Raw genomic sequence first — 57,671 nt, 5'->3', positions numbered from 1 at the left:
TCAACGAACTGGTTCTCTTGGTAGAAATCGACACTGCTGGTCAGGTCTGCACGCTGACCGACAATCACATTGTTTTCACCTTCATAGTTATCATCAACGTAAGTCACGTACGTGGAGTGGTCATCCGATACATCATAAGTCACCGTTGCTTCGGCAACCTGGCCGCGGTCGCCATCGGTGTATTCACCACCCAATGACAAATCTTCCAATACTTGGAATTCCGCACCAATCGATGCGCTATCGTTCTCGTCGTAGTCATCCGATTGAGAGACTGTGGTTTGTCCTTTGATGTAGACGCTGTTGTCGCTGTCCCACATATATTCCAAACGCACACCGGCTAAGGTCGCATCGCTTTGCTCATCGTTTTGGTTCAGCTCTTCGGTTTGTTGCCCCGCTGCAGACACCTTGATGTGCTCAGTGATTTTCACTTGAGTCTCGACCTCAATGGTTTCAGTATCCGCTTCTAAGTTGCCGTCGATATCGCGCTCTTCGTTTGTCGAAAAACGAGACAGCACCGCCAAACGGTCGGTCGCTTGCAAACGAAGCTCGGCACCATAGGCTTCTTGTTCTAAGTCGTCGCTGCTGCTCGCGTAACTGTACCCTGCATCTTTGTCTCGATACCAAAGCTTCAGGTCATTACCTACTGCACCAAAGATCGTTGGAGCAAGGTCATAAAGGCTTGTTACTGCGGTGATTTGAATGCTGTCACCTTCGCGGTCTTCTAGCGTGTCGCCAATCGGCGTAAAGGTTAAACCACCATCGATAGAGACAAAATTCGACTCGGTTTGAGTACCTTCACTGCGGGCAAACTCGGCCTTGATGTAGGTGCCCTCCGTCGCACGCAACGTTAAATCAGTGCCGTAAGACTCGTAGTCTTGATTGTCTTTTTCTTGAGTCGCATACGTCACACCCACACCAACGTAATCGTTAATCCAACCCTTGGCACGACCACCGTAAGACATCGCATCCAGCGAGTCTGAACCTTGTGGAACATACTCATAATCGACAACCAGAAAGTTTTCGTAATCGTCACCGTTTTCAATCACGCTGCCGAAACTGTCAGACAAAATATTGTCGAGTGGCTTGGTCAGAATGATTCGACCCTGGTACGGGTCGAAGTCATAGTCGACACCCGGCTCAAGCGGAATTTCGTTTTGTACTAGGCCAGATTCATCTTTTACTTTTACGTAGACCTTGTCACTTCCCGGTACCGCTTCACCGTGGCGAAGGAAGTAAAGAGAACCGCCCGTACCTAAGAACTCATCGTGCGCATACAAGGAGTCAGCTTCTGCCGTAAAACCAACCACGTTCAAGCGATCTTCACCATATTGTGTGGTATCGCGAGTACGGTAATCGGCCTTGAAACCATAGAGGCTACGGTTGTAATCGTTGTTCTCAGTACCGGTCAACCCTGTGTTGTAGTTACCCCATAAATACTGCGATTTATCGTATTCTACGTTGAGGTAAACCTTACCCTTAGTATTGACTACTTTTTCGATGTTTGAGCTGTCACCATAGTTGCCGTAATACAGCTCATCGTCATCTTCGAGAATATCAAACACATCCGAATCGTCTGATGCGAACGGATGTTTGAACATGTCTTTTATCTCACTTTCTCGAGTATCGAAGTGAGTGGTCACGCGAAGCTTGTCACCGAATTTACCTTGACCAAAGTACGCTAAACGCCCTTGGTTATAGATGTCGTCTTGATACTGGTCATCGACACTCAATGCATCACTGTTACCAGAAACGTTGTTTTTACCAACATAAAGATCAGCCAAACCCGTTTGTGCGTAGTAGGTATCTGGGATACGAACGTAAAGCTTGTAGCGGCGCTCATCACCGTTATCAAACACAACTTTGGTTGGAAAAATGTAGGAGTCTGTTGGTAAGTACTGCTCTGCGTATAAGTTGCCGTCTTCAACGTCAAATTCATCTTCACCGATGATGACTTTATCAACGCCTTTTAAACCGGTACCAATGAACTTAGCTAAGCCCGCATTGGTTGGAATGTTATGACGCATCAACTTGGCTTGGCCGTAGCTTTTGTCTTTACTCTCTTCATCGTCGTTATCGTTGCGATCGATATCGACTTCAGAGTCTGGCTTAACCAAATCCGTCACACCAACCGTGGTCACGTCCATGTTGCCATCTTTGTCCCACGCTTTTAGGCGGAACATCAACTGCTCACCGACCTTAAACTGGTAGTCAACATCGGTTTGACCATCCCAATTGATATCAGAGTCGTTTGCCAGTTTATCGCCATCAAGCACAGCGATGGGCTCAGACAAACCAAAGTCACCGACACGGTACACCTCTAACTGGTACTTTTTGATGTAGTAACCATAGTTGGTGGTAATGGTGAATCCGACACTGTCTCGCAGTGTGCCCTGCTCAACTTCCAACTCATCGCTGACACTGACATCTAATACTGGGTCAAAGCGAGTGATATCACGGCTTGCCCAAATAGCGCCTTGCTCTAAGTATATACGCGAGCTGTCTTGGTCTTGGTTCGGCTTGGTGATTTCAATGCCTGTCGTCTCAGAACCGAGTTTTTCAAGCTTACCTGTGTCTTTCGCTACCGCCATCACAGGGATGGCAGCTAACACACACGTTGCTAAACGAGACTTACTAAATACTTTCATACAATTTCCAGATACGGTTCCAATGGCTTACTTCTGTTCACTTTCTTGCTCTTTGCGATGAACGCTAAAGTTGAACTTGGTGAGCTTGTTCGGGGTAATTCGCAACACTTTCGGGTTTTCGCTCACCACTTCCATTGAGGTGGATAGCGAGTCAGTGTCCAACTTCACGAGGAAGTTCTTACCTTTCTTATTGAGTACCCATTGGTCGGGCACGTGGTAACGACCGTACTGGTCTGTGTAAATAACGATTCCCTCAACCGTCATCAACTTAACGCCCGGAATACCATCTTCGTAAATACCTTTGTTCTCGATAACGATTTCCCACAGGTAATCCTCGCCATCACGATACAGGTTTCTGGTTACGTTGAGGTTTTCCGCGCTCAGTCCCTTCTTCTTATCGGATTCATGCTTAAACTGAATCTGACCTTGTGCATCAAACTCGATACGGGAGCCCGCATCGGTCGTGACATAGAAATCAAAGCTCTGCTGTGTTCGAGTCTTGAATTGAATCACCACTTTGCTGGTTTCTGGCAGTGTTCGGTTCACTGAATGACCCCAAAGGTCGCCAAGCTCCAAACCTTGCTCAAGAGCATTGGTTACTGCGCCATCTTCGACAGCAACGTCTTGTCCATCACGAATGATGTGTGTCGAATCAGCGATGTAGCCTTGTGTTGCTAGGTTCGCAGTTAACTCAACATCGAACGCAGTGGCATCTGCTTGGAATCCATCTTTGTTGTGATCTTCAAAGACTTTGCCGATGATCGATGAGGTATCGAACACCTTGTCCGGTTCTACGGTTACTTTGGCTGTGTCTTCATTGGAAACTGCTGAGCCATCCACTTTCGCGACTGCGGTGTTGATATAGTCACCAAAGGTCGCACCTACCGATACTCGCAATAAGTAACGAATACGTAGCTTCTCGCCCGGATCAAAGTTCAACGAAGTGAACATCAGCTTGCCAGTGTCTGATGGTTCTTGAGAAAGAACCTGATCGTCTTCCGTACCAAACTCACCATCAATACCGCTCAACACGATTTCTGACGTGTCCAAGATGTATTTCAAGCCACCTGGGTAACGGTCTTCTACCGTCACGTTCTTAAAGTAAGATTCATTGTTGTTTTCAACGATGATCTCGTACTCAACCGCATCACCGACTTGCGCGGTATCTTGCAGCGCCGACTTGGTCAGCTCCAATTCCCCAGAATTGTCAGGAATCTTCTTGATGTGAGTGGTTACGCTGTCGCTGGTTTCAGTACCGTCCGATTCAGTCGCCGTGAAGGTATTGGTGATGTCGTCATCCAAACCTTTGCCTAATGTACCCACTACTTCAAACGCATAAGCATTTCGCTTTTGGGACTTTAGGTTAACGGTAGTGTCTAAGTCTTTACTCGACGGGTAGCTATGACGCTGAATCACTGCACCTGTGTCATCGACTTCCACGCCTTCAATCGTCCAGTCAGTAAAGACTTTGTTGCCAACGCTATTTTGCAGCTCGCTGATCTCATCAGTGAGTCGCACGTTCGCTGCGTTACCTAAACCATTGTTGGTTACGGCTAAGTAATAAGTGACACTGTCGTCGTCTTCGGTGTATTCAGGCTTGTCTGAACGCTTTTCGACAATCAGATCTGCACCCACAGGCGGTAGATCCAAAGCTGATACTTGGTCTGCTACTGCCTGCATCGAGGCTTCTGATGCCAACATGCCTTTAGATCGAGCTCGCATCGTTGGGCTACCGGTTAAATCAAGGTAGTAACCAAGTACATCGATATTGGTCAACATGTCTTCGTTGACCGTCAATGTGAAGGTGTAATCAATCTTGCCGCCCGGCGCGATGTCGACCAAGGTGAAGAGGTCTTTATCGTTATCGAACGTACCCGGTTGCGTTTCAGCCCCTTCCGATGATGCTGTTAGTGTCCAATCATCAAAAGCATTGCTGCGAGAGCCATCGATGTAGTCACCCATTGACTCAGAGAACTGGGTGTAAAGCGCCACATCTTTAGCAATACCGCGGCCAATGTTTTGTACCACTAAGTGATACTCAACTTGGTCACCCGGTACGTAATAATGCGCGTCTGTATAGAGCTCAGCTTGAACAACCGCCGCAACAGTATTGACTGGAGGACTAACCACATCGCCGCCGTCGACTTGTGCTGTATTGATGATACGTCCCGTTGCAGTATCGACTACCGTGCCTTTTGAGCGGAATACAACCGTACCGTGCGGTGCAATATCCACACTGTATTCAATCGGGCTGATTTGCTCAGTCGTCGTACCTACCGTGGTTGATTCAACTACCAAAGACGTGGTGCCGGCAACAAAAGCAGGCCCAGTGGTGCCATCGTAATAGCTCACCTCTATCGTGCTCATGTCATCGACGACACTTAGGTCGCTGATGTAGTTGTTTGAGGTGTTTTCAACAGTGATCAAGAACTCCAGCTCACCACCCGGCTCATACTCAGTTTGTACGTTAGTTTTCGTCGCAACAAACTCAGAATCTTTCGGCGTCATGACTACCGTTGAGTCTTGTGGTGTACCGTTGTAAGTGATGGTTGCCGTGTTACTGATATCGCCAATCGCCGTCGTACGAATCAACGCCTTAACATGGAATGTCACGGTACTTTGCGGCGCCACATCCATGTTGACGTCGATGTCTTCACTCAATTCAAACGTCTTCGGCGTCACGACCGTACGGTCATCTGAAGTTTCAAAACTCACTTCCCACATCAGGAATGCCGACTCTTTTTTGTCTGCGGTCGTATCCACTTCAATATCACTGATGATGTCTTGCAGCTGAACATCAGAGGCAAAAGCATCGGAACTATTGCTTACCGTTACCTCGTAGTTAACCAGCTTGGTCACTTCATAAGATGACGTGTCGACAGTCTTATCGATAGAAACCGTCGCCAACACAGGTGTACTGGTTGCCGAGTCATTGAAAGTTGTCCCGTCAAAGGTCGCTGATGCCATATTGGTGATATCGCCAGTCGCAAGTGCATTCGTTGCTACTTGAACCGTGAACACAATACTGTCTTCCGGTGCGATATCGAGCGTCTCGTTGAGGTCTTCACCACTGGTTGCGTCTGGTACGGGCGTTTCACCTGTTGTCGAAATAGCTGATATTTGGATTGAAGCAGGATCAAAGGCTTGCTTCGTCTCACCACCAGCAATCGTGGTTTCCACCGACTTCAACGCATCTTCAATTACGACGTCTTCAGCCCAACCTAAGCCGTTATTTTTAACGGTCACGGTGTATTGAAGTGTTTCTCCCGGAAGGTACTCGGCTTTATCAACGTCTTTTGTGATCTCAACTTGTGCGTCTTCTGGAATATAGGTCGCGTCTGCGGTGTATTCACCATCATCGCTAGCCACTTTAACAACGTTAGTGATCTCGCCTTTGGCTTTGTCATTCACGGTATTAGTGACAACAAACGAATAGCTATCGCCGGGGTGAATGCTGTAAGTGGCGCTATAACCTTGAGTAGTACTAGACACATCCTTGCGAGCATTCAATGTTGGGTCGCCACTACCATCAATCTGTTCATCGCTGATGATCCAGCTGCCAGTAAGGGCTTGTTCTTGATCTGGGCTGTTCGCCACTTCTGTCATGATGGTATCGATACGATCCGTCAGGAATTGATCCACAAGGTAACCTTCACCTGTGTTAGCCACGGTAATCTTGTAGGAGATAGGTTGACCCGGTTGGTACTTAGCATCAGGCTCAGCAATCGGGGTGGTTTCTTTGGTTAACACCAACTGCCCCGGTTGAGGCGTGATGTAGCCCTCTCTTAAGCGAGCGATTTTCGAATCGTCCAAGCCATGTCGTAGATATGCAGTATTGGTAAAGCGACCAATCGCGTCATCACGAACCTTGCCTTCAACATGGATTCGAACAACCGTGTACTTGTCACCGCCGCCAGTGCCCGAATCATCACGCCCTGCCATCTTGACTGACTCAGCAGGTAAATCGATGTCTGGGCTGCTTTGCCCAACGAGCTTATCTAACTCTGAGAAATCATTCGCGTCAGGATCCGATGGTGCAGAGTTGTATAAAACATCGTAATCGACGCTCCACTCCGTGAGTGCGGTTTGCATTGAACCATCGACAGTTTCGACTTCGAAGCCACTAATGATGTCGCGGATTGAGAATAGGCCAGAATCCACATCGTCATTGGTAATGTCGATGTAATAATTCACCGTTCCACCGGGTGTGTACGTAGGTGTATCTGTCCACTTATCGATTAGGATATTTGAGCGACCAGGGTCAAGTACGATGTCGTTGGTATTATCACCGTTCACTTGTGCCGTATTGGTAATGGTGCCTGTTGCCGATGTTGAAACCGTGCCTTTGACATCGAACACGATGCGTTCGCCAGGGCGAAGATCGACAGTCGCATTCAGCGGCACACTGCCATTGTAGTTACCCTGCACGTCATAAGTTCCAACCGGCTCAACCGCAATCGCTGTTGCCCAGTCAGAGAACGCATCATCGCCGTCTTCGGTTTTGATGGTATGGATGGCATCGATAACACGCACATCATTGGCAATACTATCGCCCGTATTATCTAAGGTGACTTGATATTCAACATCACCACGCGGTGCATAGGTACAGCTGCTACCATCGTTTGAAGGCACTGAGCAGCCATCCGAATCACCATCGGTGTATACCAGAGTTTTGAAGTAGTCGAGCTCAGCCGCTTGTGGTGGAATCGTTTCTGATGTCGCAGACTCATTTTCTGCCGTCACTCGGTTGGCTTCGATAGTTCCCAAAGCGTCATCACGGATAACACCCCTTAAGTTAAACGTCAGTATTTCACCTGCGGCAATATCGGTTTCAATATTCAGGTTACTGTTTGGGTTATAGCTCGGAACATAAGTATCAACGTTAGCATCAATACCATTGCTGACTTCGTGAGTGATATCGCCCGAAACAAAGGCAGACTCCATTGTTCCGCCGATAACCTCAACTTGAATATCCTTTACCGTGTCTTTGATCTGAATATCATTAGCCCAACCGTTTTCAGGGTTAGTGACCACGAATTCATACTCGACTTCGTCACCCGGTAGATAGGTATCCCCATCATTGAACGGGTTGTCGTTAATCGACACTACGCGTTTTTCAACACTGATATTATTTCCTAGTGGCATTAGAGTCGCAGTACGAACCATACCGTCATAATTCGCTTTGTTCTGAATATCGCCCAACGCATCCTCACGAATATCAGCATGGATGGTGAACGTTAGACTTTCTTTAGGCGCGATAACAATATCGTTATCAATATTGACGTCGTTACCAGAAACAAAGTCAACCGCGTCTGTAATCGAACCTGCCGCGGCCGTTTTTTCTAACTGCACTTCCCAACCAGACAAAAATGGCTGGCCGACAGGGTCAGTGCCCGAAGTCGAGGCATCTTCTGCAATGCGAGTCTGAATTGCTGAGATGGTATCTTCGAGATGAGAGCCATATTCAATGCCGTTGCCCGTGTTCTTAATTTGAACGCGGTAATAAACCTCACTCTCACCAGCAGCTTGAGAGTACTCAGTCTTTGCCGAAGAGAAGCCTGCGTCATAGAACGCCTTTTTTGAGAATGTTATCTCTGGTTCTGACATCGACGTTGGTGGGGAAACAGCAATGAACTGGTTGCCATCATCTTCATCGATATACGCTCGGTTAGTGAATGAACCCACTGCTTTTGGACTGATTTTGGCTTTGATGACATAACGCACAAACGATGACGATACTGCACGGCCAAAGTTGTCTGCCGATATATCAAAGTGCGTATCAATCGGTTGATTGTCTTTGATCGAGTTATCGACATCAGGATCAGAGATCCCTGAACTGTCTGCAGACGTTTCAATGGTCCAGCTATCAAACGCCGGACCGCGAGTTCCGTCGTAGTATTGAGTCGTTATCTGGTCGATATCATCACGAAGGCTAATATCATCAACGTGCGCTGTTGCGATATTTTCGATATAGATTTCATATTCGATGTAGCCACCGGGCATGTAGCTCGTTGCTCCCGGAATCTTGTTCCCATCGGTATCGTAGTAGTCCAGAATATTTTTTTCGTAATCAATTTGACGAACGGTTTGCGATATATCATGAGAGATAGTATCTCCATCGACAGTCAGCACATTGATAATATCGCCATTAGCTTTATCGTTGATGGTTGCAACCACTTGGTATTCAAGCTTAGCGCCCATCGGAATATCGGCTTCTTCGTTAAGGTTGCTGTCTGTTGATGTATAAACGTTGCCCGCGCCCGCGCCTGCATCGACATACTCAGAATCAGTGCCCGTTGCGATAGAGGTAATAGTCCACGTTGAATACGCAGGTCCAGTCGTGCCGTCTACGAGATCAACGGTAATATCTTTGAGGTTATCGACAATTGGAATGTCATGAGCATTACCTTTACCGTCATTCTCAATCACCAAGTGATAAGTTACCGTCTGAGCCGGCTCATACACCACTTCATCGGTGGTTTTATCAAAATCTAAGTGGTAGTCATCAGGGATCACTACTGTATCTCGATAGTGAATATCACCGACGGCGTCAGGCCTAACAGTACCAGTTACCGTGTAAGTCACGTCTTCGCCGGCATCGATATCAATCGAAGTCACGATATTGGTGTCATCCACAACCTTACCGTCTTTTGTACCATCGGTTGTGCCTGCATTTGCTGGGTCACTCTTAGCTACCGCAACCGTAAACTTGTTGGTACCCACCGCATCGTCGAAGAATGGATTGCCTGATGTGCCGTCTTGTAACTCAACCGAGATATCATTGATCAGTTCATTAACGTCAACGTTGTTGCGATAGCCGTGACCATCTTGAGAGTTGTATTTGATGGTGTAAGTCAGTTCATCACCCGGAGAGTAGCGGTTGATGTTGGTTGTACGAACCACGGTACCGTTATTGTGGACTTGATGGTTTTCAGCCACGGCACGTTTTGCGTATTCGCAATCTTCAGTACAACCCGCATTATCAGCATGGATCAACACCGCTTCGTTACGGATAATACCGCCGTCTCGATCTGCGACACCATTCGATACAGCATTGTCCTTTACGTGCGCTTTAATGCGTACAGTCACGAAATCTTTAGCGTCAATTGAGATTGGGATCTCTACATCATCAGTGGTATTCGGGCCGAAACCCGAACCAGTATCAACCGACCAATATTCAAATGGATTTTGGTCAAGAAGATCTTCCACTTGACCATCTTTATCATTGGCAAGCGTAGTGGTGATCTCACTCAATCGATCCATAAAGATAAGGTCAGTTTCATCGGTATCACCATTGTTACCAATGACAATGGTGTAAGTAAGATCTTCACCCGGCGTATAACGAACCACATCGGTTGTTTTAGACAAAGATACATTGATGTCGTAAGCACTGTTCGAGTTGTCTATCTGCGCAGAAGAGCTGTGGTCACGGTCTGTGATTGGGTCATAAACATCAACGCGGTTAGAAACTTGATCTTCTTCATAGTCAGACTTAACAACACCTGTCACCTCGTAATGCACCCAGCCTCCTGGAGTGATATCCATATCAGTATCGATGTCTGTGTTGTCAGCGATGTCACCGTAGCGAGATCCCGGTTTATCCGTGTTGGTTGAACCGGCAACAGTCCAGCTATCAAAAAAGTTAAGCGCTGAAATACTGTCTTTTACGGTTGCGTCATTTGCGTAGCCAACGCCTCGGTTATAAATATAGATATCGAAGGTAGAACGCTCACCGACCACAAAATCGGTATTTTGAGCTGTCTTAGCAACCACGAGGTTTGGTTCGCTAGGATAGGTGCGAACGGTATCTGACAAGTTGGTATCTAGGCCTGTCACTGTTGCCGTGTTGGTGAACGTGCCCCACAGAATTTCACTGTCTACGTCACGATCGAGTTTGCCAACAATGGTATAGGTAATGGTTGCACCCGGTGGGATTTGTGCCGTGGCATTCAGGTCAGTGTTATCTGAAAATTCTCCAGGATCGGTGACCGCTTTTACCCAAGGAGAAGCCGCATCTCTGTCAGCCGTGATCGTCCAAGATTTAAACACAGGCTTAGTTTCACCCGGCTCATGCAGTAACTCAGCCTCTATCGTGCTGATTTCATCTTTAATATTGATGTTAGACGCGAAACCATTCCCTTCTGGGTTAGTAACACTGATTGTATAAGTGACTTCCTTAGTCGTGTCGGTGTACGCGCTTTGCTCATTGTTGCCGTCGACACGCTTATCCAATACGAGGTAGTAGTCCCTCGGGTATGAACCTCTGTCGGAATAAAGCACGCTATCTACCGTCACTTCATTGCGAATCTCGTCATCGGCAATCGGGTTTACCACCGCTGCAATGCTATAGATGATTTTGTCGTGCGGGGCTAACTTTGCCTTCACATCTAAGATATTCTTATTACTCTGATTACCTGAAATTTCACCGCTAAAACCGGGGTCACTGTTTATTGAGACTAAGTCATCAGAGCCATAAGATTTCGCCGTCACAACCCAACTCAAGTACGCTTTGGTAGGCTCATCCGTGATTGATTTGGTCATGATTGATGCAATGTCATCGTATACTGGCACATCGATCGCGTAGCCGTCACCGTTGTTTTCTACTGTGATTTCATAGTTAAGAGTGCCACCTGCAGAGTAGTAACGAGAGTCCACTTCCTTCTGTACTTTTAACTTGGAGTTTGGCATTTGCACGCCAGAACCCGCCTCACCCAGGTTATCTCCCAAACACAAACCTGCATCGGTACCATCATCAACAATTTGACCCACACTGGTATCTGCTACTCTTGCTGTTAGCTTGTAGTGAACAAAGCCCTCAGGTGCTAGATCGACTTTTAGGTTGATGTCGTTCGTAGTCCAAGCCCCATAATTAAATGAGCCATAGTTAGAACCCTCACCGCTGCTTTCATCCACTTCCAGCTTCCACTCGGAAAACGCAGAATCGGTAGTACCATCGGCTTGCTCTGTCACGATACAAGCGAACTTGTCGATCACTTCAACATCGTTAGCGAAAAATTCAGTGTCTTTATTGGAGATAACAATGTCGTAGACCACTTCATTTTCACCCGATATTCCAGGGACATAAGTGGTATCCGTTGTGTTCTTGTTGCGGGTAATTTGGCTTGATGAAGAATTCAGAACTTCTTGCGTATCTAGAGGGTTAGTCACTACATCAGCAGAATCTGCCGTGCCTTCAGCATCCACTACTCGGGCGATAACTTTAGGAATTTCGCCAATTGAAACAGGGCTGACATCGACTTCAACTGAGTAAAGTATCTCTTCACCCGGGTAAATAGAGACTACATCATCCAGTGAATGGTTGGATTCAACGCCGCTAGCGGCCAGTTCAGAGGTGCTGTTTGGCCCAATAGTAATAACTTGATTGGTCCAAGATTCGTAAGGATTCCCCGCAGTATCGGTAGCATTTTTATCATTGCTTATGTCGTTACCTAAGTCGGTCTCTAAGTCAGCAAGTAACTGCTGAACAGAATAGCGATAAGCGATACCGGAATTTGCTTGGTTGGTTACAGTAACCGTGTAAGAGAACTCATCGTCAACAAGATAGTTCTCTGTTTGGTTCAAGGTATGTTTGAGCGTGAGATTGGGCGCTGTGGGTGGCGTAGTGATTTCATTCCCAGTGACTTGCGCATCTCGTGTTTCTGCCGTTATGTTGTCATTAACAATATCGCCGACGAGTTTGTCGGCAACGGTCGTTTGAATTGTGTAGGTGATAGATCCGCCAATATCTATCGACGCATCTGTGACTGACAGATCCCCTGAAGAACTGAAGTTACCGGCATCACTTTCCCCGCCTTGGACCTCGGCTGAATTCACATTGTTAGTGAAGGCCTGTTGAAGAACACCATCAATGTCGAGTGTCTTGATATCTGAAATAGCATCTTGAACATTAAGCGTTCGAATCACCGTATCGCCAGTATTCGATACCTTGATCGAATACGTCAGTTCTTTATTCAGTTGGTAGTTTGCCTTATCTACTGACACCACAACATCGTGTTCATACAAACCTCGTTGAATGGACTCCGTATTGGATTCAACAGAATAGAGAGGTCCAGAACTCGCACTCGCGACGTTATCAATCGTACCCGCAGCATCACTAGAGACTGTAGCGGTCATCGTATAGGTCACCGAGCCACCCGCCGTAATACGTACGTCAGTCGCCTCTAAGTTTCCCAAACGATCGTAAGTGCCCGGCGATGAAAGAAGCGTTGCCTCTGCTTGGATTGACGCTTTAATAAAGGCGTTAACCTCATTCCCTTCATCATCTGTCGTTAAGATATCTAATAGCTCATCTTTAACGTCAAAATCATGGATGCTTCTATCCGATTCATTCGTAAGAACAAGCGTGTAAACCACCTGCTGGTCATTGTCGTAAGACGCACTATCAACAGACAGATCCATGACTAGGCCTGTCGTGTCCGCATAGGAGGCGAATGGAAACAATAAAATGGATAAGAAAAAGGCAAGGTTGTATCTGAACATTAACGCGCACTTCACAGTAGATTGACAAGTCTCTAGGCGGAATGCCATAGATTTGACGTCACTAATTTGGCACTTTGCCTTTTAGGGACATGCGCAACATACAGTTCAAACAATCCGAACAATTAACATCCGCAAAAAACAAATTGATGGCGATGTTAAATAGCGAGTCGGATGTCTAAATTAGAATCAACTGTATTAAGTTAATTATCAAAAGGTTAGTGTTTTAAGATGAGTGATTTTTCACAGTTGCTACGTAACTTAAGAAAGGAACTTAAATTTACACAAACGGAATTTGCAACCTACTTAAACCACCTAGATGATGAGTTTAATGCGGTTGATGTTGTCACGATAAATCGTTGGGAAAACAATAAGGTAAAGCCAAGTACATACAAAGCATTGAAGCTACTCAACTACCTTGATGTTGATCTCTACGACGCTTTAAAGTGCTTTAAACCAAAACAAAAAGAGACGATTATCGATGGCTTCCTGACTGAGGCTTTCTGCTCGTTTCAGAGTCGTATCGCTTCTTTGGCAAATCTTGATCAAAAAATCAACACGGCAGACTATAAAAGTTTACCACTCATGGTTGACGTTAATGATACCGCGGTAATCGATAGAATGAGGCTGCTTTCGGTCTTCACTAAAATGGACTTTTCGCCATTAGAGTCGATCGATCTGTTTCTCTATTACTTCGAGAAAAGAGCTTATGGTCAAAAAATAGTCGACAAGCATGGCGATATTGTTAGCCACAATCTTGGTTTCTTTTTCGATGATGATCAATTCGCCAGCTACAAGAGCAAGAAAATAGATCTCAAATTGTCTTGTTCACTCAACTCAAATAGAAATCTCAATTATTTGAATGCAAGCTCACATGCAGAAAGTAAGCATCATGCCATTGAGAATATAATTTCAGATATAAAACTGTTGTCAAAAAATAGTAACATCAAGACATACTCCGTCTTGGTAAAAGATCCAAATGCTATTAAGGTTATGAAGAGTATTGGGTTCGAAGTATTTAAATTCTCTGAACCATCATCAGAAAAAAACAATATTACATTCAAGAACAAATCGTACTGTTACTGTATATTAACCATTGATAAAATAGACTTTCTTACTAATCGACATGTAATGTCACTAATCAAAGATGAATATTCTACTATGAGAGCATTTCCACTTTTACTGCGTGAAGCACGCAAGAAGCTGAAATTAACGCAAAAGGATTTCGCGGCATACATCAATCACTTAGATAATGAATTCAACTCTGTAGATGTCGTTACTGTGAATCGCTGGGAAAACAGTAAAGTAAAACCAAGTAGTTATAAAGCATTGAAAATTTTAGATTGTCTTGGTGTCGATTTATATAGCACCTTGAAGTCATATGATTTAGAAGATGAACAAGGAAACACACTGCTTGATGAGTTTCTTAGTGAGCGTTTTTTCTCATTTCAGAGCCGTATATCATCGATCACTAAAGGTGAAATCGATAAGGATGATGGCGAATTTGAGATCATGCCATTAATGGCTGACCAAAATGACAAAGACATAATCGATAGAATCAAGCTAATTTCACATTACACAAAGGTGGATCCTTCAGCGCTGGATACTATCGATTTGTTTTTGTATTGCAGTGAGAGAAAGGCTTATGGCAGAAAGATTGTCAACCAAGATGGAGATATTGTCAGCCATAGTTTGGGCTTCTTTTTCAATCAAGAGTTATTTGATGAATACCAAAATCAAAACCTGCATATTAAGCAGGCTTGCTCTTTAGATTCTCATCAAGACTTAAACTACATTGTAGTCAGCGGACATTCTGAAAAGCGTGAACATTCAATCGCCAACTTAGTTGCTGACATGAAGCTTTTAGCAAGAAATCATAAGATCAAAAAGTACTCGATGATCATCAAGAACCCCAATGCATTAGAGCTAATGAAGAATCTCGGGTTTGATATCTATAAGTTCTCAGAGCCAACAGAAGAGATGTCCAATATCACCTTCAAAAACAAATCATACCGATACTGCATATTAACCATCGATAAAATAGAATTACTTAGTAATAAGCATGTTATATCGTTCATTAATACATATGGTTGATTTTAATTAACTTGATTTATATATGTAGAAATGGTGCGCACTTAAAATAGTGCTGCACCATTTATAATTCAGCATGGTTTAAAAACTAATTTTACTGCGTTATATCTAGATAGTTTACTGTCGCGTGAACCCCCGACCGTGAGTGTGCACCTCCAGAAAGTCCAAAGTAGTAAAATTTATTCACATCAATCTCCGTACTACTAATACTTTCAGATATAGATAAGGTTTCATCAGAAAAGTCCTTACTGGTTGCCTGATATATGTTAATATCCGCCCCATCAATGCTAATTCTATAATACAGTTGTCGTATATTTTCGTTTAACAAGGTACCTGTTGCAACAATACCATCTGGTGTACTTAATTTTATTTTACTTCCATAATAATCAAATATAAAAGCTAGCCAGCGATTGTCGTTCCTTGGCATGCCTGCTGTATCTTTATCATTTTCTGACCATTGGCAATCACCATATACTTCAATATAACAAGCTTTATTATAATCCGGAGCTTTGGAGCTAACTTGTTGCAATATTATGTTTGTATTTCCATGGTGCAAACTATCTGTGTTGGTTCTATCCACTCCAAATTTAATTTCAACATCAGTACCCATAACCATAGTTTTTGAAATAGCTGTAATGTACTCTGAGGTTTCTCCTAAAGCTACTTTAGTTCCACTCGCACTTGTGATGGGTTGGTATTCGCTTATATCTGTCGACCCGTAGATTTTAGAAATATTCCAATCATCAGGATTGGTTACATCAAAGCCTGATGCTTCCAAACTAACTAATGTAAATATTGCACTATCACCATACTGTGCCATTACAAAATCTTCATTTCCATTAGTAAACTCATATATCGCTGTGGCATAACCTTGAGAATTTGTAATTGAAATAGTGCTAAGGTCGTTATTAGTCGAACCAAAACCTCCAGTATTATTTCTAGTCCAAAATTCTACGCTTTGAAAAGGAGCTATCTGACCATCAGGATCTACTAACACGGCTGATATATACCTTGTTGTGTTTCTCGGATCGTCATAATCATCACTATTTATTTCCTTGATTGAGAAATCTTTTACGTTTTCATCAAAATAAACACATGAAACATACCCTAGTCCATTCATGTCCATAGTATTTGAGAGACCATCAACCAAAGATATCTGGGTGCCATCAGTAGCAGATGTACGGTTTGCAGACCAATAAGGCGTATGTGTTGGCCAGTTTTCATTAGGGAATGGATTAACGCCAAATAAACTATGTAACTCTCTTTCTAATGGCAACCGTCCACCTCTAGTTGCACAATAACTTTTAGCTTGTGTCCAATTCATTTGAACCACTAGAGCCCCCTTTGGACCATATTTACCATCTTCTTCTCGAATCGATAAATAGTCGGCATTAACATAATCAGCCATAGCTTTAGACATAGGTGCTGAAAACGTAATATTACTACCTATTACTTGATCCGACAGCGTGATATCTTCCCAACCTTGTACGAGACTAAAGTCAGGTTCTACTTCGATATAAACTTGGCCAACAGCATAGCCTCCACGCCCGTCTGTCACTGTATATGCGACCTCATGTGGACCAGGTTCAGACGACTGAAACGTAAAAGTGTGCTCGGTTGTTGAGGTAATTTCCGCTTCAGCGTTATAGGCACGTACAGTATCTAAGATCACACTGTCTTCAGCGTCCGAGACATAGTCTGTTAGGTCAATTTCAACCGACATATCTTTGGCAAGCTTACCTTCTCGAATAAAGTCATTAGCGATTGGTGGTGTATTGCCAGTATCAGAGACAGCTACGTCGATGTTTCCGAGTTTGGTTGAAGAGCCATCACTCATTGAGTACATAATACGTGTCACACCAATATCGTTCGGAGTATATGTGATCGTATTATTTAGCGAATCGACTTCAACTGAACCTGCTCCTAATAAAGTCACCTCTTCCGACACAATATATATAGACGTATCTAGTTCACTATTTAGCTCTTCAGACAAATCAATAGTCACTGCCGAATCAATATCGGTCGTTTCTGACAAATTCGGAAGTGTATTGTTATCAGCAGTTTCAGAGACAGATACCCTTGCGAGTGATGATGCTTGCCCGGCGTAAACATCTTGCTCAACGGGTTCTACTTTATATTCAAATTGGCATTCGCCAACCTCAGTAGATAAGGTTGTAAACGTCATACCTTCAATTGAGATGACATCACAATAGTTACCATTGCTTACTTGCATCACTGACGTTAAACGAAAATCAATGTCTGAATCTACTTTGACAATAGTTTGAGACTCAATATTGACCAACGCTTTTGATTGAATTACTGAAGCTTCAATAGGTACTTCTAATGGAGAAGATGGTTGTTGAGGTTGAGAGGTTGAACCAGAATCACCAGAGCCTCCCCCACAAGCTGCCAGCGCCGAAATGCCTAGAGCTATCCCACATGATTTTAATACTTTCATAGTCATTCCTAATACGCAGCCATGTCTAATTCAGTTATTCGATAATTCTTGGACGGATCGGCATTTTTTCCTCCGATAGAGAGCCAATAAGGTTGTGATAGATCGACATTGCCAGATATATCAAAGTAACCTGATTCTTGTACTGGCCTCTGATCTGTGGTGGACGTGTAAACGTAAACTCTTTGACCTCGTTTATCGAACCAGTAGAAACGGTCTGAATCACGTAAGTTCATACTTTGTGAACTTGATACTTGGCCCCCCTCAAATAGCGAGACTGGCATTGAACCGTATAAATTAACGTTTAGTCCAAATGCGGTTGGCTCATTTTCGGGGTAAGGCCTGGTATTTCCAGTGTTAATAACCCCATCTTGCTGCCATGTCGTTTGATCAGTACCTAGTTGTTGTATTAGGACCGCAAATTCTCCTTTTGACGAATTACTGTCACTCTGAACACGGAACCTAATAACGAAGTTGTCACCAAGAAATGGCATTTTATATATATGGAATAACTTGCTATATCCAACATTTGGCATCAACATCAATCCCTCTTCATCAGGGGCATATACATTTTGACTCCAATATTCTTCACTACTCCAAAGGGCAGGGTCTGATACGTCTATCGCCAACGCATCATCAACAGGGATAAATGGATAGAGTTCATCATGCGAGCTGATTCGTACTGCAAGTACTTCTTCACTGAATGAAATATCAAAATACGATTCTTCCAACAAACCAAACTCATTCGTGCTTTCTGAAGTCATTGGCTCACGATTCAAAAACACACCGCGTTCATTGATGGACTCTAATTCAACATCCGCAAAAGGTGTGGCATTACCGTCAGGGTCACGAACTTGAACTTCATACTCATAGCGGTTTGATACTCGCTCTTTCACTGAAACATCGACAGAAAAATCACTGACACTCGGGTTGCTCAAATCAACACAAGTCGTGTACATACCAACAGTTTTAGATTGACTACCAATTGAGCCATCATTCAAGTGAACAGTGGCAGATTTTGTTTCACTGACATTTTCCGCGGTCCAATATTTCTTACTTGTTGGCCAGTTATGATTGGTAAACGCACTGGTTTCGTTGGTGACAAGCGTTTCAAGCTCTCGCTGTAAAGGCAGGCGGCCGCCGCGTACTTTGCAATATTGGCGCGCTTGGCTAAGAGTTTGAGTGACGACTTCAGCGTCTTTCAATCCTTGCGTGCCATTCTCGACATAGGTGCCTGTATAAGGGGCATTGACGTAGTCGGCATACACTTTTGTCATTGGCGCGAAAAAGCGGATATCTGAGCTGATCACAGGATCATGAATTACAATATCTTCCCAATCTTGAATCAAAGAGAAATCTGGTTCGACTTCTATGCGTGCCAGTCCAGTGGTGTACCCACCCATATGATCGCTTACTGTGTACGCCACGTCGTGAGGGCCAGGTTGTGTAGAAGAGAACTCAAACTTGGTGTTAGAGATATTGGCAGGATCGTAAAGTGATGTTGTTGAGTTGAAGTCCTGCACGCCGACAAGCTGTACATCATCGAGATCCACATCTGAGATATAATCAGCTACATCCACCACAATGTTTTCACCCAATAACGCTAACTCACTAAAAGCGAAATCTTCCGCTGTTGGTGCGGTATTGTAAGTATCTTCTGAAGTCGCAATCGACAGTGAGCCTTGTTGAATAGACTCACCGTTTTGGTAGCTGTAATACACCTCGGTTTGACCTTTGGCCGTTGGCGTAAATTCAATCTGATGTTCACCAGAGACGCGAGCCGTACCAGAACCAAGGCTGATAACACTGTCTTGCAGGACAAAGTCATCACTCGGTAACGATGAACCTAGTTCGCTCTCTAGATCTACAACCACCACCTGTGATTCGATGGTTGATGCTGTAATACGTGGAAGAGTGGTAGACGAGTAATTCTGCCCCATAGCAACACGAGCGTAAGAGGTTGCCATTGAAGTGCGAGCTGAAGTCGCTACTTCATACTCAAACAAACAGTCATTAACGTCAGACGAATAGACATTAAAACTACCTCCACTAATACCCTGAACTTGACAAGAATCACCAGATAGAGAGCGAGCATTGGTTACGACAAAATCTTGGTTATTTGATGTATGAACATACTCAGTCAGGTCAATAGTGAAACTTTGTTCTACCAGCGAGTTATCTTGAATATCTTGCGCACTAATCGAGGCTGATGCTGTTGGAGATGCAATAATACCTTGCTCTCCGTCGGGGTTAGATTCACTACCACAACCCGCTAGCAATACCGCTAAGCTGACTGAGGTAAACACATTTAGTGTTGAATTCCGTTTCAACAAATCACTGTTGAATAGATACATTAAAAGCACTCTGATTAATGAAGTAGAGCTGTATTGTGAACTTTGTCTCACTTCTACTCCATTAAATAGCTATGATTCATTATTAAAAATTAAACCATTGAAAATTAAAGCTATTAATTCAAAATTCATTACCTTTCAAACTTCTAAATTTTTCTAAACCTCGCGATGAATTTCGAGAAAGACTGTTTAATAAACATTCAATCACATTAAGTTAACTCCTCTACTCATACTCTCCATACTGCGCGACTCATTCACATTGACACGGCAAACCGCTATGAACCAAACCAAGATTGACCGCGTGTACACGCTCGCTCTACAACACAAACATTCACTCGATGCACTTAGGTTGCTACAGCCCATGCGTCAACATTCTATGGAAACCTACGAGCACACATTAAGGGTGTGTTTACTCTCTTATTCATTTGGCGAGTACTTAGAATTTAATGAAGAACAGTTAGAATTAATTTTCGATTCTGCTCTTGTTCACGATCTAGGAAAGCTGGGGACGCCCGGTGCTGTGCTTCATAAAGCAGGTAAGTTAACGCCTGTAGAACGCCAAGTAATGAATAAGCACGTTGAAGAGTCTTACTCAATGACGTTAGAAGTTCCAGAGCTGGAACTGGCGTCTATTTTAGGTTCTTTACATCATGAACGATGGGATGGAAACGGATACCCGTTGCGCCTAAGAGGTTCTGAAAATCCTTTGATTGGACAAGTTATTGCACTGGTCGACACTTGGGACGCCATGACCTCAACCAGAGCTTACCGCACAGGCATGCCCGCTGATAAAGCGTTACGTATTCTGTTTGATGAAAGATTGAAAGGACAATTTAACCCACTTCTGGTCGACAAATTTATCGCCTTTATTGCCATCACTTCACTCGCGGAAGCGGCATAACGGATTATAAAAACTGAGAGCTAAGCGTTGAGAGGTAAGGAATAGAATGCAAAGAACTGGGACATTTATGTGGGATATTAGGATAGGACAGAAACAAAAAAGTCCGCGTACAACATTTTCAGAATGTTCAACAACGCGGACTCTTCGACAAATATGTTTAACGCTTTGGGTTAATCTCGACGACCTGTTAGCTCGATCGCGTGATCTTGTGTGTCAGTTTGGAATTTTAAACCACCAGAAGATGCTTCATTGCGGCCTTGTAATACAGGTTCTGATTCAACACGCTCTACATTAGTTTGGTTCGGGGCTGTCAGGTTCATATCGATTGTACCTGTGTAATTACCATCTGCTGCAAACGCTGTATTCATTGAAAGAGCCATTAGGCCTAGTGCGATTAATTTTTTCATACATCACCTCTGTATTTCATCATTCGTTTTTCTTTCGATGGCGTTACTTTAGCCAGCAACAACCAAACAAACGAGGAAAACCGAGATTTACCAAATAGAAAACAGCCCCAAAAATGACCTTAAGGTAATTGCGACTGAATATCAGACAAGACCTCATCTAGCCCTTCACCTAACGCCTCAACAAGTGCTTCATAACCTGCTTCTTTCAACGGTACCTTTGAATCGAAATCAGCACGAGCAAGCTCTTCATCTTGTTCGCTTAGCACCCAAGTTCCTTTCACTTCTGCATTGCCAGTATAAGAACCATTGAACTGCTCAAAGGTAATCGTTAGCTCTTTATCTGCTGCGCCCGTAGCATTAGAACTGTTGACCCTTTCTTCAAGTAACCCCTCTAGATTTTCCGCCCATACATGCTTGCGCGCAGAGACTAATTCATTTTCAGACTTGCGATAAGCGATGCCAATCGTGTCCAAGTAATCAGGTAACTCTACCCGAGTTTTTACCTTAAATATGGGTTTATCTAGTGTACTTTTCGGCAAGAGATAGGCGTTAGTGCCATCTGTGGGAGTCGCACACCCTAGGAGCCCGAACGACATGACCAGTGATATAAATAGCTTTCTCATTATTCCACTCCCTTAACTGGAATCGGGTCTTCTTCAACATCGCTACCAAATACCAGCGCATTCGGTTTGTCATTTAATACCTTAATCAATGGGCGAAGTTCTTTAAGTACATGTTCTAACTCTTCAGATGCACTGATCAATTGCTTGTAGGCATCGGAATCATCGTCGTAGCTTTCTAATGTCGCCTCAAGTTGCTTCATGGTTTCACTCAGATCTTGGGGTAACGCTTGTGCACCTTCACTATCCAGTAATTCATCCATGCTCTTCAAAGTAGTGTCTAAAGAAGAGAGCGAGCTATTTAAGTTAGCCACTGTGGCATCTAAAGGCAGGTCATTAATCTTGGTTAGAAAATCAGTGATCTGCTTTTGTATCTCCGTTAATCCACCAGCCACCACTGGAAATACCGGATAACCATCAAACTCTCTTGGCTCGTAAGGCTCTTCGTCTTCATAGAAATTAATATCGACAAACAATGCGCCCGTGAGCAAGTTACCAGTTTTCAATGTCGCTCTTAACCCTTCTCCCATCTGCAGTTTGACCCGCTCTGCAAAGGTTTTGGCATTCACGGCTCTAAAGACTTCGGATACTCGCTCAATTTCAAGCTTGATTAGGATTGGAATACGATTCGATACCTTGCCATCTTTGTCCATACGAATCTGCAGCGGTACCGTATCAACCGTACCAATGCGTACACCACGATATTCTACAGGTGCGCCTTTCCTTAGACCGCGCACAGATTCTTCAAACAACAATACGTAATCAATCGAAGTAGTGTATTTGCCCTGTAATACCGCATCGTAGTTATCATAAAGCGTATACTCGTGTAGGTTTTCTTTGATTTGTGCTCCCGGCTTAATGCTCTCCGCGACATCAAAGCTCACCCCACCGGTCAATATGCTTTCTATCGATGCGAAGTTGACGTCTAAACCGTTGGCGCCAAACCGCACATCGATGCCAGAAGATAGCCAGAACTGAGTCTTTTCGAAGATCAGCCCGTCATAAGGCGCGAAAATAAACAATTGGTATTTGCCCTCTTTCTTTTGGTAATCGAAACTCGTTTTTTCCACACGCCCCACAACAAAACCATGGTGCAACACGGGCTCACCGACATTAAGTTGATTCGCCTTATGATGTGACACCACAACACGAATGCCTTTCGTATCAGGCCCCGCAACCGGTGGCGTGTCGAGCACATCAAACTTCAGCTGAGACTCACTCGATTTACCCGGCTTTAATTCAATATAAGAGCCCGACAAAATGGTCTCTAGACCACTGATACCATCGGTACCAACATGGGGTTCAACGACCCAGAATTGAGTGTCGGCATTAATCATACGAGATGCTTTCTTGTCGATCTGTGCTTTCGCTATGATGTATTCATAGTCTTCGCTCAAAGCAACATCGGTAATGGTTCCCACATGGACATTCTTAGACTTAATCGCCGTTTTTCCTGCCTCTATACCCGACGCATCCGGCAAGATAAGGGTTATCTCTGGCCCACGATTGTTGAAGTATTGAAATAGCATCCAACACCCGACTAACACCGCAATAATCGGTACTATCCAGACTGGCGACAGCTCGCTCTTTTTTGATACTTTTGCATCTGAAGTATTTTGCTTTTCCATATGTCCCACACCTCTTTGGGGAGATTACTTCCATATAATTCGGGAGTCGAAAATCATCGCTGACAACATCGTAAAGATGACCACCGACGCAAACGACAGAGCTGCTGGGCCCGGATAAATAGCCATCACGCCATCTAATTGAACCAATGCCACTAAGATGGCGACAACGAAAATATCGATCATCGACCAACGGCCAATAAATTCAGTCACGCGGTAGAGCTTTAAGTAACGATTCGCCCTTTGTTCTGTGAGCCCATGAACCCTTTTGGCATTCCAGTACAAATAAGCCAGAGCGACCATCTTCGCCATTGGGATAAAAACACTCGCAATAAGAATAATAAGTGCCACAGGGTATGAACCCATATTCCAAAGTAAGATAACCCCTTCCATGATGGTTGAGCCCTCGCTACTTCCAAAAGCTGAGGTATACATCATCGGGTACAAGTTGGCGGGGATATAAAACACCACCGAAGTAAACAACAGCGCCCACGCTATCTGCAGGTTTTTGATTGGTTCAAAGCGATGTAAGTGCGTGTGGCAGCGTGAGCAGTGATGAGTGCTCTCACTGTAGTTGTGTACTTGTCCGCAAATGTGACAGGCTAAATGCTGCTTATTTTGAAAGATGCTGCCTACCATTTGATCTTGCGAGGTTTTCATTGGTACTAAGCGATCCCATAACCAATCAAAGTCCACCAAAGATATCGTCTTCACCACCAGCACGGCGTAAATGCAAAACGCCCAGAACGACAGGCCCATGGATACGTCAGCCAAAGACGCTATCTTAATCAAGCTCACCAACACACCAATTAAGAACACATCGACCATCAACCATGGCTTTGCCCAACTTAATGACTTCAAAGCCAAAAACGTAAAGCGATTGGATGCGTAATCAACGTGTTTATTTCGGTCAACAAGCAGATAGAACCAAAGAGACAAAACTAAAAAGTACGCAGGTAAAAGAATGACGGCTAAAAAAAGTAAGATGGCGATCAGGCTGTTGTCCATTCGATTCATCATATCGACAGCTTGATACAAGGTAATCTGTTGGCTAATTCCTTGAACACTGAACGACATATAAGGAAAAGTGAGGCTCATTATCAACGTAATAAGACTCGCGACCGCATAAGCCATCACACCCTGCTCTTTGTGTTGCCCAACACTCGACAAGGCATGGGAGCATCTTGGACAAGACGCTTCACTGCCCGCAGACAACTCTTCAAACTGACTAACCAGTCCGCACTCGTGACATGACTTAGTAAAGCGCTCAGGCAAAGACGTCCCCTTTGATATTAATAAGCAACTAGACACTCTAGGTAAATATAAGTAAGGGTTGGATTTTTTGCCAATCTGCACCCTATGAAAGGAACGCGATATATTAGAAATGAGAGGTGGAAAGATGAAAAGGAGATGACCGAATGGTCACCTCCACGTTAAGTATTCACAAGTTTCGTTACTGGCTGAACAAAGCCTAGTTGTGATTATTATCTAACTGGTAGAAAGTCACTTGCGCATAATCGCTGTCAGCACTTGAGTTATCTTGCAAGTAGATGCCTGCTTTAAAGTACATGTAGTTATCAGCATCGTCATAACCGCTGTTGCTCATATTCACTTCTTTTGCCGCTAGCTCTGAACCATTCTGGCTAATCGTCGTAATCAACTTGTCGCCTTCGACAACAATGGAGTACGAGAAGGTTTCATCTAACGCAATGCCATCACTTGGGTTGCTGGTGTTATTCAAGTCACCATCAGAAGTGACCATGTTACCTAACAAGTTATGCCAAGTTTCATCACCCCCAGTCGATTTAGAGGTTTCATGAGCAAAGTAGATCGCACCTTTGTCGTTCCCTGGCAATTTATGGTAGTACAGACGAATAGGTTCGTTTTTCTCAGCGTGGATCTGACCAATCACGATTCGACCAACTTGCTCTGTGTTTGAGGTCGTAGTCGTCACATGGTTGATGGCCAACGTCGCATTCAACGTGCCGTCAATGCCACCAAAATCAGCCTGTTCACTCGATGGAATAGACGAGAATGCCCAGTTGTTGTCTTTACCAGAGGTAGAGTAAGAAGTGTCACCACGACGCAGCATTTCTCGCAGTTCAGTACGCACATACTTAGTTCCACTCGATGTGGTCACGCCTTCAACAGGTGTATAGAACACCAAGCCACCATCACTGCCTGTATAGAAGAACTGATCTTCATAACCAGCATCTAGCGCGTTCTCTTTAATAGAAGTTGCGTAACCATCTCCTTCATCAACAGGGATGCTGACATACCAATCGAGTAAGTCGAAGTTGCCTGATGGCGGTAGATTTGGATCAAGACCGTAGTCAGGGCTATCATTACCACTGATTTCGACTTCAGTTATGTTTGTCCAAACACTTTGAGCGCTGTTTTCAAATACTTTGATACGAATCCAGCGAGCTTGAACATCTGTTACATCATAGCTTTCAAAACCTGATGTGCTGCCACTGCTGTATCCATAGTAAACCTTGTCCCAATTACTTGAGCTTTCATCTGCTAATGCTCTGATCTCGAACTTATAAGTTTGTTCTTCTCCTTTACCCCAAGCTATCGCGACGTCCTGAACATTTTGTACTGATCCTAGATCGAGCACTAGATTAACAGGGGCATTTTGAGCCGCCCAACGCGATGACCAGTCTGTGCTGCCATCAATCGCATTTGATGCTGGATAAGAGTTATGAGCTCCTCCCCAGTCTGATGCAGATTGAATATTCAATGTTTCAGCCGACGCTCCACAAGAAGCCATCGCCAAAAGAATTGAGCACGAAAGTGGTTTGCAAAACTTAAAGTTGCAAGGGTTAAAAATCATACAAGTCTCCATGATATATTTCACGTATATTGTTTATTCCATAGTTTGTAGGGTGTTACCGAAGTAACGGAAACCACTATAGGACAATATTTGTACGACAAGTTGAACAAACATCACGATCATGAGTTATTATATTACAAATAAATAACTATGTGACATGCACCATTCTTATACCAAACACATCATCTAATAAGGCGTCTATATAACTCGAAGTTTTTACGCTTCGTTGTTAGCCCCTTTTGTTACTCTCACACAGCACGACAACGTCCGACGATCAGCTTTTGATGAAATCCTGTTTAAGCTTCTCTTCCAATGCTTGAACACAAAGTTGGATGGCGATAGGTGTGTTGGAAGTGAACGGGGTCAGCGCATAAACAGTGTTGGTCGGCAGTTGAAAGCTAGGCATGATGTCGACCACTTCACCAGATAACTGGTGAAGGTAGAAGTCTGGGATCACACCAATGCCAACGCCTGATTTGATTAAGGCAAGACAACTATGAAATGAGTTAGTGGTACAACTGGCTTGTTGTTGATAGACAAAGTCTTTCTCACCTTGAGAGCTAAAATGATGAGTCACCTGTTTTCCTTGCCATGAGTTAGCAATATAAGGAAGCGATTCAAGTTCACGCTCTCGCATGCTTTCTACGCCACACAAGACGTCTTTAAACTCACCTAACCGTTTCTGCTTGAGATTGCTGTCACGCGAGCTGCCCACTCGTACCGCAAGATCAATATCGTGTTCCATGAAGTCCAAATGTTGATCATCACTGATCAGTTCTGGCTTTAGTTTCGGGTACTGCTTCATTAAGTCTGCAATAACAGGCGCGACCAACAAGTCCATCAATGCATTGGGAGCCGTTATTCGAATCCGACCTTGCGGCTCTTCCAGTTCGGCTTTCGCTATATCCCACGCCGATTCAGCGATCACGTTGATGTCTTTACAACTCAGGTAGAAACGTTCACCCATACTGGTTAGGGTTTGCCTTCGTGTTGTGCGCTTGAGAAGCGAAGCGCCTAGCTCTTGTTCCAGAATTTTGAGGTGCTGACTGACGACAGATTTAGACAACTCTAGTTTTTCAGCCGCAGCCGATACTGAGCCTTGCTCTACGATATGAGCGAAAATAGACATCTGCTTTAGCTTACTCATCTTATTGTTCTCTTTTTGCATACAGTATTTTCTATTATCTCTGTTTTTCAATTTAATTTCCAAGACTAAACTGAATCCCACTTATCGAGATACCTAATCAAAGAAACAGTGTTTGAAAGAAGACTGCTATGGAGAGAAAACAATGTTAAACAACCAAGTATTAGAAGCATGTAAGCAAGGCATTAACGCGTGGCAAAAAGCATTCAATAGCCAAGACGCAAAAGGTTGTGCAGACCAATACACTGAGGCTTGTGTGATGGAAGCTCGCCCATTCGGCACTTTTGAAGGCCGTGAAGCGATTCAAGCATTTTGGCAAAACATCATTGACCAAGGCTTCAAAGACGTTGATTACACAGATGTTAAGTGGGAAGAGTATCCAGAGGGTGGCTACATTCTTACCGCTAGCTGGACAATGAACAAAGCGTTCGGTGTCGTGCACCGTGAACACTGGGCATTAGAAGCGGATGGCCGTGCTCGCCTAGTAAGCGATGACTTCGAAGTTCAAGGCGAACGCTAGAAGCTAGAAGCTAGAACTGCAGCATAAAGCATAGAAACAGAAAGCAAAAAGCCAGCAATCCAAATAGGACTGCTGGCTTTTTTAATCATCATTCTTGCCGTCTTTTCACTTCATTTGAAAGTGATTCAGTGACTCTACACAATCACCAAACACGCTCATGGTTTCCAGTTGAGGTGATAATCGAGCTGAACAAGTACCAATCTATAGTGCTGCTTTCTTCGCTTCTGCAATCCAAGCATCAAACGTATTTTGGTTCGCTTTAATCCAACCGTTTACGTGCGCTTCGATATCAGCCGAGCTGTTCTTACCTTTACTCATCATCATGTTCTGAGCACTTACATCGTTGATGTTAAGTTTGATGATTTCGAAAAGCTTAGCCGCAGATGGGTTGTTCTTCGCAAACTCTTTGTTCGCGATGATACGCATTGAGTTCATTTGGAAGCCGTAGTTTTTGCCATTAGACAAAGTAGTATCGACATCAGAACGCTCGCCAGGAAGTGAAGAGAATGGCACTTCTAGCCATACTACGTCTTCGTTAGGAACCAATACACCACTTACCCAGTACGGTGTCCACGTGTAGTAAAGGATTGATTCACCCTTTTGATAACGTGAAATCGTGTCTGCGATGATAGCCGCATAGTTACCTTGGTTATGAGTTACTGTATCGTCCAGTTTGAATGCTGACAGTTGATGTTCAATCACCATCTCACAACCCCAACCTGGGTTACAGCCTGTTAGGTCTGCTTTGCCGTCACCATCTGCGTCAAACAGTTTCGCGATTTTTGGATCAGTTAATTGACCAATGTTAGTGATGTTGTACTTTTCTGCCGTTTTCTTATCAATCAGGTAACCTTGCGCAGCACCACTTACATATTGGCCTTCGCGGTAGAATTTGTCATCGCCACCCGCCATTGTGTATTTGTCTGCGTGAAGTGGGAACCAACCTACCGTTAGGAACGTTGCGTCACCTTTTGCAATTGAGGTGTAGCCTACGTTGTAGTCCACTTCTTGCGTTGATTTCACATCGTAGCCAAGTTCTTCTAGAGCACGGTTAACAATCAACGTTTGGAACGTTTCTTCTGCTACAGACGATTGAACAGGCTGAACAGATACACCTTCACCCGGTAGGCTTGCTGCCCACACGTTCGTTGATACTGCCAGTGTAGAAACGATGCTCACTGCAAGTTTGCTCTTCCATGAATTATTCATTGGTGTTTTTCCTTAATTGAAGTTCTGATTTGTTACCGCGATTTAAAGCATTAAGTACAAGGGAAACAGGTCCCATGCGGTACCAGCGTAATTTTGTATTGCCTGCATTGACACCCAACACTTGGGTAATGCGATCTAATAAGATGGCGAGAATAACGATGCCTAGACCACCGACTGCGGCCAGCCCCATATCTAAGCGGCCGATACCTCTCAGTACCATTTGACCTAGACCACCTACCGCAATCATTGATGCGATAACCACCATAGATAGCGACAACATCAGTGTTTGGTTTACGCCCGCCATGATGGTTGGCAATGCTAGTGGCAATTGAATTCGATAAAGCATCTGTTTTTTGCTTGCGCCAAATGAGTGACCGGCTTCAATCAACTCTTCCGGCACTTGCTGAATACCTAAAATGGTTAAACGTACCACTGGCGGCAGTGCGAATATGATGGTCACAACAACACCCGGTACGTTACCGATACCAAACAACATTACGATGGGTACGAGATAAACGAAGGCTGGCGTGGTTTGCATGGCATCCAGAATTGGACGAACGAATTTAGCCGCCGTGTTACTGCGGGCGAGCCATATCCCCATGGGTAAACCAATCAACAGGCAGAAGAAGACCGATGTCATCACCAACGAAAGCGTGGTCATGGCTTCAGACCAAGCGCCAATCAAACCAATGAACGTCAAGGATACTGCTGTAGCAACACCAAGCTTCAGGTTTGAAAACTGCCATGCGACTAAAAACAAGATGATCAGCATGAATGGTGCAGGCGTGGAAACCAGTGCTGTTTCAAATGAACTTAGGATGAAATCGATAGGCACACGTATCGCCTGAAACAATGGGCGTCCATGTTCAACCAACCAATTCAGACCAGACTCAACCCAAGTATCCACTGGTAGTACGGCTTCAGCGAAAGGGTTCAGTGGGTCAAAAGGCGTAACCTCAACGGTTTCGCTGCTTAACCAATCCGCAGATGGTGCAGTTTCCGTTGTTTGGCCCCAAGGATCACTTGCTGGCTGAGTAGAGGGAGCTGCTTGCGACCATGGGTCATTATTTGTTTGTTCCGACGACATGATCTATCCCTTATCTAATGTTTGTAGCAATCGTGACTTAGTCACAACGCCAAAGTAATTACCTTGCTCGTCCACAACAGGAACGGAATAAGGCACACCGCCAACAAGGCCAAGCACATCATTGATTGGTAAATCTGGATTGAGAGTTAAGCCATCACTTAGCTGAGCGCTAACTAATGATTTGTTCTCTTTGTGGGCTTTGCGAAGGGAATCGATGGAAACAATGCCTGAGTAGTGACTGCTCTTCTCAACAACGATGCCGTATTCACGATCGTTATCCATCAAGATTTGCAGAGCCGAGGCTGGACCATCGTGTTCAGATTTCTTAAATACCGCTGCAGGTTTCTTGCGTGCGATGTCTTTCACGGTAAGAACACTTGCGACATTCACACCACGGAAGAAGGCTTCAACGTAGTCGTTCGCTGGGCTGTTTAAGATCTCGTCAGGAGTACCCACTTGAACCACTTCGCCATTTTGCATAATCGCGATTCGGTCACCGATACGCATCGCTTCATCCAAATCATGCGAGATGAAAACAATCGTTCGTTTATCGTCATTTTGAAGTCGGATTAACTCGTCTTGCATTTCGTTACGAATCAATGGATCGAGTGCAGAGAACGCTTCGTCCATTAACAGAATGTCTGGGTCACATGCTAAGGCGCGAGCCAAACCAACACGCTGCTTCATACCACCAGACAGTTCATCTGGGTAAGACTCCGAATACGCGCCAAGGCCAACTCGTTCTAACGCGGCCAGTGCTGACTCTTTTCGTTTATCTACATCAACACCCGCAAGCTCAAGGCCAAACGCTGCGTTTTCGATCACAGTCATGTGAGGCATCAATGCGAAATTTTGGAAAACCATTGAGATGTTGTTGCGGCGGACTTCGCGGAGTTCATCTTCTGAGATGTGGGCAATATCTTTGCCTCGTAGAAGCACATTGCCTTTGGTAGGTTCAATCAAGCGGTTAAGAAGGCGTACTAGGGTTGATTTGCCAGATCCTGACAGTCCCATTATTACGAAAATCTCGCCTTCTTGAATACTAAGAGAAACATCGTTAACGCCGATCGTTAGACCTGTTTCTTCGAAAACTTTGTCTTTGTCCGCACCTTGATTAATCATCGTAAAAGCACGGTCGGTGTCTTCACCAAACACCTTGTACAGTCCCTTAACTTCCAGTATGGGATCCATGTAATCTAATCCTTTCTTAGTTATTTAAACTTAAAAACGGTTATTTAAACTTAAAAATGACTTATTTAAACTCAAAAAACGATTAGCACTCTAAGTAATTAGCCAATGTAAATCAAGGGGTCTCGTTCTGTAAATCACCCACAAAACCACCAATCCCCTAGAAAAAACAATGATTAAAAATAAAACAACAAACACCCAAAGCACTGAAAAACAAAGACATTAAAACAACAAGGTCGCTTGCAATATTATGTATTACTTACTGATAGATTATTGAATATTTATTTTACATTTGATCAATTAATACGCTAAACAGACTAAGAATAGCGCCAAATAGTTCGTGTACAAATAATTCGAATACAAACTATTTATTAAGATTTCGTGACGCTTTAGATGCAAGCACTCAGCCTGTTGTAAGGGTCTGATCCCCCACTCGTACTTAACCTAAAAAAACAAAGGAAAATCGGCTAAAACCAGCGAGACAAAATCGAGTTTTTCAACCCAGAATTTCAAAACATCACACCAACTGTGATACTTGCTGCAAACTGTTCAATATCGATTATCTAAGCCACAAGACAACTTGTAGAGTGCTCACTGCTGAGCCATTCTTTATAAAAGAAATAGACATTTCCCCGCGATGAATGAGAGAGAAAGACAAGGAATTCGAATGATAAAAATGCTGGTGTGTGACTTTGACGGAACGCTGGATGGAGGATCTTCTCATGGCGTTAATCAGTTATTTGACTACCTAACCGAGCAACCTGATATCCGTTTTATCATTGCGACAGGAAGAACTCTGCCGTCAATTCGAGTTGGGTTGGCGTCTGATAACTACCCTAAACCACACAGCATTATCAGCGATGTTGGCACTAGAATTCATCACGTTCACTCCCAAAAACCCGATCATGTTTGGCACAACCAGTTAGAAGCGTCTTGGAACAAATCCAAGGTCGAGACAGCACTCGCACCACTCGACTTTATGGGCGAACGCTTTGAAAACCATCAAGGTGATTACAAGATTACTTTTGAAGGGAAGCTGTCTGAACCTCAACATGAGTTGATCGAATCAAGCTTGGAGTCGCACGGATTGGATGTACACCTCACCTACTCCCACGATTGGTATTTAGACATCACACCAAAGGGCGTCAATAAGGCTACCGCGATTCATCATCTACTCAAGCAGCATGATTTGAGCGTAGAAGAGGTGTGTGTGGCTGGCGACTCTGCAAACGACACATCCATGTTAACGATAGATGGTGTAAATTCGATATTAGTCGCTAACCATTACCCAGAGGTGGCTCACCTGTCCGACAGAGACAATGTGTACACTAGCACAGCAACACACGCTGAGGGTGTGTTAGAGGGGCTCAAATACTGGCAAAAGCGCGCGTCGAATATCCGATAAACGCCTGTCCGCCATTAACAACAGATTTGAATAAAAAGGCTTCCAGCTTTACTTCCAACCCGGGAGCCAATTTTGATTATCTGTAAGCTCTCGCCAATTGATGTCTTCTTCTCGTTTGGTCATGACCGCCTCTATCATGCAGCGCACGACCTCCCCTTCATCAAATTCAACTTCTGTGACCATAAAGTGCTTTTCTTTCTTCACAGGGCTAACGGCTGTCCATTTGCTACGAAATAACTTCTTTGGGTTGATCCGATTCATGGGCTTCTCTCTTGCATTGATGTCGTTGATTATTATGAGTTGTCTACTCGACACACAGTAATAGTCTTTCCATGGCAAAAAAGATCATAAAAAAAGCCAGCGGTTAGGCTGGCTTCGTTCAATTAGCTATGTCTCGTTAAAGATTAGCCATTTTTAGGTGGATCAAATGCCGTCAGTTCTAATACTGGGCCTGTGTATTTTTCAATTTTCACAAGCGCAGAGTTCGCTGCACAACCATTCGCCAAACGAGAGGTCGGAATATCCAACGTAAGTACGTTACAGCCACCGTTTTTACATAGGCCTGTATCTTTATCTAAATCTGGCCAACCGCCTTCATGGATACATACAGAGCCTTGTTTGATGCCATCTGTCACTAGTGCACCAACCAATACTTGACCACGACCATTGTGTGCGCGAACCAAGTCACCCGTTTTAATGCCACGCGCTTTTGCGTCTTCAGGGTGGATTGAAATCGGCTCGCGGTCTGCAATCGCATACTCTTCACGAATCTTCGCGTAGTTGAACTGACTGTGTAGACGGTGCGCCGCATGCGCTGTCATCAATTGCAGTTCGCCATCTTTAGCATTGCCGATGTACTCTGTTGGCTCCATCCAAGTTGGATGTGGAGGACAATCATCAAGCTTGTAACCTTCAATCGTTTTCGAGAATATTTCAATCTTACCACTTGGTGTGCCTAGTGGATTCATGATTGGATTCTCTCGGAAGTCAGCGTAACGAACAAACTGTGCGTTCTTCTCGTTCCACTTCATTTCGATCAGTTGATTGTCTTCCCAAAACTTGCTGAAGTTCGGCATAGCAACGCGTGCAGCGCGGCCACCTTGTTGAGCAGCTTTGTAGAATTGGTACAACCATTCCATTTCAGTTTTGCCTTCGGTATATACTTCATGACCACCTGGAGCTAACAGCTCTGCCATATCTGCAAATACATCGAAGTCATTACGCGCTTCACCTTGTGGCTCAACCGCTTTCTTCATTGGTACTAGGTGCTGGTTACTGTAGTCGCCAGTCATCGTCAGGTCATTACGTTCAAACGATGTTGTAATAGGCAAAACAATATCTGCATGCTTCGCAGCTGCGGTCCAGTAGATTTCAGAAATAACAACCAATTCCGGTTTCTGCCACGCTTTAATCAAGCGGTTGGTGTCTTGGTGGTGAGTGAAATTACCACCGCCCGCCCACCAAATCATTTTGATATTTGGGAACACACGATCATGACCATTATGTTTGTACGCTTTGCCCGGATTTTCTAGGGCTTCTACAATACGAGCAACAGGGAATGAGTTAATCACCTTACCCGTCGCTGACCAACCTCGCTCATCACTACCTGCTACAGCACCTAAAGACGCGGACATTGCAGGCAATACGCCAGCATCGCGAGATGGGTTGCCGCCATTAGAGTAGTGGTAAGAGAAGCCGAAGCCACCACCTGGCAAACCAATCTGACCAAGCATTGCAGCAAGAGTTACTAACATCCAGTGGCGTTGTTCACCAAACTGTTGACGTTGAATACCCCAACCTGCCATCAACATTGTGCGGTTGCTGCTGAAAATATCAGCCAGCAATTCAAGCTGTTTAGCTGGCACACCACACACGCTTGACGCCCACTGTGCGTCTTTCACTACGCCGTCTTCTTTACCCATTAGGTAATCTTCGAAAACATCATAGCCAGTCGTGTATTTTTCGATGAATGTTCGGTCGTGTTTACCTTTTATAACTAACGTATGAGCAATACCCATCAACATCGCAACATCGGTCATTGGGTGTGGAGCAATCCACTCAGCGTTGTCGCCAAAGAACTCGATAGTTTCAGAACGCATTGGGTCGATTGCGATAACCGTTTTGCCCGACTTCTTCAACTGATGGAAGAACTCTAAGCCCGAGCAGTCTGTAGAACTCCAAGCGATCTTCAAAGTGTTCATTGGGTTTAGGCCCCAAAGTACCACCACATCACTGTGTTCTAGCACCATTGGGTGCGTTGTTTGTTGCTCGTATACTTCAATCGAGCCCACAACGTGCGGCATGATAACTTGCGCAGCACCTGTTGAGTAATCGCCCATGTGACCAGAGTAACCACCAGCCATGCCCATGTAACGCTGAAGTAAAGTCTGTGCCTTATGAAGCACACCACTTGAACGCCAGCCGTATGAACCTGCGAAAATTGCATCTGGGGTGTTATTTGCACGAATACGCATATGTTGTTCGTGTATTAGTTTGTAAGCTTCCTCCCAAGATACGCGAACAAACTCATCGCTACCGCGCTCTGCTTTAGGCGCTAACGGGTTATCTAAGTAGCTCTTGCGTACCATAGGGTATTTAATACGCGCTTTGGTGTGTACTTGATCTGGGCCTGTGGTTTGAAGGCTGTTAAAAACGGTTTGAGGTACCGCATTCGTGGTCGACACTAACTTGCCATCTTTCACTTCACACAGCATTGGTCCCATACGACCTGCCGTTAGAACCCCTTTTCCACGCGTGTTTGACGAAGCTACTGACATTGGAGAGAACGATGTAAACGCCATCGCACCAGCAGTGATACCTGTGCCTTTTAAAAATCCGCGACGTGTAATATCTGTCATTTTTTATTCCTTACTATTAGTGGCCAACAACGTCTTTCGCGTGGTTTTGGAAATACTTAGTCAGAAGTTCAAGGTTTTGTTCTGAGATATCTGTACGAGCTCCCATACCTTTAGCTACTGGTCCCCAAGCGTTAACAGTGAAGTGCTCACCAGGAATTTTTGCGTGACAAGTCGAACAGTAGACGTTGTCCAACTCTTCTGCGTAAGACCAGATTGGGTCTAGGCTATCGACAACTGGCGAAGTAATGTCACCCGTCAACGCAACAGAACGCCATTCGTTACCATAAGCATCGGCTTCGTATTCACCAGTAGTCAGTGCTTCTTGACCTTTGTCTGTTAGTGTCGCAACGATCGCACGTTGACCCTCACCGAAGTAAAGCACTTGCTCTGCGCCTTTCATTTGAAACGCATTCAGAGTCACAGTACGGTTGTCGCCTTCAGCTTTAACCACTTCTAGTTTTGCTGTTGGATTTAGGTTACCAAATTCGCCCATTGCGATATCAGTGACTGGGTAAACCACTTTCGCATCTGCTGGCGTATTTTTGGTAAAGGCAATCAGGGTATCGAAGGCTTTGCTGTCTAGCTGAGCTTCTGGGGCAAAGTGCGCTACGCCTTTATGACAGTCGATACACGTTTGGTTGTTCTCTTTCCCGTAAGCGTGCATTTTCGCCGCATCACGAGATTGCTCAAACTCTTCCATAGCATCGAAATCGTGACAAGAGCGACATGTCGCTGAATCATTTTCACGGAATTGAGCCCATACTGTTTCGGCCATCTCTTCACGGTGTGCTTCGTATTTTTCAGGTGTGTCGATCTTACCTGAGATGAATTCGTGATAGATGTCTTTAGACGCTCTTACTTTGGTGATCACGTAGTCAATCGGATCCGTTGGGATATGGCAATCGGCACACTCAGCTCTAATGCCTTTTGCGTTACTGAAGTGAACTGAACCTTGGTATTCTTTGTGGGGTGTTTCCATTGTGTGGCAAGAAACACAAAACTCAGTGCTCGATGTATAGTGCATAACGGCTGCAGTTCCCCCTAAAGTTAACCAGCCAATGCCTATACCAACCGCCGCTATTAGTGCGATATAACGTTTTTTTATTGTCATAATTTTTAATCATCTTCAACAATTGGTTACAATTACGATCAGAATAGTACTTTAGGGGTAGTTCCGTTTGATTTGGATCATAAATCGCAATCTGAGGAACAAAAAATGAACCTTTCTGAAAGCTTAATGTCACTTAAAAAAATTAGCGCCCTAACAACCAATCGCCACACAAATATAAGGCTCGCATTAGATTCCAATAACTGATTAATAAAACAATAAAGACATTAAACTCGCTCCCAAATCAAAGAAGTAAATTGTAAATCTAATACAATGTCGGCTAACTCTTTTCATAAACTCTTCACTCCATGAACCAGACAGAATTCCAGCAAAAAATAGCGAGTTTCACCTCTATCGAACAAGCGCTTGATTACTTTGAAATTGGGTTTGATAGCAAGTTCATCGAGCAAAACAGAATCGAGCTTGTGAAACGCTTTAATGGTTATCTGATTCTTGAGAAACCTGATGATTGGTTTTCTGGACGAAGAGCGCTAAAAAACGCTTATTGCAAGGTGCAACGTAGCAAGTTAGATCGCCACACACGTTCTGCCTGCCGTGGGTGTACCACTTGCCAGCGTCGATAGTTGGAAAGTGGGTTGTTCAAAAATAGACAACGAAAAAGTAGATCGTTGAAATAACATCTCATTACGATTTAGTTAATGGTTTGCTCGAAAAAAAGTGTGCTAGTCTTACGGCAACTCAACTACGAGATAAAAACTACAATGAAAATTTTCAGCAATTTCGAAAGCGGCAATATTCACGTCGTTTCAGCAGATTCACCACAAAACATTCAACTGACTATCCCAGCAGACAACCAGACTGAAATCTCTCAGTGGTTCCACTTCCGTTTAGAAAGCGATGCTCAACAAGCACACCACTTTGAAATCGGTCAACTGGCAACGTCTGCATACCCTGAAGGCTGGAAAGATTACGATGTGGTTGCATCGTACGACCGCGAAGAATGGTTCCGTATTCCATCTCAGTTCGATGGCGACACGCTAAGCTTCGATATCATTCCAGAGCACGATTCAATGTACTTCGCGTACTTCGCACCGTACTCATACGATCGTCACCAAGATCTTCTGCACAGCGCGCAAACGCACCCAGCTTGTAAGCTTGAAACTCTAGGTCACACACTAGACAACAATGACATCACTTTGCTAACCATTGGTGAGCCAAGTGAAGAGAAGAAAAACATTTGGGTTATTGGTCGCCAACACCCTGGCGAGACTATGGCTGAATGGTTAATCGAAGGTCTACTTCAACGTCTACTTGATGAAACAGATACAGTGGGTCGTTCTCTGCTAGACAGCGTTGTTTTCCGCGTGGTTCCTAACATGAACCCAGATGGCAGCATCCGCGGTCACCTTCGTACTAATGCGATTGGCGTTAACCTGAACCGTGAATGGCAATCGCCTTCTATGGAGCGTAGCCCAGAAGTATTCCTTGTTCGTGAGCGCATGCTAGAAACGGGCGTTGACCTGTGTCTAGACATTCACGGCGACGAAGCGATTCCATATAACTTTGTAGCAGGTAGCGAAGGCACGCCTTCATACAACGAGCGTATTGCTAAACTAGAGAATCACTTCAAGCAAGCACTGCTGACTATCACACCAGAGTTCCAAGATGAGTTTGGTTACGATAAAGACGAACCGGGCAAAGCGAATATGACGGTTGGCACAAACTGGATTGGTGAGCAGTTCAAGTGTTTAGCTTACACAGTCGAGATGCCATTTAAAGATCACATCAGCCACGCAGACGAACTTTACGGTTGGTCTCCAGAGCGCAGCGTTGCATTTGGTCACGACATGCTAGCCGCAGTTTGGGCAACAGTAGACGAGCTATAAAACGAACCATAAGACGAACTTAGCTCCTTAGTTTGTTCATATAGTTAGTTTGCTTACATATATAACAAAGCCCAGCACTTGAGAAAGTGCTGGGCTTTTTAATATCGGCTTAAATGAGTGAATCCAACTTTAAAAGCTTTCTATGCCACTCTGAGGCTTGCAAAAAATACTGGGTATCGCTGTCTTATGTGGCGTTGTTCTGACACCATATCTTTAAAGCTTGGACCTTGTGATAACTGAACGATCACTTCGTCACCTTCTTGTCGCAATACGGCACCGCTAATATCAATACTGTTGTTGTCATGCAACCTTAGGGTGCCTGCCATTGAAAAACCGCGATAAACAGGAATGATATTACGCATCATCAGGCGGACGCCCTTTTCAGACACTTCACTCACATGAAAAAGCTCATCCTTAATTCGCATCACCGGGCGTGCCTTTTGAGGGTACTTTAAGCGGTAATATTTGCGTTTCTGGGTGAATGACTCTTCACGCATTAGTGACTCCCTGTCTCTGTTATTCTTTAAAGCGAGCTGACCGTTTGCTTCAGTTATCATCAGCAAAGGCCATTCTTAATCTTCAATTTGGCTTCAAATTAATACATTCACCAAATTAATATCTGATTATTATATCGACTTTATAACCTAATGCTTTAGGCATTTATGCAGAGAGACAAGGATTCCCTAAGATTCAGTGAAAAGTGAGATATGAGTCGTATCTGTTAACGCTTCTATCAAGCTTTAAACCTAGAGCTGAAATAAGGCTAACTGAATACTGAAACCCACAAATAGCACACCACAAACCATGTTCATCATTTGCGAGGTACGCTTTTGAACCAACAAGCGCTTAAACGTATCCGCCATTAAGATAACGACCAAGAACCACGTCGACACCACTATCGCTTGAATCCCACCAAGCATTAGGCTGTCTGATACAATCGCATCTGTGGTAACGAACTGAGGGAATATCGAGAGATAAAACAGCACAATTTTAGGGTTAAGTAGATTGGTCAATAGCCCCTTTAAGAACTGATGATAAAGCTTACTCCCAGATGCACTCACCACAGAAAGCACACCCTCTTGCGCACGCAATGCCGCCCGAAAATGGTTGTAACCAAGCCAGATGAGATACAAAACCCCAGCCCACTTCAGCCCTTCAAACGCCATTGGTGTTTTTGACAACAACAGGCTTATGCCATTAGCTGAGATAAAAGCGTGAAAAAAGAAACCACAAGACACGCCTAACACATTAACAAACGCGAACAGCTTCCTTTGAGTCAACGCTGTGCTTAATACTAACAATGCGTTAGGGCCAGGAATAATGGCAATAAAAAACACGATGACAATGAACAGCCAGATACTATCCCAACTCATTTCTATCTCTTTTTACGTATCATTTTTGAGGCGCACATTGTAAGTCCATTCAATGCCATTACAATATGCTCAACGTTTAATTAACTCGTATGGCTAACAAACGAAATTAGCGAATATAATAAGAGCGTTTATGGTCTAACGTTACAAAACTGATTCTCTAACATTTGCAGCCCTGTTAGACTCCACCTCCCTTTTGATACTTGGTTCATTTATGTCATTTGATAACCTAACCCTTAACGCAAAAACCGTCGCGGCGATACCATCTCAATTCGATAAACCAACAGAGATACAACAAGCGGTAATTCCTACGATTATTGCCGGGAAAGACGTGCTGGCGTTGGCTCAAACGGGTAGCGGGAAAACATTGGCGTTTGGCTTACCTTTGCTGAACAACATCAACCATGATGTAAATGAACTGCAAGCACTGGTTATCGTTCCAACACGTGAACTTGCGTCTCAAGTCGCTGAGTCTTTAGAACCGATCGCAACGGCTCTTAATATCAGTACGATTACGTTGACGGGCGGTGTGAACACGGATGACCAACAGCAGCAATTATTAACCAAACCACAGATTGCTATCGCAACACCGGGCCGCTTGCTGGCTGTCATCAAGAGTGGTGAATTGGAGTTAACTCAATGTGTGTCATTGGTTCTTGATGAAGCCGACCGATTGATCGACATGGGCTTTTGGCTAGATATTCAAGCGATCACCGCAGCTCTGCCAGCGAAGCGCCAGTCATTGCTATTCTCTGCAACGCTTCCACCTGAGTTAGTCAACCAGGCTGAAACGCTTTTATCAAATCCAGAGAAGATCACAACGCATCAAGAAAACAGCGTTGTCGAAACGATTGAAGAAACACTGTATCTCGTGAACAAAGGCAGCAAGGCTCAAGCACTGATTGCTCTACTTAATCAAAACCAATGGCCACAGGTGCTGGTTTTTATTGGCGCCAAAGACAATGCAGACGCATTAACCAAGCGATTGAACAAAGCTAAGATCAGCGTGAGTGCGTTACATGGCAACAAGAGCCAAGAAGAGCGCGCGCAGGCATTAGAGAGTTTCAAAAATGGCGAAACTCGCGTGCTTATCGCAACCGATGTGATGGCTCGTGGCATCCATATTGATCAGCTACCTGTTGTGATCAACTTTGAATTGCCTTCTCACTCAGCAACTTATGTGCATCGCGTAGGAAGAACAGCGAGAGCAGGAAGCGCAGGCTGTGCTATCTCGCTAGTTAGCCACAGTGAAAACGAACACCTCAATGCGATTCGAACTATGACCAATAAGCCACTGCCGTTGCAATCGTTGGAAGGTTTCCCTGTGACCGATAAACCAGCATCAGAATCAACGGCTCGTAAGCGTCCGCCAAAAGACAAAATGGCCAACCGACGAACAGCAAAGAAGAAGAGCATCAAACAATTTGAGAGCAAGCCAAACAGCTCAAAGTAACCAGAAATAGCTCTAAGCAACCAGAAATAGAATAATTAGCTCAGTTTTCACTGGGCTTTTTATATGCAATCAAACATAAATTCACACGCAAAAACTGCTCTAAAGACGCCAACTTAAATGACACTTTTGTGAATTATGATGCCAACGTATTGATTCTTGGTTGCCCAAAAAAAATACTCTTAAATCACGTTGACGCCCCTATATCTGGCAACTAGATTTTTCTATTAGTGTCTAATACAGGAGGTCATTGAAATGAAACGTGCTAGCTCTACATATCGATTACAACTGATTAAGGAAGTGGCAACCCGCCGAGATCGTCAACGTTGCAATGACCCGATGGCAAACTACATACAAACCCTAATAGATAACAAAGATGACTGCGATACTTCGGTTGAACGTAACCAGAGATTCAGTGGCAGCCATTTTGATGAGCACATAGGTGGTTGGGTTAGCGACCACTGGGGTAGCAAGTAGTCAAGTACGCTAATAAGCCGTCAGCTTAACCGCTGTAGAATTTATCTCCGCATTAACCTATCATCTGCAACAATTTCCTTTCATTGAGTAAGCAGAAAGTGTCTGAGTTAAAAAGAGAAAAAGAAGTGATGGTTGCCTTCCAAGTGATCCCTCGCGTTAAAGAAGGCAACAATTTCGAAGTCGTTGATAAAGCTATTGAAGTGGTAAAAGCGGCCGATGTTCCATTCCAAGTCGGCGCAATGGAAACCACGATGAAGGGTGAACTCAACCAATTACTCGATATCATCAAAAAGGCCGAACAAGCTTGTTACGACGCAGGGGCTGTTGAAGTCATCACAAACATTAAGATTCATAGTAAGACCACCGAAGCCGATGATACATTTTGTACGTACCATCGAGGTGTAACGAAAGCGAATCATATGTTTGTTTAAGAAAGTGCTGCTGTTGAAAAGACTCTGATGAACCAGTGATGTTATTGAAAAGGCATGTCTGATAGGTGAGAAAGGATTTCCATTCGTTCTTCTTCTGACATCGAATGCCAATCACGCGCGCTCTCTTCAGGGTCATCTTTCGCCCCAATCGGTTTCCTATCCAGTGCTTTGACTGGTTTTTTTTTGATTCTTACGTCCTTTTTATTCATACCGACACCACTCCTTCTGGTACAAAGGTACCTATCTTAGTATTACACCCCAACCATTATGTAAAGTAATAGTTACTTCGGAGTTAAATAAAATCTTAATACTTCCTCTTTAGCCGAAAAGATCTCTCTGGGGACTTGTACTTCCCTCTTCGTCTACCGGCTGACCAACCAAGTTGTTTTTCTTCATTATTTTTCTTCTATAGCGCTGACGACACAGTTTTATCACGTGCAATTGTTCAGCGGGTGTCATCGACATCCAATTAAAACGCTCTTCTCTTTTGCGCATACAGCCATTGCAATAGCCTTTTTCATCGCTTGAGCAAACCCCAACGCAAGGGCTTGGAACTTGGAAAAACTCTAACTGCTCCACTACGTCTCCTTACACATCCAAAATCAAGCTTACTAATTCAAAAATAAGCGATTAATTTGTCGCCTAGCTCATGAAATCCATACTAAACTATGACCTTATACTGACACATATAGTGTTTTGTAAACTATACTTTGAACCCATCAAGTTACACTTATTCGGTAACTTCGTTCTTTCCTTTGGAGCCTTATAATATGAAGTTTAGTTCAAAAAAATTACTAGCAGTAGCCGCTTTACCTATGATGCTAGCAGCATGCACAACAACAGGTGATAACGCTATGCAAGTAACACCAACCGATCTACAGCACCATAATTGGGAACTTGCGCAAATTGATGGCAAGGACATTGAGAAAAGCGAACATCAAGCAACACCTCGTCTAGAGATCGGCGAAAAGATGACTGCAAACGGCATGGCTGGTTGTAACAACTTCTTTGGTCAGGGCGAACTAAAAGACGGTCAATTCCGTATCAAACAAATGGGCATGACAATGAAAATGTGTCAGGGCTCAGCGATGGAAATCGAACAATCGGTTTCAGCTACTCTAAGCGAGTGGAGCGACGTAACGCTAACTAACGATACGCTAGTACTGAAAAACGATGTACACACGCTAACGTACACGATTCGTGACTGGGTAAACTAATCCGTCATCGACATCAGATATTGATTTAAGGAGCCTTCACGGCTCCTTTTTTATTGCCTGCTCAAAACCTAATCATTAAAAACGCTACTTCTCGCCTTCTTTTCGTACCAACCTCCAATAAATATCAAAAAAACCTCATTTAGGTGCAATTAATTCACCGCTTTAACGGTCTGTTGGTAGGATGGCAGAGGCCCCTAGTAATTGATTGAATTTACTATTGAATTAGAAATTATTTCAGAAACAGATAGAATAACTGTTATGCAGTGTTGATCTTTCGTTAACCACGAAAGGCCAACACACCCAAGGGAGTTCGAAAATACAATGCTCTTGCCCGTTCACTACCAAATGGAAAAGTTTATGAACAAGATAGTAAGTACGTTAGGAATCATGGCAACCGTTGCATACAGCGCAACCATTTATGCTGATGAAGCAACATCAACCGACAACTGGAACCAAATTGAACAGCAGGCAGAGGGAGAAACTGTCTACTTTCACGCTTGGGGCGGAAGCCAAGAGATCAATCGTTACCTACAATGGGCAGGCAAGAAGTTACAGAGTGACTACGGTGTTACCTTAAAGCATGTAAAAGTAACCGATATTGCAGAAACCACGACTCGCTTACTTGCAGAAAAAGCAGCAGGCAAGAACAGCGAAGGCAGTGTTGATATCGTTTGGATCAATGGCGAAAACTTCCGTTCGATGAAAGACAACGCTTTGTTGTTTGGCCCGTTCACAGAGTCGCTTCCAAACTGGCAGTACGTCGATAAGTCTTTACCGATTGATGTCGACTTCTCTGAACCAACAGAAGGCCTTGAGGCACCTTGGGGCGTTGGACAACTTGTGTTCATTCACGACCAAGAGACACTACACAACCCGCCACAATCATTTTCAGAGATGTTGAGCTACGCTCAAGCGTTCCCAAACCGTTTGAGCTACCCTCGCCCACCTGAATTTCATGGCACTAGCTTTATCAAGTCTCTATTGATTGAGCTAACAAATAACAACCCAGCGCTGGCTCAACCTGTTTCGGAAGACAACTTCCAAGCGGTAACAGCACCACTTTGGGCTTACCTAGACAAATTCCATAAAGTGGCTTGGCGCGGTGGCAAACAATTCCCTGCAGGTACATCTGAAAGCATCCAACTTCTGGATGATGGACAACTCGACCTCGCGATAACATTCAATCCAAACTCTGTGTATTCAGCACAAGCAAGTGGCCGTTTAGCGGAAACTACCAAGGCTTATGCGTTAGAAAGCGGCGCTTTATCTAACATTCACTTCCTTGCGATTCCTTGGAATGCCAATGCAACGGCAGGCGCTCAAGTGACCATCAACTTCCTATTGAGCCCAGAAGCGCAATCTCGCAAGGGTGACCTTAATGTTTGGGGCGACCCTTCGGTGTTAAGCAGCAAGTACCTGACCGGAAGTGCTAAAAACACTCAGCAATTTAAATCGGTTGATGAACCACACCCAAGCTGGCAAAACGCGCTCGAGAAAGAGTGGCTTAAGCGATACGGTAACTAAGCTTGATGCTACGCGCTCTATATTTTGTTGTTATAGCTGTGTGCATTATCCCTACGATTCCTGGGGTAGCGGGAGTGGTGGCCTCGTCACTGAGTTTTATCCCGCCCCTAGGTTTAGAGGAGCCCTCTCTCAACGGTTTTAGCCAAGTCTTCCAATGGGAAGGTGCTTGGCACTCCATCGGTTTGAGCCTAAGCTCTGCAATCGCGAGCAGCTACATCGCCTGCTTCCTTACCTTTTGTATTCTTCAAGCCTCTTGGGGAAACAAGTTTTGGAGAAAGATTGAGCTAACGTTATCGCCAATGCTGGCTATTCCACATGTGGCTTTCGCCATTGGCTTTGCTTTTTTATTTAGCCCAACAGGCCTTGGGGCGAGAGCAGTACATCACCTACTCGGTGAATCGGCGACGAGCTCTGAATTGGCTTTGTTGGTCAAAGACCCATACGCTTTCGGCCTCATCACTATGCTGGCACTCAAAGAAGTCCCTTTCTTGTTGCTGATGAGCATATCGATACTTCAACAAATCGATGTCGAACGTATCACTAAGGTGAGTGCTTCACTAGGCTACAGTCGATCTCAGATTTGGTGGAAATGTATTTTCCCACAATGGTTTACCAAGCTTCGTTTCCCAATGCTTGCGGTACTCGCTTACAGCGTATCGGTTGTCGATATTGCTTTGATCATTGGCCCGACTAACCCGCCGACCTTTGCAGTACTAGTATGGCAATGGTTTAACGACCCAGACCTTAATCTATTACCACGAGCAGCAGCCGGAGCCATTGTTCTATTTGGCTTAGCGTCGTTGATCATCGCCTTAGCACGTTTGGTTGAATGGGCAATTCTGAAATACTTTCGAACTTGGCAATATTCAGGCAGAACAGGCGTGAACCTTCCGGGGAAAACCGTCTTTACTGTGCTTGCTGCGTTGTCACTACTTATCATTCCATTGATGGTGATTTGGAGTGTTGCCCAACGTTGGCGTTTCCCTGACTTTCTCCCTAGCCGCTATAGCATGCGTTTCTGGGAGTTTGAGTGGGATGGCATCATGAGTACCATCGGACAAAGCTTATGGATTGGTCTTATTGCCGCTTCGGTGGCTTTGATACTTGCGCTGGTTGCTCACGAATATCGAATCAAATACAAGTGGCAAGTTCCGGGCTTTATTATCGCGATCCCAATGTTGATCCCTCAGCTCTCTGTGTTGTTCGGTATGCAAGTCACCACGCTTTATATCGGCAGCAGCGCTTATGAATTCTGGGTGATTTGGGCACACGTATTCTTCGCCTTTCCATTTGTGTACTTGTCTTTAGACGGGCCTTGGAAAAGCTTCAATGATGGCCTGATAAAAGCGTCACTCAGCTTGGGCAAGTCGCCATCTCAAAGTTGGTACTCCATCAAGCTGCCTATCTTGTTGCCTGCCATTGCCTTCGCTTGGGCGGTTGGGATCAGTGTAAGTTTGGCTCAATACTTACCAACATTAATGCTTGGCGCGGGTCGCATTAGCACAATCACCACAGAAGCTGTTGCGCTAACGAGTGGTTTCGACCGCAGAGTAACCGCTATTTACGCCATTTGGCAGGCCTTATTGCCTCTATTCTTTTTCTCTTTAGCGATATTAGTCAGCCGACTTCAAGTCAGATATCGCCGTCTTACTTTTAAGGGTTTCCTAAGTAATGAGTCTGTACCTCAACGACCTCGCCATCCATAAGAACGATGGTGAATCGCTGTTTTCAGCGCTAAACGTAACATTAGAATCTGGCCAAGTATTGGCTTTGATGGGGCCGAGCGGCTGCGGAAAATCGACTTTGTTGGATGCCGTTGCGGGGCACCTAAATGAAGAATTTTCCTATTCTGGCAGCGTGGTTTTGAACGATATTCAGCTCGATGAGCTTCCATCACACCAACGTGAAGTCGGTATTCTGTTTCAAGATGACTTGCTGTTCCCTCATCTAAAAGTGTGGGAAAACTTGGCATTCTCATTACCTAACTCTGTTAAAGGCTCAGCTCGCCAGCAACAAGCAATGGCGGCGTTAAAGGATATTGAATTAACTCATTTAGCTGAGTCCTTCCCCGATCAAATCTCAGGCGGCCAACGTGCGAGAATAAGCTTAACTCGCATGTTGTTAGCGAAGCCTAAACTGGCTTTACTCGATGAACCATTCAGTAAGTTAGACCAAGAGCTCAGAGCACAGTTTCGCGACTGGGTGTTTGAGCAGCTGACAAAAGCCAACATCCCTACGCTGATGGTAACGCACGACGAAGCAGATGTGCCTCAAGGAGCGCAAGTACTCTCTTGGCCATGGAGAAGTCATCATGCTGGATAAGTACTCTATCAAAGTCATAAAGTGGCCGTTAAACCAATCAGCTAAAGTATTGAATCAAATCGGTATCACAGCGAACCAAACCACCCTGTTCGGATTTTTAGTCGGCTGTTTAGCGTTTCCTGCGTTAGCATTTCAACAATATGAGTGGGCGTTAGGCTTCATTGTATTCAACAGAGTTTGCGATGGGCTTGATGGCGCTTTGGCTCGAATCCAAGGCATTAGCGATGCGGGCGGCTTCCTCGATATCAGCCTGGATTTCCTTTTCTATTCGTTAATTCCTTTTGGCTTCGTGATTGCGAACCCTGAACATAACGCTATTGCGGGTGCATTTTTGATCTTCTCTTTTATCGGCACAGGCAGCAGCTTTTTAGCGTTTGCGGTGATGGCAGGCAAACGAGGAATCGAGAACCCAGTCTATAAACATAAGTCGCTCTACTACATGTCTGGGTTAACTGAGGGCACAGAGACCATCGCCTGTTTCATTGCTTTTTGTATTTGGCCACAACACTTTGCAGTTATTGCTTACACCTTTGGTGCGGCATGTTGGCTGACTACGTTTATGCGAATTTATTTCGGGTTCCAGACCCTCAAGACTCAGCAAGAGAGTTAGCAATCTAACGACAAAAACAAGACACAAAAACGCCGCTCAATATGAGCGGCGTTTTTTCTAACTGATGTCTAAAAACAATTAAGCGTCAGCAGAAGCAATAATTTTAAACCTCAGCACCTTCAAGCTTGAATCAAGATCGACATCGACAAACTCAGGCGGGTTATCTAGGCGTTCAATAAACTCAACGTTTGGCGCTTCTTCTGCCATCGTTTCGATAAGGAAATTAGGAGAAACCGCTGGTGAGTTAACACACGCGATCACTTCACCACCTTCTGTTAGAAGCTCAGGTAATCGACGTAAGATCTTTTTGTAGTCTTTAGTTAGTGCGAAACTGCCTTTTTGGAACGAAGGCGGATCGATAATAACTAACTCGTAAGGGCCACCTTTCTTGATTTTGCCCCACGACTTAAAAATATCGTAACCAAGGAAGTTAACCGAGCGCATGTCGTGGTCATTCAAACGGTGATTATCGCGGCCTTTGTTTAGCGAGCCACGCGACATATCCACGTTCATGCACTGACGAGCGCCACCAGCGATAGCTGCGACAGAGAAGCCACATGTGTATGCGAACAAGTTAAGAACATTCTTACCCTTGGCATTATCTTGTACCCACTGACGACCATTACGCATGTCTAGGAACAAACCGAAGTTTTGATTACGGCCAATGTCGAGCTGATATTTAAGACCGTGCTCAACCACGACTGGAGAGTCGTTTAGCTCGCCCCACAGCACTTCTGAAGGCGCACCATCGGCATAACGGTGTTGCAGAACAATACTTGTGCCCTGCTTTGCTTGCCAGATGTCTTTATTGGTCAAGTCAACCAATCCAGCTTTAAGAGATGACAAGAACTCATCGTCTACTTCTTTGAATACGTTAACCAGTAGCTGCCCATCAACCCAGTCACATGTCAGTTGCTCTAGACCTGGCCAAAACTTACCACGACCGTGAAAGATACGGCGCAGTTCATTTGGTACTTCATTAAGTTGCTGTTCAATATGACTAAAAAACAGAGGTAAAGCTGATGCTTCCATTATTTCACTCACTTAGTGTTTAGCTTTGGCCAAGTTAATGACCAAGGTTCAAGCCAACTGTCCAAACCGTTAGAGACGGTTTCTTGATGCCACTTCTCTCCTAAAGAGTCTAAGCTCCTTGGGTCGCAGACATATTCGTAGGCTTGTGATTGATAGGTAAATCGAATCACGAAGGCATGCAGATAACCTCTGTCTGCCTCACTCGATGGATTGTAAATAGGGTCACCAACAATAGCGGAACCGATCGACTTCATCGCGACACGGATCTGGTGAGTTCGCCCCGTATAGGGTTTACATAACAGTAGGCGCTCACCGGGTTCAGCCGTTGCTGATAAAAATTGGGTAATCGCTGGGTTTTCTTTACTAGTCAGTAGCTTCCAGCTAGAGCGTCGTGAACGCTCCATATCTCCAGAAATCAAACCCTGCTTTTTCTTCGGCTTCTTAGAGCCAATCGCAAGGTAGTACTTCTCCACCTCACGCTTTGCGAAAAGCTGTGAAAGCTCACTCGCCGCTGAAGAGTTCTTTGCTAGCAGCAGAATGCCTGAGGTCATTTTATCAAGGCGATGAACGAGATACAGCTTAGGCTCATTGATTGCCTTAGCCACTTCTTGAAGCAACATGGTATCGCCATCGTCTTTGTGGACGCTGACACCGGGGTGCTTATTGATAAGTAAAAAATCAGAGTGGTTCAGAAGAATATCGAACATGTAAAGGCTAGCTCCATTGTAGAACGTGGAGTATACCGTGTCTGAACCCAGATTCCAGCTACGAAAAAGCCCAACTAACTCAATTAACATTGAATCATTGGGCTTCTCTTTACTTGTCCGCTTTCGATAATCGGCTTTTAGTTCCGATTGAATACGGACTAAGCACTAAGCAAGCTTGAACTTACCAACCAGAGCTTCTAGCTCAGCAACCTTAGCATTCAAACCTGAAGTGTTTTCAGAACTGCGTGTCGCCAGTTGCAAAGACTGCTCAGAGATATCACTGATCGCCGTAATATCTGCGGCAATCTCTTTAGTCACTGCAGTCTGTTCTTCTGCCGCAGTCGCGATAGAGTTAACCATACTTTGTACATTACCCGCACCGCTTACAATCGCTTCTAGCGCCGAAACAGCACCTGAGCTTTGCTCGACACCAATCTCCACCAAACGGCAGTTATCTTGGGTGTAAGTCACCGCCTCTTGAGTACCTGACTGAATAGATTGAATGATGCCAGACACTTCTTGCGTCGCTTTGGTCGTTCTCTCCGCTAACGCGCGTACTTCATCAGCAACCACAGCAAAACCGCGTCCGAACTCCCCCGCACGAGCCGCTTCAATTGCAGCATTAAGAGCTAGTAGGTTAGTTTGCTCAGCAATGTCTTCGATTACCTTGATAACGCTACCAATCTGCTCACCGTGAGAACCCAGAGTATTCATTTGCAACGACATATCGCTCATTTGAGTCGACACTTGTTGAATACTCGCTACCATCTCAACAATCACGTTACGGCCATCTTCTGCCGAAGTTTCAGAGCGGCGCGCTTCTTCATAAGTCGAAGTACCTTGTTGAGCCACTTCAGAAATGGTCAAGCTTAGCTCTTCTGCAGCCGTTGCTATCAGGTTTGCTTTGTCAGCTTGAGCTGACGCACCCGTCACGATGTCTTGGCTGATTGACGATAGCTCGCCAGTCACAGATTGAACTTGGTGAGTCACAGAAGAGATAGAACCCAGTAGGTCGACCAATGATTTCTGCATCTGGTTAATCGACTTAGCCAGTTCAGCCAGTTCATCGCCAGAATCATCAATAATGTCACCAGCCGTTAGGTCACCATTTGCTACACGTCGTGCTACTTGTTCAACACGAGTCAAACGGTTGGTGATCGAGCTAGACAACACATATGCAATTACACAACCAAATACGATCGCAATCGCAGACAACACCATGATGGTGCGCTCTATGGTAGTAAACGTATCGGTTAGCGTAAGCAATGATTGCTCTGTATCTACACGCTCACTTGCTGACGCTTGATCAAGCAAGTTTTCAATTGGGATCAAGTTGCTCTCGTACAGAGAACGTAGCTGTTGAATGTTGGCTAGTAGCTCAGATTCATCATTGATCTTAGGTACAAGTGTCGCTTCAAACTCTTGAGTGAAACGTCCCATGAGATCTTCAATTCGCTCAATACGGCGATGATCTTCAGAGCCTCTGCTTTCTAAACGCTTTGCTTGCGCGATGGCTTGAGCAAATTCGTTCTTATTCGAGCGATAATCATTAAGCGCATTATCGACCTGAATGATCGCACCTAGTGCATCTCGGTAAACGTCCCCAGCCTCATCGATCAGAACAAGGTAGGTAACGGTACCCGGTACATCGTCCATTCTGATTTCATCAGCGCTCTTGTGAGCCCCAATAACTTCTATCCATACAATACCGACTAACGTGACAAGCACCGCCAATATAGACCCAAAACCGGCATACAGTTTCTTTCTCACTGACAATTTCACACAACACCTACCTAATTAAAATACGGACTAAGCAGCCCTAACCAATAAATATATCGGCTATCAGACGGATAACTTTAGTGAATGTAAGGTTTTTATTTTTCGATAATAATTAAGTATTTAAAGCAAAAAAAACGGGAGCCATTGGCTCCCGTTTTTTCGTTATTTACTTAGCTTGCGATTATAGCTTCTTAGAGATAAGCGCAGAGCCAGCAATAATACCAATACCTAGTAGCATGATTGCACCTTTACCGCTGTCGAAGCCAGAAGAGATACCCATGAACGCTACGATAGCGATAGCTACTGGGATGATGTACTTAACTAGTGTGTACCATAGACCAAATAGTGGGAAAGATACTTCACCGTCGTTAGTGATTTCTTTCTCTAGGTCAGCACGGTTTAGTCTCCAACCAGCGAAGATACATACCAACATACCGCCAACTGCTAGGAAGATCTTATCAGTTAGTAGGTCGAAGATATCGAACGCACCAGTACCGAACAGTGTTGGACCGAAGCCACCAAGTGATAGCGAAGCGAAGATACATAGAATCGCCATTACTACACTTGCAGACAGTACAGCTGTTACACGCTTCATTCCTTTCTCATCGATTAGGTAAGAAACCACAACTTCAAGTAGAGATACTGAAGAAGTAAGTGCCGCAACACTTAGACCAACGAAGAACATAAGAGCAAATAGAAGACCAACTACGCCGCCCATTTCAGCGAATAGCTGAGGAACAACAACGAATACTAGACCAGGACCAGCTGCAGGCTCCATACCGAATGCGAACATTGCAGGGAACATTGCAACACCAGCTAGGATAGCAACACCAGTATCCATTGCAGTAACCATAGCTGTCGTTTGAACTAGGTTCTCTTTCTTCTTAAGGTAAGAACCGTAAGTCAACATACAACCCATACCAAGAGATAGTGAGAAGAATGCTTGACCTAGTGCAGCTAGGATTACACCGCTGTCTACTTTAGAGAAGTCAGGGCTGAATAGGAATTCAAGACCAGCCATCGCGCCCGGAAGCATGATGCCTTTGATTGATACCACGATAAGGATGATGAAAAGAAGTGGCATCAGAATCTTACCCGCTTTCTCAATACCGCCAGAAATACCCTTCATAACAATAACAATGTTAAGTAGTAGGTATGCGCCCATCCACATAAGTGGTTGAACTGGGTTTGAGATAAAGCCACCGAAGCTGTCACCAATTGCTTCAGGTGCGTCTAGTAGACCTCCAGCAATTTTACCGATGTATGCGATAGACCAGCCACCTACTACAGGGTAGAAACCCATGATAAGTAGACCACTCACTACGCCGATAACACCAGCGAACGTCCAACGACGGTCAGTTGTTTTGAATGCACCTACTGCTGATTTTTGCGTATGACGGCCAATAGCAAATTCAGTCAGCATGACACTGAAACCAATGAAGATTACGAAAAACAGGTAAATTGCAACGAATGCACCACCGCCACTCTCGCCTGCTGTGTATGGGAATTTCCAAATGTTACCTAAGCCAACAGCAGAACCTGCTGCAGCCATTACGAATCCTAACTTCGAACCCCAGGTATCGCGGGGTGTTGTGGTTGTATTACTAGTAGCCACGTGTACTCCAAACTTTTGTGTTATGTGATGTTGTGTTTTGCTTTGGGTGGCGTCTTTAAAAGATAAGATGTATAAAAAAATTTACACATCTAAAAGATTAGATTGACGCTCGTATATAGCAAGTAAACCAGTTTAAGAATAAAATTGGAAGTCCGAACCGTACATATTTCGTTACCAATGTAAATTTTTATGGTTAAATGCCGCGTTTTCATACAAAACAATCGTTTTCGTCTTAAGTTAACCAAAACTTAACAACTATAACCTGTTTACAGCTTTAGCTCTAATTTGTAAATAGTTGATTCCTTAAATTCCCATATCCGTAAAATAGCATTACTATCTAAGTGTCTCTTTTTTCGAGTATTCAATGTGGAAAAGCTCTACCATTTTTTAACTTTGGCATCTGTTGCGTTGTACTGGGTTCTCGTAGCCGGTGTAACACTGCGTGTTGTACTAAAACGACGCTCTGTGAGTGTTTCTCTCGCGTGGTTGATGGTTATCTACATTATCCCAATTGTCGGTGTCGCTTGTTACTTCCTTTTCGGTGAGCTAAACCTTGGCAGAAAAAGGGCTGAGCGTGCACATCGCATGTTTACTCCGTTTGGTGATTGGTTCCGAAAACTAGATGATTGCCAACTCCACCTTCCCGGCAAAGTCGGTTCCCCTATCCACAAGATCGATGAGCTTTGTAATAATCGAATGGGCATTCCTGCACTTAGCGGAAACACCCTATCGCTGCAATCTTCGCCAAACGAGATCCTACACGCAATTATTGAAGATATAGAAAACGCTCAAACCAGTATCAAAATGGTTTTCTATATTTGGCACCCTGGCGGCCTAACCGATTCAGTTGCTTCTGCTCTTATTCGAGCCGCAAAACGTGGCGTCGATGTTAAAGTTTTGCTCGATTCTGCGGGCAGCCCGCGCTTTTTTAAAAGCCACTGGCTATCCATGATGAAAGACGCGGGCGTTCACGTTGTGCAAGCACTGGAAGTGAGCCCTTGGCGTATTTTCCTACGACGCTTAGATTTAAGGCAGCATCGCAAGATCATCGTGATTGATGAAACCATTGCCTACACCGGTTCAATGAACATGGTCGACCCAGCTCACTTCAAACAAAGTTCAGGTGTGGGTCAGTGGATAGATGTGATGGTTCGAGTGACAGGCCCGACCGTTAACGTGTTATCCGCTATTCACGGTTGGGATTGGGAAGTGGAAACAGGTGAACGAATCCTTCCTGATTTACCAGAATGTCCAGTCGAAGAGATCATGACGCATCACCCTGTTCAAGTCGTGCCATCTGGCCCAGGCATGCCGGAATACTTGATCCTGCAAGTTCTAACCATTGCGATCAATCAGGCGAATCGCTCTGTACGTATCACGACGCCCTACTTCGTCCCAAGCGCCGATTTGTTAGAGACACTGAAAATGACAGCGCAACGTGGTGTTAACGTAGAGCTGATCATTCCACATAACAACGATTCACTAATGGTGAAGTGGGCATCTCGCGCTTTTTATACTGAGTTACTTGAAGCTGGTGTGAAGATCTATGAGTTTTACGGTGGTCTTCTTCATACCAAGTCGGTTGTTATCGATGAAGAGTTTTGTTTGATCGGAACGGTCAATATCGACATGCGCAGCCTATGGCTCAACTTCGAAGTGACTCTAGCCGTAGATGACGTGCACTTCACTCAACAGCTCTCTGAGCTACAACAATCGTACATTGAATCATCTCACCCAGTAGTACTGGAACAGTGGGAACAGAGAAACTTGCGAAATCGCTTCTTTGAAAGATTGTTCTATTTGTTCAACCCTCTGCTGTAATACCTATGATGAGTCGATTACGGCTCATCACTTCCTCCCGTAAGTTTTTAACCTTTCACCATTAATTAAGTGAAAGGTTAAAAAGCGAAAGAAAAGCGTAAAAACTCCCGCTCCCCTCTTGCTTTGAAGGCTATTGGCATGTTTTAAATAGGGCATAACCGATTGATAAGGAATTCACAGCATGTCCGAGAACAAAACCACTAAGCTGATCACTGCAGGTCGTGATAAGAAGTGGACCAATGGTGTCGTTAACCCACCAGTACAGCGCGCTTCAACTGTCGTATTCAACTCAGTAGAAGAGAAGCGTAAAGCTACAATTAACCGCGCTAACAAAACACTTTTTTACGGACGTCGTGGAACCAACACTCATTTCGCCTTCCAAGATGCCATGGTGGAAGTGGAAGGCGGCGCAGGCTGTGCACTCTACCCTTGTGGTACAGCAGCTATCTCTAACGCCATTCTCTCTTTTGTAGAAACGGGCGACCATATTTTGATGGTCGACACCTGTTACGAACCGACTCGTGATTTTTGTGACACAATCATGAAAAAGATGGGTGTAGAGACAACTTACTACGAACCAACGATTGGTGAAGGCATCCAAGACCTCATCAAGCCAAACACCAAGGTGCTATTTACCGAGTCTCCGGGTTCAGTCACCATGGAAGTCCAAGACATTCCAACGCTCGCGCGTATTGCCCACGAACACGACATCATCGTGATGCTAGATAACACTTGGGCAGCAGGCGTTAACTTCTCACCGTTTGATTTTGGTGTCGATATCTCGATTCAAGCAGCGACCAAGTACATAGTAGGTCACTCAGATGTCATGCTGGGCACTGCGGTTGCCAACGAGAAATGCTGGGATCAACTGAGAGAGCAGAGCTACTTGATGGGACAATGCGTTTCACCAGATGATGCTTACCTTGGTCTTCGTGGTATCCGTACTCTTGATGTTCGTTTGCGCCAACACGCAGAGAGCAGCTTGAAAGTCGCTAAGTGGCTAGAAACTCGCCCTGAGGTTGATCATGTTCGTCACCCTGCTCTTGAGTCTTGCCCTGGTCATGAATTCTTCAAACGTGACTTTACCGGCGGCAATGGCCTATTCTCGTTTGTTCTAAAGAACTCAAACACAAAAGCAACGACTGCACTACTTGATGGCATGACACACTTCAGCATGGGTTACTCATGGGGTGGTTTCGAGAGCTTGATTCTCGCGAATGAACCAAGCAGCTTTGATAGCCTAAGAACGGTAGCGAATCCAAACTTCGAAGGTACTTTGATTCGTGTTCATATCGGCTTAGAAGATGTCGATGATTTGATTGCAGATCTTGAGGCTGGATTAGAACGTTACAACGCTCTGGTTTAATCTGAAACGTTAGATTCAATAAGCAAAAAGGCAGGATATTCCTGCCTTTTTCAGTTCTGCCTATCAGCTGCCTGTAATCCCACTACTGACACAAAGCGCTTTATAAATGATTATTGAACCTTAAAGCATGTCCAGTTGAAGATTTCTGAGCGGTGCTCATTAAACAGATACAGGGACTGATCGTTCTCCAAGATCGAGTAATCAATGGTCACCCCTTTGTACTCACTGTATTCCTGATTAATGATCGGATCATGAAACGGAGTGGCAGTTCTCACATCAATAATACTCATCGACAAATGATTCCCATCAAGACCGTAGTAACCGGAATAAAGATTTTCCATTGTGCCTTCGTTGCCGTCTTTCTCAGTGATCGTCACAAACTCTCTCATACTAAAAGTTTGGTCAGACTGAAAAGTAATGCTCATTCGCTCATAAAGCGATTGATACGGTTGGAATGCCTGAGATAAGAAATCCGTTTTTAGCGTTTTACAGTGCCATCGAGTGCCCGCCAATTCGTTCTGTTCCAGCAAAAAGCTTGCTGCAGCAACTGCCAATAGAATAAGTAAGCCAATTAATCGCAAAAGTAGCTCCTCTTTTCCATATAAGCTGCAAATGAGTCAAAAGACGTCTCTACATTGAAAATTGTCGCCCCATAGTTGAGGGCCTCGCCATCCTTCCTTTGAACCAACATATACAAAGCATAATTTTCGGGCTGATCAACAGATGGATAAATACGGACAAAGACGTCAACGTTGCAGTGGCTCGGCAATACATCCGTTAGCTTTTGGGTAATCGCTGGCAATGAATAGGTTTCATCGTGAACAATGTGGAAAAAGTATTGATTGGTATTGTCTGTGTAACTGTCTCTATATTCCGTCTTATCAACAAAATAAGGCATTGGCGCATAATAGGTTTGGAAAAGGTTGAACGCCGTTACGACTACGCAGATCAACGCGATTAGATAACCGGCTTTGACGAGGTACGTATTTTTTTTCGAATTTAAAGGTTCTAGCTCGGCTGAGTTCTGCTCTTGATTCGATGAAATATTGAGTTCTGAATCTGATGTCGTTGTCTTGTTAGCATCGGCAGAGGTTTCAGTCGCTGCTAACACCTCTTGGGCGACAGGCGAAGAGTTTGATTCAACGCCCTCTATAAT

The 57,671-nt window shown here is 44.5% G+C and carries 42 protein-coding genes (2 of these 42 running past the window's edge); 16 read left to right on the top strand and 26 right to left on the bottom strand.

Annotation, left to right across the window (positions count from 1 at the left end; translation table 11 throughout):
• Together OCV12_RS05890 and OCV12_RS05885 are read right to left on the bottom strand one after the other, a co-directional pair.
• Nucleotides 1-2,645, bottom strand: the 5' portion of a protein-coding gene (locus OCV12_RS05890; protein WP_261885594.1) for a hypothetical protein. It extends 871 nt beyond the left edge of the window; only the first 2,645 of its 3,516 coding nucleotides appear in the window; the start codon lies at nucleotides 2,643-2,645; its stop codon lies beyond the left edge, outside the window.
• A 27-nt stretch (nucleotides 2,646-2,672) separates the two neighbouring features.
• Nucleotides 2,673-13,064 (bottom strand): DUF11 domain-containing protein, encoded by a 10,392-nt coding sequence (locus OCV12_RS05885; RefSeq protein WP_261885929.1) that lies wholly within the window; start codon nucleotides 13,062-13,064, stop codon nucleotides 2,673-2,675.
• 309 nt (nucleotides 13,065-13,373) lie between these two features.
• Between OCV12_RS05885 and OCV12_RS05880 the strand changes: the two genes are divergently transcribed.
• Nucleotides 13,374-15,236, top strand: coding sequence for a helix-turn-helix domain-containing protein (locus OCV12_RS05880; protein ID WP_261885593.1), 1,863 nt, complete (start codon nucleotides 13,374-13,376; stop codon nucleotides 15,234-15,236).
• Between the two features lie 91 nt (nucleotides 15,237-15,327).
• Here OCV12_RS05880 and OCV12_RS05875 read toward each other — a convergent pair whose 3' ends face one another.
• The gene (locus OCV12_RS05875) at nucleotides 15,328-17,691 is read right to left on the bottom strand and encodes an Ig-like domain-containing protein (protein ID WP_261885592.1); all 2,364 of its coding nucleotides are present in this window, start codon (nucleotides 17,689-17,691) and stop codon (nucleotides 15,328-15,330) included.
• Between the two features lie 8 nt (nucleotides 17,692-17,699).
• Nucleotides 17,700-20,042: a hypothetical protein gene (locus OCV12_RS05870; protein ID WP_261885591.1), complete on the bottom strand. Its 2,343-nt coding sequence runs from the start codon at nucleotides 20,040-20,042 to the stop codon at nucleotides 17,700-17,702.
• A 274-nt stretch (nucleotides 20,043-20,316) separates the two neighbouring features.
• Here OCV12_RS05870 and OCV12_RS05865 point away from each other — a divergent pair, with 274 nt between their 5' ends.
• Nucleotides 20,317-20,940: an HD-GYP domain-containing protein gene (locus tag OCV12_RS05865; protein WP_261885590.1), complete on the top strand. Its 624-nt coding sequence runs from the start codon at nucleotides 20,317-20,319 to the stop codon at nucleotides 20,938-20,940.
• 170 nt (nucleotides 20,941-21,110) lie between these two features.
• On the opposite strand, the gene OCV12_RS05860 is transcribed toward OCV12_RS05865, so the two are convergent.
• From OCV12_RS05860 to OCV12_RS05835, 6 genes are all read right to left on the bottom strand, one after another.
• Nucleotides 21,111-21,347, bottom strand: a complete 237-nt coding sequence (locus tag OCV12_RS05860) for a hypothetical protein (protein WP_176681588.1) — start codon at nucleotides 21,345-21,347, stop codon at nucleotides 21,111-21,113.
• Between the two features lie 119 nt (nucleotides 21,348-21,466).
• The gene (locus OCV12_RS05855) at nucleotides 21,467-21,970 is read right to left on the bottom strand and encodes a PqiC family protein (RefSeq protein WP_261885589.1); all 504 of its coding nucleotides are present in this window, start codon (nucleotides 21,968-21,970) and stop codon (nucleotides 21,467-21,469) included.
• Nucleotides 21,970-23,595 carry an intermembrane transport protein PqiB gene (gene pqiB / locus OCV12_RS05850; RefSeq protein WP_261885588.1) on the bottom strand — a complete coding sequence of 542 codons (1,626 nt, stop codon included), beginning with the start codon at nucleotides 23,593-23,595 and terminating at the stop codon, nucleotides 21,970-21,972. The genes OCV12_RS05855 and pqiB overlap by 1 nt, the downstream gene beginning before the upstream one ends.
• 24 nt (nucleotides 23,596-23,619) lie before the next feature.
• Nucleotides 23,620-24,867, bottom strand: coding sequence for a paraquat-inducible protein A (locus tag OCV12_RS05845; RefSeq protein WP_261885587.1), 1,248 nt, complete (start codon nucleotides 24,865-24,867; stop codon nucleotides 23,620-23,622).
• 196 nt (nucleotides 24,868-25,063) lie between these two features.
• Nucleotides 25,064-26,428, bottom strand: a complete 1,365-nt coding sequence (locus OCV12_RS05840) for a polysaccharide lyase family 7 protein (RefSeq protein WP_261885586.1) — start codon at nucleotides 26,426-26,428, stop codon at nucleotides 25,064-25,066.
• A 274-nt stretch (nucleotides 26,429-26,702) separates the two neighbouring features.
• Complete coding sequence (locus OCV12_RS05835; RefSeq protein ID WP_261885585.1) at nucleotides 26,703-27,575, bottom strand: LysR family transcriptional regulator; 873 nt, start codon at nucleotides 27,573-27,575, stop codon at nucleotides 26,703-26,705.
• 142 nt (nucleotides 27,576-27,717) lie between these two features.
• Here OCV12_RS05835 and OCV12_RS05830 point away from each other — a divergent pair, with 142 nt between their 5' ends.
• Nucleotides 27,718-28,092, top strand: coding sequence for a YybH family protein (locus tag OCV12_RS05830; protein ID WP_261885584.1), 375 nt, complete (start codon nucleotides 27,718-27,720; stop codon nucleotides 28,090-28,092).
• A 201-nt stretch (nucleotides 28,093-28,293) separates the two neighbouring features.
• Here the strand turns inward: OCV12_RS05830 and proX are convergent, their stop codons facing one another.
• The 3 genes from proX to proV are packed head-to-tail and all read right to left on the bottom strand — an operon-like array spanning nucleotide 28,294 to nucleotide 31,579.
• Nucleotides 28,294-29,301 (bottom strand): glycine betaine/L-proline ABC transporter substrate-binding protein ProX, encoded by a 1,008-nt coding sequence (gene proX / locus OCV12_RS05825; RefSeq protein WP_017630082.1) that lies wholly within the window; start codon nucleotides 29,299-29,301, stop codon nucleotides 28,294-28,296.
• Nucleotides 29,294-30,388, bottom strand: a complete 1,095-nt coding sequence (gene proW / locus OCV12_RS05820; RefSeq protein WP_019824227.1) for a glycine betaine/L-proline ABC transporter permease ProW — start codon at nucleotides 30,386-30,388, stop codon at nucleotides 29,294-29,296. The genes proX and proW overlap by 8 nt, the downstream gene beginning before the upstream one ends.
• 3 nt (nucleotides 30,389-30,391) lie before the next feature.
• Complete coding sequence (proV, locus tag OCV12_RS05815) at nucleotides 30,392-31,579, bottom strand: glycine betaine/L-proline ABC transporter ATP-binding protein ProV (protein WP_261885583.1); 1,188 nt, start codon at nucleotides 31,577-31,579, stop codon at nucleotides 30,392-30,394.
• Nucleotides 31,580-32,243: 664 nt separating this feature from the next.
• Between proV and OCV12_RS05810 the strand changes: the two genes are divergently transcribed.
• On the top strand, nucleotides 32,244-32,981 hold the full coding sequence (locus OCV12_RS05810) for an HAD family hydrolase (protein ID WP_261885582.1): 738 nt from the start codon (nucleotides 32,244-32,246) through the stop codon (nucleotides 32,979-32,981).
• A gap of 48 nt (nucleotides 32,982-33,029) precedes the next feature.
• Here OCV12_RS05810 and OCV12_RS05805 read toward each other — a convergent pair whose 3' ends face one another.
• From OCV12_RS05805 to OCV12_RS05795, 3 genes are all read right to left on the bottom strand, one after another.
• Nucleotides 33,030-33,242: a TIGR02450 family Trp-rich protein gene (locus OCV12_RS05805; protein WP_026084164.1), complete on the bottom strand. Its 213-nt coding sequence runs from the start codon at nucleotides 33,240-33,242 to the stop codon at nucleotides 33,030-33,032.
• A gap of 143 nt (nucleotides 33,243-33,385) precedes the next feature.
• The gene (locus OCV12_RS05800) at nucleotides 33,386-35,839 is read right to left on the bottom strand and encodes a molybdopterin guanine dinucleotide-containing S/N-oxide reductase (protein ID WP_261885581.1); all 2,454 of its coding nucleotides are present in this window, start codon (nucleotides 35,837-35,839) and stop codon (nucleotides 33,386-33,388) included.
• Nucleotides 35,840-35,855: 16 nt separating this feature from the next.
• Nucleotides 35,856-36,950 carry a NapC/NirT family cytochrome c gene (locus tag OCV12_RS05795; RefSeq protein ID WP_176681597.1) on the bottom strand — a complete coding sequence of 365 codons (1,095 nt, stop codon included), beginning with the start codon at nucleotides 36,948-36,950 and terminating at the stop codon, nucleotides 35,856-35,858.
• A gap of 305 nt (nucleotides 36,951-37,255) precedes the next feature.
• Here OCV12_RS05795 and OCV12_RS05790 point away from each other — a divergent pair, with 305 nt between their 5' ends.
• A complete protein-coding gene (locus tag OCV12_RS05790) occupies nucleotides 37,256-37,531 on the top strand; it encodes a nitrogenase-stabilizing/protective protein NifW (protein WP_017630075.1) in 276 nt (91 codons plus the stop codon).
• 138 nt (nucleotides 37,532-37,669) lie between these two features.
• Nucleotides 37,670-38,794 (top strand): M14 family metallopeptidase, encoded by a 1,125-nt coding sequence (locus OCV12_RS05785; RefSeq protein ID WP_048658353.1) that lies wholly within the window; start codon nucleotides 37,670-37,672, stop codon nucleotides 38,792-38,794.
• 140 nt (nucleotides 38,795-38,934) lie between these two features.
• Here OCV12_RS05785 and OCV12_RS05780 read toward each other — a convergent pair whose 3' ends face one another.
• On the bottom strand, nucleotides 38,935-39,291 hold the full coding sequence (locus tag OCV12_RS05780) for a hypothetical protein (RefSeq protein ID WP_017630073.1): 357 nt from the start codon (nucleotides 39,289-39,291) through the stop codon (nucleotides 38,935-38,937).
• Nucleotides 39,292-39,540: 249 nt separating this feature from the next.
• Nucleotides 39,541-40,167, bottom strand: a complete 627-nt coding sequence (locus OCV12_RS05775; RefSeq protein WP_017630072.1) for a LysE family translocator — start codon at nucleotides 40,165-40,167, stop codon at nucleotides 39,541-39,543.
• Nucleotides 40,168-40,378: 211 nt separating this feature from the next.
• Here OCV12_RS05775 and OCV12_RS05770 point away from each other — a divergent pair, with 211 nt between their 5' ends.
• From OCV12_RS05770 to OCV12_RS05760, 3 genes are all read left to right on the top strand, one after another.
• Nucleotides 40,379-41,617 (top strand): DEAD/DEAH box helicase, encoded by a 1,239-nt coding sequence (locus OCV12_RS05770; protein WP_261885580.1) that lies wholly within the window; start codon nucleotides 40,379-40,381, stop codon nucleotides 41,615-41,617.
• A 252-nt stretch (nucleotides 41,618-41,869) separates the two neighbouring features.
• The gene (locus tag OCV12_RS05765) at nucleotides 41,870-42,091 is read left to right on the top strand and encodes a hypothetical protein (protein ID WP_048658349.1); all 222 of its coding nucleotides are present in this window, start codon (nucleotides 41,870-41,872) and stop codon (nucleotides 42,089-42,091) included.
• A 128-nt stretch (nucleotides 42,092-42,219) separates the two neighbouring features.
• Nucleotides 42,220-42,522, top strand: coding sequence for a thiamine-binding protein (locus OCV12_RS05760; protein WP_161679187.1), 303 nt, complete (start codon nucleotides 42,220-42,222; stop codon nucleotides 42,520-42,522).
• Between the two features lie 41 nt (nucleotides 42,523-42,563).
• On the opposite strand, the gene OCV12_RS05755 is transcribed toward OCV12_RS05760, so the two are convergent.
• Nucleotides 42,564-42,731, bottom strand: coding sequence for a hypothetical protein (locus OCV12_RS05755; protein WP_017630068.1), 168 nt, complete (start codon nucleotides 42,729-42,731; stop codon nucleotides 42,564-42,566).
• A 109-nt stretch (nucleotides 42,732-42,840) separates the two neighbouring features.
• The gene (locus OCV12_RS05750; protein ID WP_261885579.1) at nucleotides 42,841-43,101 is read right to left on the bottom strand and encodes a DUF1289 domain-containing protein; all 261 of its coding nucleotides are present in this window, start codon (nucleotides 43,099-43,101) and stop codon (nucleotides 42,841-42,843) included.
• Nucleotides 43,102-43,292: 191 nt separating this feature from the next.
• Here OCV12_RS05750 and OCV12_RS05745 point away from each other — a divergent pair, with 191 nt between their 5' ends.
• From OCV12_RS05745 to OCV12_RS05725, 5 genes are all read left to right on the top strand, one after another.
• Entirely contained in the window at nucleotides 43,293-43,739 is a 447-nt protein-coding gene (locus tag OCV12_RS05745) for an META domain-containing protein (RefSeq protein ID WP_017630066.1), read from the top strand.
• Between the two features lie 357 nt (nucleotides 43,740-44,096).
• A complete protein-coding gene (locus tag OCV12_RS05740) occupies nucleotides 44,097-45,263 on the top strand; it encodes an ABC transporter substrate-binding protein (RefSeq protein WP_261885578.1) in 1,167 nt (388 codons plus the stop codon).
• Nucleotides 45,264-45,268: 5 nt separating this feature from the next.
• Entirely contained in the window at nucleotides 45,269-46,969 is a 1,701-nt protein-coding gene (locus tag OCV12_RS05735) for an ABC transporter permease (protein WP_261885577.1), read from the top strand.
• Entirely contained in the window at nucleotides 46,935-47,585 is a 651-nt protein-coding gene (locus OCV12_RS05730) for an ATP-binding cassette domain-containing protein (protein WP_161748774.1), read from the top strand. The genes OCV12_RS05735 and OCV12_RS05730 overlap by 35 nt, the downstream gene beginning before the upstream one ends.
• On the top strand, nucleotides 47,575-48,195 hold the full coding sequence (locus OCV12_RS05725) for a CDP-alcohol phosphatidyltransferase family protein (protein WP_017630062.1): 621 nt from the start codon (nucleotides 47,575-47,577) through the stop codon (nucleotides 48,193-48,195). The genes OCV12_RS05730 and OCV12_RS05725 overlap by 11 nt, the downstream gene beginning before the upstream one ends.
• 78 nt (nucleotides 48,196-48,273) lie before the next feature.
• Here the strand turns inward: OCV12_RS05725 and OCV12_RS05720 are convergent, their stop codons facing one another.
• The 4 genes from OCV12_RS05720 to OCV12_RS05705 form a co-directional block, all read right to left on the bottom strand.
• On the bottom strand, nucleotides 48,274-49,227 hold the full coding sequence (locus tag OCV12_RS05720) for a class I SAM-dependent methyltransferase (RefSeq protein ID WP_261885576.1): 954 nt from the start codon (nucleotides 49,225-49,227) through the stop codon (nucleotides 48,274-48,276).
• 8 nt (nucleotides 49,228-49,235) lie between these two features.
• Nucleotides 49,236-49,934, bottom strand: coding sequence for a TIGR01621 family pseudouridine synthase (locus tag OCV12_RS05715; RefSeq protein ID WP_261885575.1), 699 nt, complete (start codon nucleotides 49,932-49,934; stop codon nucleotides 49,236-49,238).
• A 165-nt stretch (nucleotides 49,935-50,099) separates the two neighbouring features.
• Nucleotides 50,100-51,716: a methyl-accepting chemotaxis protein gene (locus tag OCV12_RS05710; protein WP_261885574.1), complete on the bottom strand. Its 1,617-nt coding sequence runs from the start codon at nucleotides 51,714-51,716 to the stop codon at nucleotides 50,100-50,102.
• A 178-nt stretch (nucleotides 51,717-51,894) separates the two neighbouring features.
• Nucleotides 51,895-53,328 carry a sodium-dependent transporter gene (locus OCV12_RS05705; protein WP_261885573.1) on the bottom strand — a complete coding sequence of 478 codons (1,434 nt, stop codon included), beginning with the start codon at nucleotides 53,326-53,328 and terminating at the stop codon, nucleotides 51,895-51,897.
• A gap of 366 nt (nucleotides 53,329-53,694) precedes the next feature.
• Between OCV12_RS05705 and cls the strand changes: the two genes are divergently transcribed.
• Together cls and OCV12_RS05695 are read left to right on the top strand one after the other, a co-directional pair.
• Nucleotides 53,695-55,149: a cardiolipin synthase gene (gene cls / locus OCV12_RS05700; protein WP_261885572.1), complete on the top strand. Its 1,455-nt coding sequence runs from the start codon at nucleotides 53,695-53,697 to the stop codon at nucleotides 55,147-55,149.
• Nucleotides 55,150-55,330: 181 nt separating this feature from the next.
• Nucleotides 55,331-56,515 carry a cystathionine beta-lyase gene (locus tag OCV12_RS05695; protein WP_052879889.1) on the top strand — a complete coding sequence of 395 codons (1,185 nt, stop codon included), beginning with the start codon at nucleotides 55,331-55,333 and terminating at the stop codon, nucleotides 56,513-56,515.
• A gap of 110 nt (nucleotides 56,516-56,625) precedes the next feature.
• On the opposite strand, the gene OCV12_RS05690 is transcribed toward OCV12_RS05695, so the two are convergent.
• Nucleotides 56,626-57,096, bottom strand: a complete 471-nt coding sequence (locus tag OCV12_RS05690; RefSeq protein WP_261885571.1) for a hypothetical protein — start codon at nucleotides 57,094-57,096, stop codon at nucleotides 56,626-56,628.
• Nucleotides 57,087-57,671, bottom strand: partial view of a winged helix-turn-helix domain-containing protein gene (locus tag OCV12_RS05685; RefSeq protein ID WP_261885570.1) — the 3' portion only. 354 nt of this gene lie beyond the right edge of the window; the window shows 585 of its 939 coding nt (coding positions 355-939); its start codon lies off the right edge, out of view; its stop codon occupies nucleotides 57,087-57,089. The genes OCV12_RS05690 and OCV12_RS05685 overlap by 10 nt, the downstream gene beginning before the upstream one ends.

This window comes from Vibrio pomeroyi (genome assembly GCF_024347595.1).
In the GTDB taxonomy this organism is placed as follows: Bacteria; Pseudomonadota; Gammaproteobacteria; order Enterobacterales; family Vibrionaceae; genus Vibrio; species Vibrio pomeroyi.
The sequence above is the reverse complement of the archived record's forward strand: the minus strand, read 5'-3'. Positions and strand labels throughout refer to the sequence as shown.

Coding starts and splice junctions, on each gene's coding strand:
- OCV12_RS05885 (WP_261885929.1), bottom strand. CDS start 13,064: ATGGATCTGTCTGTTGATAGTGCGTCTTACGACAATGACCAGCAGGTG.
- OCV12_RS05880 (WP_261885593.1), top strand. CDS start 13,374: ATGAGTGATTTTTCACAGTTGCTACGTAACTTAAGAAAGGAACTTAAA.
- OCV12_RS05875 (WP_261885592.1), bottom strand. CDS start 17,691: ATGAAAGTATTAAAATCATGTGGGATAGCTCTAGGCATTTCGGCGCTG.
- OCV12_RS05870 (WP_261885591.1), bottom strand. CDS start 20,042: ATGTATCTATTCAACAGTGATTTGTTGAAACGGAATTCAACACTAAAT.
- OCV12_RS05865 (WP_261885590.1), top strand. CDS start 20,317: ATGAACCAAACCAAGATTGACCGCGTGTACACGCTCGCTCTACAACAC.
- OCV12_RS05860 (WP_176681588.1), bottom strand. CDS start 21,347: ATGAAAAAATTAATCGCACTAGGCCTAATGGCTCTTTCAATGAATACA.
- OCV12_RS05855 (WP_261885589.1), bottom strand. CDS start 21,970: ATGAGAAAGCTATTTATATCACTGGTCATGTCGTTCGGGCTCCTAGGG.
- pqiB (WP_261885588.1), bottom strand. CDS start 23,595: ATGGAAAAGCAAAATACTTCAGATGCAAAAGTATCAAAAAAGAGCGAG.
- OCV12_RS05840 (WP_261885586.1), bottom strand. CDS start 26,428: ATGATTTTTAACCCTTGCAACTTTAAGTTTTGCAAACCACTTTCGTGC.
- OCV12_RS05835 (WP_261885585.1), bottom strand. CDS start 27,575: ATGAGTAAGCTAAAGCAGATGTCTATTTTCGCTCATATCGTAGAGCAA.
- OCV12_RS05830 (WP_261885584.1), top strand. CDS start 27,718: ATGTTAAACAACCAAGTATTAGAAGCATGTAAGCAAGGCATTAACGCG.
- proX (WP_017630082.1), bottom strand. CDS start 29,301: ATGAATAATTCATGGAAGAGCAAACTTGCAGTGAGCATCGTTTCTACA.
- proW (WP_019824227.1), bottom strand. CDS start 30,388: ATGTCGTCGGAACAAACAAATAATGACCCATGGTCGCAAGCAGCTCCC.
- proV (WP_261885583.1), bottom strand. CDS start 31,579: ATGGATCCCATACTGGAAGTTAAGGGACTGTACAAGGTGTTTGGTGAA.
- OCV12_RS05810 (WP_261885582.1), top strand. CDS start 32,244: ATGATAAAAATGCTGGTGTGTGACTTTGACGGAACGCTGGATGGAGGA.
- OCV12_RS05805 (WP_026084164.1), bottom strand. CDS start 33,242: ATGAATCGGATCAACCCAAAGAAGTTATTTCGTAGCAAATGGACAGCC.
- OCV12_RS05800 (WP_261885581.1), bottom strand. CDS start 35,839: ATGACAGATATTACACGTCGCGGATTTTTAAAAGGCACAGGTATCACT.
- OCV12_RS05795 (WP_176681597.1), bottom strand. CDS start 36,950: ATGACAATAAAAAAACGTTATATCGCACTAATAGCGGCGGTTGGTATA.
- OCV12_RS05790 (WP_017630075.1), top strand. CDS start 37,256: ATGAACCAGACAGAATTCCAGCAAAAAATAGCGAGTTTCACCTCTATC.
- OCV12_RS05785 (WP_048658353.1), top strand. CDS start 37,670: ATGAAAATTTTCAGCAATTTCGAAAGCGGCAATATTCACGTCGTTTCA.
- OCV12_RS05780 (WP_017630073.1), bottom strand. CDS start 39,291: ATGCGTGAAGAGTCATTCACCCAGAAACGCAAATATTACCGCTTAAAG.
- OCV12_RS05775 (WP_017630072.1), bottom strand. CDS start 40,167: ATGAGTTGGGATAGTATCTGGCTGTTCATTGTCATCGTGTTTTTTATT.
- OCV12_RS05770 (WP_261885580.1), top strand. CDS start 40,379: ATGTCATTTGATAACCTAACCCTTAACGCAAAAACCGTCGCGGCGATA.
- OCV12_RS05765 (WP_048658349.1), top strand. CDS start 41,870: ATGAAACGTGCTAGCTCTACATATCGATTACAACTGATTAAGGAAGTG.
- OCV12_RS05760 (WP_161679187.1), top strand. CDS start 42,220: ATGGTTGCCTTCCAAGTGATCCCTCGCGTTAAAGAAGGCAACAATTTC.
- OCV12_RS05755 (WP_017630068.1), bottom strand. CDS start 42,731: ATGAATAAAAAGGACGTAAGAATCAAAAAAAAACCAGTCAAAGCACTG.
- OCV12_RS05745 (WP_017630066.1), top strand. CDS start 43,293: ATGAAGTTTAGTTCAAAAAAATTACTAGCAGTAGCCGCTTTACCTATG.
- OCV12_RS05740 (WP_261885578.1), top strand. CDS start 44,097: ATGAACAAGATAGTAAGTACGTTAGGAATCATGGCAACCGTTGCATAC.
- OCV12_RS05735 (WP_261885577.1), top strand. CDS start 45,269: ATGCTACGCGCTCTATATTTTGTTGTTATAGCTGTGTGCATTATCCCT.
- OCV12_RS05730 (WP_161748774.1), top strand. CDS start 46,935: ATGAGTCTGTACCTCAACGACCTCGCCATCCATAAGAACGATGGTGAA.
- OCV12_RS05725 (WP_017630062.1), top strand. CDS start 47,575: ATGCTGGATAAGTACTCTATCAAAGTCATAAAGTGGCCGTTAAACCAA.
- OCV12_RS05720 (WP_261885576.1), bottom strand. CDS start 49,227: ATGGAAGCATCAGCTTTACCTCTGTTTTTTAGTCATATTGAACAGCAA.
- OCV12_RS05715 (WP_261885575.1), bottom strand. CDS start 49,934: ATGTTCGATATTCTTCTGAACCACTCTGATTTTTTACTTATCAATAAG.
- OCV12_RS05695 (WP_052879889.1), top strand. CDS start 55,331: ATGTCCGAGAACAAAACCACTAAGCTGATCACTGCAGGTCGTGATAAG.